This window comes from Streptomyces sp. NPDC019531, assembly GCF_044903305.1.
Classification (GTDB): Bacteria; Actinomycetota; Actinomycetes; order Streptomycetales; family Streptomycetaceae; genus Streptomyces.
In genome coordinates, this window is the sequence record NZ_JBJDQL010000013.1 from 41,869 (window position 1) to 98,650 (window position 56,782).

Consider the following 56,782-nt stretch of genomic DNA (forward strand, 5'->3'; position numbering starts at 1 on the left):
GTCGTCGTGGATATGGCAGCCATGTCGGTTCTCTCCCTTCCCGTCAGCCGAGGTCGCTCTGGCCGGCCCGGGTGATCCGGTACTGCAGGACGGTGATCGCGCTCAGCACGACGAGCAGGGCCACGGACATCGCCGAGGCGTAACCGAACTGGAAGCGGCCGAAGGCGGCGCCGTAGATGTAGTACTGGAGCACGTTGGTGGCGTTCGCCGGACCGCCCGCGGTCGTCACCGCGACCGTGTCGAACACCTGGAACGAACCGATCACCGTCATGATCAGCACCACCGCCAGGACCGGCCGCAGCAGCGGCATGGTGATCCGCCAGAACATCCGCCACTCGCTCGCGCCGTCCACCTTCGCGGCCTCGTACATGTCGTTCGGGATGGCCTGGAGGCCCGCGAACAGCAGCAGCGCGGTGTAGCCGACGTGCCGCCACACGTTGATCAGGGCGATCGTGGGGATCGCCCAGGTCTCGTCGGCGAGGAAGGGGATGCGGTCGAAGCCGAGCCCGGCGATGATCTCGTTGCCGATGCCGAGCTGGTTGTCGAGCATCCACAGCCAGACCAGACCCGCGACGACGTTAGATATCAGATACGGCGTGAGCACGATCCCGCGCAGCACCGCCGACTGCGTCAGTCGCTGGAGCAGTACGGCGATGGCGAGCGCCGACACGGTCTGGAGGCCGATGTTGATGACCACGTACTCGACGGTGACCTTGAGCGAGTCCCAGAAGATGGGGTCGTGGACCATCCGCACGTAGTTGTCCAGGCCCACCCACTCGGCCGGGGTCAGCAGGTTGTAGCGGGTGAAGCTCAGGTAGATGCCCCGCAGCGTCGGCCAGAGCAGGAAGACCGTGAAGCCCAGCAGCGCCGGGGCGATGAACACCGCGGCGAGTCGTCCGTCGCCCCCGCCCTCGCGGGCCCTGGCCCGCCCTGCCCTCGGTTTGGTCCCCGCCCTCTCGGCGCCGCCCACGGGCAGACGCGACGGAGGGCTGCTTGAGGCGATGGTCATCGGGAGACTCCCTCGTCTGCGGCGGCTCGTCCTCGGCCACTTACTTTTGTGGCGGAAGAATCCATGCGTCAAGAGGTGCGCAGGCATCTTTTCCGAACGGCCTTCATGGCCGTAACGTGGTCATGTTGCTTTTATGGTGAAAGAAATCATGTGGGAGTCTGACCTTCATGACCGCAGTTGCCGCCAGCTGGCTACCCCTGAGCACCGGCGAACGCTCGGTGGCGATCGAGGTGCTCGTCCACGGCCCGCTGTCGCGCACCGAACTCGCCCGCCGCCTGGATCTCTCCGCAGGCAGCCTCACCCGGCTGACCAAACCCCTCATCGAGTCGGGTCTGCTGATCGAGGTCCCCGAGGCGGGCGCCCCGGCCGAGGTGCGTCAGGGGCGCCCCTCGCAGCCGCTGGACGTCGTCGCCGAGTCCCGGTCCTTCATCGGGTTCAAGATCACCGAAGACATGGTCTACGGCGTCGTCACCACCCTCCGCAGTGAGATCGTCGCCCGCCACGACCGGCCCCTCACCACCCACGACCCCGCCGAAGTCGCCGACCTGCTCGCGGAGATGGCGAGCGAACTGGCCCGCGCCTACCCGCGTCTGGCCGGCATCGGCATCGGGGTCGGCGGACTGGTCCAGGAGCGGGCCGTGGTGGGCGAGTCCCCGTTCCTGCACTGGCGGGACGTCCCCCTGGGGGACCTCGTCGAGGAGCGGACGGGTCTGCCCGTGGTGGTCGAGAACGACGTCTCCGCCCTCGTCGAGGCCGAGACCTGGTTCGGGGCGGGCCGCGGGCTCGACCGTTTCGCCGTTCTCACCATCGGCGCCGGCATCGGCTACGGTCTCGTCCTCGGCGGCCGACGCGTCCCGTACGCCGAGGAGGACCGGGGCTTCGGCCGGCACTGGATCATCGACCCCAACGGACCGCTCACCCCCGAGGGCACCCGCGGCAGCGCCGTCTCGCTGCTCACCATCCCCAACATCCGTTACCAGGTGCAGGCCGCCACCGGCCGTGACCACAGCTACGAGGAGATCCTGGCCCTCGCCGCCGCGGGTGAGCCCATGCCCGCCCGCGTCATTGACGAGGCCGGGCGCGCACTCGGCGTCCTGGTCGCCCAGATCGCCAATTTCGCCATGCCGCAGAAGATCATGCTCGCCGGAGAGGGCGTCGGCCTCATGGACGTGGCGGGCAAGACCGTCGAGGACACGATTCGTGCCCACCGTCACCCGCTGGCCGCCCCGATCGACCTGGAGACCAGGGTGTCCGACTTCCACGACTGGGCCCGTGGAGCAGCCGTGCTGGCGATCCAGGTGCTGGTCCTGGGTGTGGCCGAGGTGTGAACGGGGCTGCGGGCCTTGACAGATGGACGTGATCAGTAACACGGTCCGATATATCCATTTCTGCCGTGATTACTCACGCCGCCTTCACTTCCGGAGTCCTATGCTTCACACCATGTCCACCACTGTTGAACCCGTTACCGATCGATCGGCCGACGAGGTCAACGAGGAGATCCGGGCCCTGTGGCGCCGGGCGGGCGGGACACTGAGCGGCGAGCAGCGCGAGGAGTACCAGCGCCTCGTCCTGGAGTGGGCCGCCGCCGCTCCGCAGCCGGTCCCGGCAGCCTGACAGCTCCCACCGGGCGGGATTCACCAGGTCTTTCCAGGGCACCCCTGACGGGATGGGCCCACTCCTCGCACTGGCCTCAGCGGTCTGCTACGGCATCGTCGACTTCACCGGCGGCCTGCTGTCCCGCCGCGCGCACTTCGCCGCCGTCACCTTCCTCGGCCAGCTGGGCGGTCTTGCGCTCGCCACCGCCGCCGCGCTGCTCTTTCCCACCGCCGCCGTACGGCATGTCGACCTCCTGTGGGGTGCGCTCTCCGGTGTCGGAAGCGGCGCCGCCATGCACTTCCTCAACCGCGGCCTCAGCCACGGCGCGATGAGCGTGGTCGTACCCGTCAGCGCCGTCACCGGGGTCGCCCTGTCCGTGGTGTGCGGGGTGGTCCTCGGCGACCGGCCGACTGCCGTGGCCTGGCTGGGAATCGTCCTCTCGGCGCCCGCGCTCTGGATGGTCTGCGGCGGCGGCACGGACGGCGGCGGGGGAGTGCCCGACGGGCTGCTGGCCAGTGCCGGGGTCGCGCTCCAGTACATCGCCCTCGCCCAGGCCGGTGCCTCCAGCGGACTGTGGCCGGTGGCCGCGGGCCGGGTGGCCGCCGTACTCGTCCTGCTGCCCGCGGCGGCACGGCACCCGCGGCGCCTGCTCCTGCCGCCCGTGCACGGCGTTCAGGCGCTCCTGGTCGGAGCGGGCGCCGCCCTCGGACTCATCCTGTATCTGCTCGCCGCCCAAAGGCAGTTACTGGCGGTCGCCGTCGTGCTCGCCTCGCTCTATCCGGCCCTTCCCGTGATCCTCGGAGTCGCTCTCCTGCACGAGAGACTCAGCCCGAAGCAGATGGTCGGCCTCATGGCTGCGGGAGTCGCCACGGTCCTGCTCAGCCTGGGCCGGTGACCCGGGATTCTCAGCCCCAAGTCGCCGAGTAGTGCCGCTGATACGCCCTGCGGTCCTGCTCCGAGCGGATGTACCGCGCCGCCACCAGCGCGATCAGGCTGCCCCCGACGACCAGCAGACCGGGTCCGACGTTCCGGGTGTCCGTGAGCCGGGTCAGCAGAGGCGTGCCCTGCGCCCCCTCGACCGCCGCCGAGGAACCGGGAGAGGCGGCACCGGGAGCGACCGAGCCCTGCGCGGAGGTCGCCGACGGCGCCGGAGAGGCCGCGCCGGCCCCGGTCGGGATCGACACGATCAACTGCATGCCGAGTTCCTTCAGGGCCTTCGTCACCGGCTCGAAGAACGTCGTCCCGCCCTGTGTGCAGTCACCGCTGCCGCCCGAGGTGATGCCGAGCGCGATCCCCTCGGAGAACATCGGGCCACCGCTGTCCCCGGGTTCGGCGCACACGTTCGTCTCGATGAGACCGGTGACCGTGCCCTCCGGGTAGTTCACCGTGGCGTTGACCGACGTCACCTGGCCGTCGCGCAGCCCGCTCGTGCTGCCGCTGCGGAACACCCGCTGCCCGATGGACGGATCGCCCACCCCGGTGATCTGCACGCCCTTGCCGTTGCCGATGAACACGACACCGGCGCCGTCGCCCGCCTTCCCGTTGGCGTACTGCACCAGGGAGAAGTCGTTGCCCGGGAAGCTCTGGGTGACCGTCCTGCCCAGCTGGTTGGTGCCGCCGGTGTCCGCGAACCAGATCGAACCGGTGGGGCCGCAGTGCCCGGCGGTGAGGATGAAGTCGCTCTGGCCGTTCGTCACGTTGAACCCCGCCGAACAGCGCCCGCCGGTCGACAGGATCGGCTGCGCCCCGTTCAGCCGGGGCGTGAAGGTGCCCTCGGCGCGCTGCATCTTCACGAACCCGCCGATGCCGTCCGCGACCTTCGTCATGCCGGCCCAGTCGGACGCCGATACGGTGCTGTCCCCCTGCACCACCACCTCGTTGGTCCGGTAGTCCATGGACCAGGCGGTCCCGGCGACCCGGGGCGCCGAACGCAGAGTCTTCGCCGCCGACTTGAGCTCGTCCATGCTGTGCTCGACGACCTTCGCCACGGCACCCGCGCCACGCACCTCGGCCGCCGCCTTCTCGTCGGTGACCGCGACGACCGGCTTGCCGTCGGCTCCGATCCAGGTGCCCGCCGTGCGGGAGGTGCCGAGCCGTGACACCAGATCCGCGCCGGTCTGCCCGGCCTCCATGGCGTAGGTGCGCGGCACGGCGGTCGTGGCGGGGTTCTCGCTCGCGACGGCCCGCGTGACCATCGCACCCCCAAGGAGGAGTCCGCCGACGGCCGCCAGCCGTGTCACTCGCCGGACGACCCGTCGTCGTGCGTGCCTCATGCATGGCTCCCGAACCAGAAAAAAGCGGTGTCTGCACCGCGGGGCCCTCCGGTCGTTGAGCACCCTCCTTGCATACGTGGCCCGGACCGGGCGCGTTCACGACAGCCGGTGATCCTGTGCCGGAGGAGTCGGCCGAGGTACGTTAACCAGCCGCGTCCGGGCCCGAGTTGACCGGTTCCGCGTGCATCCGGGCCTGGCTGGTCGCGTCGCCCCGGGCGTTGAGCTCGTCCGACGCCGGCTTGAGGGCGATCCCGGTGAGGTTTCAGCCGGCTGCACCAGCACGTCGAGCCTGGCTTCCACGAGCCGCAACTCGACGCGGCCGTCCCCGTCCGGCCACACCCACCGGAGCGAGCCGGTCGAGGGTCCCCGACACGGCCGTACGGCGGTCCGCGCGCCGCAACTCGTCGACCACCCGGAAGAACGCCTCCACCGGGGCGTTTGGCCCGTCGTCGGTCCCGACGTGCGGCAACCGGTGGGCCGCGGCGAGGAAGTCCCGGCACCGTTCGTCGCCGAAGACGCGGGGACCGCAGCGATTCGCCTTGTACTCAGCGGCGGGGGAGCGGATGTGGTGCCGCAGCTCCCGGAAGAGCCTCGTCGCCACGACTCCAGGCCACGCCGGTGCCCCCTGTCCGTCCCCCCAACCAGCGCACCGCACCGCACCGCCCCACCACCGGTCGACCGGGTTTGCCTAGACTTCCGTCATGGATGACACGCGGCTGGACCGGCTCGGCGCCGGCAAGTACCTGCTGCTCACGAGCTACCGCAAGAACGGCACCACGGTCGCCACCCCCGTGTGGGTGGTCCGCGACGGGGACACGCTCGGTGTGTGGTCGGCCGCCGACTCCTGGAAGGTCAAGCGCATCAGGGCCCGCGCGGACGTCCTCGTCGGACCCTGCGACGTACGCGGCAATCCGACCGGCGACCAGATCCCGGCCACCGCGGAGATCTGCGACCCGCCGACCACGGCTCGCTACCGGCAGCTCCTGGCCCGCAAGTACGGCATCCTCGGCCGGCTCACCCTCCTCGGCAGCAGACTGCGGCGGGGTCTTGACGGGACGGTCGGGATTCGCGTGACGCTGTGAAGTGCGGGGCCCGGGAAGTCCGGGCCCCGCACCTCAGGTCGTCGTACGACATCGTGCCGACGGCGTGTCGAGCACCGTCCCGGTCAGTACCGGCCTGTCGGGCAGCGGCTCGGCGTCGTAGTCGGTCAGTGCGAGGCGCATCGACTCGGTCGGCTCGGCCACCTGGTCCCGGATGGTGGGCACGACGAAGTCGGTGCTGGTGCTCCCGGCGGGGATGCCCATCCACACCCAGAGGTTCGCCTTGGACAGCGGCCGCTCGGGGTCGGGCACATCACCGGCCCAGTCCTGCAGCCACTGCGGGTCCACGTCCTTGGTGGACAGCTCGGTGCCCTCGGTGACCGGCAGTACCCGGACCGGCTGCCAGATGTCCACGGTCGTGGGCGCGTCCAGGGACATCCGCCAGGTCAGCGTCTCTCCCTCGGTCACCCGGTCCGCGACCGGTGTCAGGGTGATCACCGGCTCGGGGTCGTCGTTCTCGGCGGTGACCCCGCCCCGGTGCTTGCCGACGACGGCGCCCCGCACGGCCTTGACCGCGATGTCGTGCTGCACGTCGTAGCCGTAGGCCGTGTCGCCCTTCACCTCGGCCGGCACGTCGATCGCGTCGCTGCCGGGCCGTACCGTCACCAGCCTGGTCTCGGTCCTGCCGCTGTCCGGATCGAGGACGTACACCCGGACCTGGCCGCTGCCGTGCCCGGAGATCTCGACCGGGATCCGGTAGGTGCGGGTGCCCGAGTCGCCCTCCTTGACGATCGTGCGGCCCACGTCGACACGCGGAAGCGCGGCCGCCTTCACCGCCGGAGTACCCGGCGCCCAGCCCCACGCGTCCATCAGCCAGGCCTGCCCCGACTGCGAACGGGGCGTCAACTCAAGGGACTTGACGTGCCGGAGATCGAGCCCGGCCCGGGTGGCCGCCACCAGCGGGACGCGCAGCTCCTGGGCCCAGTAGGACGCGGTGTTCGAGGAGCCCGGCAGTCCGGCCACCTCGACCCCGCCCAGCGTGACCCGGCGGCCCGCGGAGTCGGTGACCGCCACGTCGAACTTCGTACCGGTGGAGTTCGGCGGTACGAAGACCCGCAGCGCGAGCTGCCGGGAACCGTGCAGGGAGAGCGGCTTGGCCGGAGTCACGCGTGCGGGAGTGCCGGGCGCGGACCACTTCAGGTCGATCGCGCTGCGACCGGTCTCCTTCTCCGTCTCCCACCACGCGAAGTGCGGTGACGATCCGGGAGTCTCCGGGTCCAGACAGGCCACGGCCGGGTCCGGGTCGATCGCCGAGCACAGCCGGGCACCGGACACCTGCACCCCGCCGTCCGGCAGGAATTGGCCGCTACGGCGACCGCCGACCGCGTGGGTCAGCACCCGGGCCGGGTCCGCGGACGGGGCACGCCTGCCGGACCCGTCGAGCAGCGGACGCACCCGGTCGTCCCCGGCGAGGAAGAGCCGAGCCGCCGCGGCGATGTAGGTGGCGCCCGCCTTGTGCTGCTGGGCGGCGGTCAGCCGGGTCGCGGCACCCGGCGAGCACACCGGGTCCGGCTGCTCCGGGTCGGTCCCGAAGTCGTCCCAGGCCGGCGCCTCGGCCTCGCCCGGGGTCCACTCGCTGTTGAAGTAGTTGTGGTTGGCGCCGACCATGTAGACCGCGCTGTGCAGCGCGGAGCCCCGGCTGATCCCCCGCGTCCCGTCGACGAAGTCCTCGCCCTGAAGGTCCGACACATCGCCGTCGCAGCCCGGCAGCAGCGTCACGGACGGCACGTCGGCGACCGGATTCTGGCCGAAGATCGTCGGTCCGATCAGCACGGTGCCGCGCACCTTCCAGCGCACCGGGCCCCGGTAGCCGTCCTCTGCGGCCGGCGGCGGGTAGAGGCTGTCCATGGCGGCCCGGTTGACGCCCTCGCCACCGCGCGAATGGCCGACGAGCAGGACATCGGAGAGGTCCGCCTTGGCGGCCTCGCGTACGACGGCCGGGGCGGTGGAGCGATGGGCGGTCCAGTCGGCCCAGCGGGCGAGGTGCTGTCGTACCAGCGAGGAACGCGCCTGCGCGCCCGCGTCCTCGGCCCCCGAGTCCTGGGCGTTGATGCCGTTCGCCGAGATCGACACGGTCACATAGCCCTGGGAGGCCAGCAGTTGCTGGTCGCGAAGATAGCCCAGGTAGCTGGGGATCGGCTTGTAGCCGTCCGCGCAGGGCCAGTCGCCGGTCACGTCGTCCTCGGAGCCCGGCTTGTAGCAGGTGGTGTGGCGGCCGTGCAGGAACAGTGCGAGCGGCCGACTGCCGGTGGCACCCTTGGGAGCCACCACCTCGGCGCGCATCTCGACCGGGGTGGCGAACCCGGGCAGGCGCACCGGGTCGAGCTCGTACTCCCCGGTGACCGTGCGGTACGAGCCGGGCTTGCCAGGATCGACACCGTTCGCCGGTGCCTGCTCGGGGACCCGGGCCCCGCGCGCGGGGGACTTCTGCGTGTCATCGGCCGCCGCGTCCAACCGGCGCCCCGAGGCTGTCACCTGGAGGCCCGTCAGCCGGGCAGGCCCGACCTCGTCGAGAGCGAGCCGGAAGGTCCGCCCGTCCCTCGCCGGCTTCGGAACCCCGAGCAGCCGGTCCCCGGTACGGAACTCGACGCGCGCGTCCCCCATGGGCACGGCCTTCGGCGCACGCCAGACCAGCTCACGCGCCCCGCCCTCGCCGTCGATCCGCCACCCCGGCGGAAGTGAGTTGTCGTCCGTCGCGCTCAACAGCCCCGGATGGAGCGGCTGTTGGGCCTGTGCCAGTCCGGGCGAGCCCGCCAGGGCCGCCAGTACCGCCACGGCGGTCACACATATTCGCCGGGCACCGGTCAATGGTCCTCTCCTCAAAACCCCATGCGCAGACGTCCCGTCGGTCCCGGGCATCTCTCGCGTCACCTAGGACGGGGGAGGGGCGTCTGTGGGTTGACTGTGCGAGTGGCCGATGGCGGGCGAACGGTGAGATCCAGCCAGAGAGATCGTGGGGACTGGCGGACCACCGGACAGGGGAAGCGCTTGCCATGAGTCGAACTCCCCACCTCCGCGCGGCCGTCGTCGGCACCGGCCACCGCGCCCAGCTGTTCACCCGGGCTCTCGCGGGCCGCCCCGGTCACCGCGTCGCCGCCCTGTGCGACCCGAACCCCACCCGCATGGCCTTCCACAACCTGCTGCTCGCCCGGGCCGGAGAACCCGCCGCCACCCAGTGGGAACCCGAGCACTTCGCCGACCTGCTCGCCAAGGAGGACATCGACGAGGTCGTCGTCACCACCGTCGACGCCGAACACGACCGCTACATCGTTCCGGCCCTGAGGGCGGGCTGCCGGGTGGTCACCGAGAAACCGATGACCGTCGACGCGGACCGCTGCGCCCGCATCCTGGACACGGTCCGGGACACCGGCAACTCCCTCACCGTCGCCTTCAACTACCGCTTCAACCCCGTCCACGAGAAGGTCCGTGCCCTGCTCGCCGACGGCGCGATCGGCGAGATCCTCTCCGTCCACTTCGAGTGGCTCCTCGACACCCGGCACGGCGCCGACTACTTCCGCCGCTGGCACCGCGAGAAGCGGAACAGCGGCGGCCTGATGGTCCACAAGTCGAGCCACCACTTCGACCTGGTCAACTGGTGGCTCGCCGACGAGCCGCAGGACGTCTTCGGCTACGGGCGGCTCGGCTTCTACGGCCATGAGGCGGGCGAACGCCATGGCCTGCGCCGCGACTACACCCGGGCCCACGGGGCGGGACCGGCCGCCGACGACCCCTTCGCCCTCGACCTCGCGGCCGACGACACCCTGCGCGCCCTCTACCTCGACGCCGAGGATGACGACGGGTACCTCCGCGACCGCAACGTCTTCGACGGGCCCGTGACCATCGAGGACGACATGGCGCTCCTGGTCCGCCACACCCGGGGCGCGACGATGACGTACCACCTCACCGCCTACTCGCCGTGGGAGGGCTACCGGGTCATGTTCAACGGCAGCGCGGGCCGCCTGGAACTGGAGGTGGAGGAGAGCCGCTGGCAGGCGCCCCGGACCCGGATCACCTCGGCGAGCGGCGCACTGCACGGGGACACCGCGGCCGACCACCCGGGCGGCGCGCGTCTGACCCTGCGGCCACTGTGGCAGCCCCCGGTCGACGTCCCCCTCGTCACCGCCCACGAGGCGCACGGCGGGGGAGACCCGCGCATGCTCGACGCCCTCTTCGGGCCCGTCGACCCCGATGCGGGCTCCGTGACCGAGGACGCCGGTGCGGCGACCCACCCGACGGCCACCGAACGCGACGGTGCCCTGGCGCTGGGGGTGGGGCTGGCCGCCAACCGGTGCTTCGAGACGGGGCGGCCGGTGCGGGTGCGGGACCTTCTGCCCGGGGCGTGGTGAGGCGCGAAGTCCTCGTCGTCCGCCCAGGGGTGAGTCGCCGTCAGCTCCAGGCGCGGTAGGGCTCGTCGAGCAACTGGAAGACCGGTTCGCCGCGTACCGGGTCCTTGGCCGTCGACATCCGCACCCGGTCACCGCTGTGGATCGCGGCGGGCGGACCCATGACCCGGCCCCGGACCACGAAGCCCTCGGCCAGCTCGATCAGCGACACATTGCGCGCGGCGGGGGTGTTGCGGTGGACCACCGTGGAGTGGCGGACCGTGCCGACACCCTCGCTGCGCTCCGTGCGCAGGTCGCCGCCCTGGCAGACCGGACACAGCAGCCGGTGGTACATCGCCGTGGCGCACCAGGTGCAGCGCTGGAAGAGGATCGCGTCCGAGGCCGGGGCGACGGGATCGAGGACCCCCGCCGAGGAGCCGGCCGCCTGACGGGCAATGGTGCCTGAGTGGTGGTACACGCTGGTCAACTCCCTGCGCTCGGCCGGAATCCCACGTGCGCGGATCACCGTGCACGGACGTGCGCGGCTCCCTGTGCCGCCGTGCACGCCGTCAGCGTATGGCACTCAGTGCCAGCAGTAAAGGTACTGGGTACCCAATTTTTCGGACGGGTGGCGAGACGGGGCGGTACGGCTCAGTCGCCGTCCAGTGAGGCCTCGATCTCCTGGACCACCCGCCACAGAGGGGCGCCGCGGCGGGAGACGATCACCACCACGTCCTCGGGCCGCTCGTCGGCGCAGGGCGCGGGGGATCCCCCGAACGCGGCCTGCACATAGCCGAGCGCGTGCTCCACCGCCTCCTCGGCGTCGCCCTGGCCGTCCGAGCGCAGCCAGGAACGCAGGGCGTTGTTGTGTGCCGCGGCCACGGCGGCGGCGATCACGTCGGCCCGGAGCGTCCCGTCGTGCAGACCCTTCAGCCGACCGCGCAGATACTCGGCGAAGGAGCGCTCGTAACGCCACACCACGGACAGCTCGTAGGCGCGCAGACCGGGCACCTTCTTGGTGAGGCGATAGCGCTGCACGGAGAAGGTCGGGTTCTCGGTGTACATCCGCAGGACCAGCCGCACCGCCTCGCAGACCCTTTCGAGCGGGTCGCACCCGGGGTCGCTCGCGGCCAGGAACGCCGTCATGTCGGTCAGACAGCGCTCGTGGTCGGGGAAGACCACGTCCTCCTTGGAGGGGAAGTACCGGAAGAACGAGCGGCGCCCGACTCCGGCGAGCGCGACGATGTCGTCGACGGTGGTCTGCTCGTAACCCCGTTCCAGGAACAGCTGGAAGGCGGCCGCGACCAGCGCGTCCCGCATGGGGGGCTTAGTGGAGCTCATGGTCGCGAACGTAGCACCTGACCCATCTGAATGGCACTGGGTGCAGCCTTGTGAGGGAACTGAGTGCTGTGCAGGGCGTGGCCGCGCCGCCGGACGGCTTCGACGCCGTCGTCGTTCGCAACAGCGGGTCGGGCCTGGGCCACAAGGAGTCGTACGACGTGTTCCGCGAGCGTGCGCTGCGCGACGGCACGCGCCCCGTCGACACCGCGACGACGACCTCCCTGCGGAGCGTCCTCGCCCGCGGGCCCTCCTCCCCGCCCCGGCAGAACTGAACTCCCCGGCCCGCGGCGCCGTATCACTCCCCGGGGGCCTGCGCGGACCCGAGCGCACGGGACGGAAGGAGACGAGGATGCCCACACCGTCCGACCGAGGGGTGCCGCCGGACGCGCCACCCATCGAACCCATCCGGGTACTGCGCCCGCGCCGTACCGACGCGCTCGCGGAGCTGCTCAAGGACCTGCCGCCCCGAGGCGCCGTCGGCTTCGAGTCCATCGCGCTGCCCGGCCCGCCGTCCGGAACCGAGGAGGCGACCCAGGAACTGCCGCCCGTCAGGGACCACGAACGCGCCCGCCCCCGGGACACTCCCTCCGGACGGGTGCCGGGACTGCGTCGCACCGCGATCGCGGCGGCCGTGATCGCGGCCGCGGTGATCGGCTTCGGCTGCGCGCTCCTGCTCCCGGGCCGCGGTGAGAGCAGCGCCACGGCGGCCCCACGGCCGACCGCGACGGCTTCCGCGGTCGCCCCCACCCCGACCGCCTCCGGCGCCACCGACCCCGACGGCGCCGGCACGCTCCGCGAGGGAGACAGCGGCCCCGAGGTGACCGAACTGCAGGAACGCCTCCTCCGCATCCCGGACGTCTACGCGGCTGGCTCGACCGCCGGTACCTACGACGCGACCCTGACCGCGGCCGTGGCCCGCTTCCAGCTCTGGTACGGCATCCGCGGCGACGAGGACGGCGTGTACGGCGACGACACACGGCGCGACCTGGAGTCCCGTACGGGTGGCGGCTGATCGCGGAGGATGGCGGGCATGGACGCCTTCATCGACCGCCTGGACCCCGACATGTGCGTCGTGACCGCCGCCGCGGACGGCGAGCGCGCGGGCTGCCTGGTCGGATTCGCCTCCCAGTGCTCGATCGAGCCCGTGCGGTACGTGGTGTGGCTGTCGAGGGCCAACCGCACCTACCGGGTGGCCGGCGCCGCGAGCCGTCTCGCCGTTCATCTGCTCACCCGCGAACAGCACGGTCTCGCCCGTCTGTTCGGCGGGGAGACGGGCGACCGGACGGACAAGTTCGCCCGGGTCCGCTGGCGGGAGGAGGCCGGCGGTGCCGTCGTACTGGAGGACGCGGTTGCCTGGTTCGTCGGCAGGGTCGTGCAGCGGGCCGACGGCGGTGACCATGTCGGGTTCGTTCTCCAACCGGAGGCCTGGGGCGAGCGTGAGAACGCCGGGGGCGGACAGCTGCTGCGGCTTTCCGACGCGGCCTCCATCTCGCCCGGTCACCCAGCGGACTGAACCCGACCGCAGGGACCGAGCGTCCGGCGGTTCACTCCGGCTCGGACGGCATCCGGATGTCCAGGACACAGACGTCGTCACGCCGTTCGACCTCAAGCACCGAGGTCAGCAGCGGGACCAGGGAGCCGGGCGCGTCCGTGTGGTGGGCCGCGACGGCCGCCGCGAGCCGGCCCAGACCGTGGTCGATGCCCTCCGAGGGCAGCTCGACCAGGCCGTCCGTGTAGAGGAGGAGCCGGTCACCCGGTTCCAGGACACAGCGTGCCTCCTCGAAGTCCGGGGCGGCGCAGGCCCCCAGCAGAATGCCGGCCGGACGGTCGAGAAAACGCACCTCACCGCCGCGCACCAGCAGCGGCGGCGGATGACCGGCCTGGGCCCACACCAGACAGCGCTCGCCGGGGTCGTAGCGGGCCAGCACCATCGTGGCGGTGCCGTGCGAGTCGCGGGAGTGCAGCAGCAGGGTGTTGAGGCGGGAGAGCGCCCCGGTCAGCGACGAGCCCGTGATGACCATGCCCTTCGCGGTGAAGCGCAGTTGGGCCATCGTGGCCACGGCGTCCATGCCGTGGCCCGCCACGTCGCCGACGACGAACAGGGCGTCGCCGTCGGGCAGTTCGATGGCGCTGAACCAGTCGCCGCCGACGTGGATTCCCGACTGGGCGGGCAGATAGGCCACTTCGACCCGCAGCCCGGCGAGGCCGACCGGTCGGGTGGGCAGGGGCAGCAGTGCGTGCTGGAGCCGGGCGGCCAGGGTGCGCTCCGCGCGCAGCACGCCGTGCTGGGTCACGATCGCCTGCTCGCTCTCGACGAGGGCGAGTTCGGCGCTGCGCTGCGCGGTGAGGTCCTGGACGAAACCGTGCACCTCGACGGGCCGGTTCTCGGTGTCCGTCACCACCTCGGCGACCATCCGCAGATGACGGACCTCGGCACCGGACCTGACCCGGAACGGGACGTCGAACTGCCGCCCGGTACGCGCGAGTTCGCGCACGGCCCGGGCCAGCAGCGGGGCGTCCTCGGGCAGCGCGAGCTCGGGCAGGTCGGCGAGCCGGACCGGCCCCAGCGTGGGATCGCGGTTCAGGACGAGGAAGGCCTGGGAGGACCAGCTGCCCTCGTCGGTGACCAGGTTCCAGTTCGCCCAGCCCAGGTTCCCCAGCCGCTGCACATCCGCCAGGCGCTGTTCCTGCCGGTCGGAGGAGTCGTGCCGGACCCAGGTGACGACCAGGGCGCCGCCCAGCCGGGCCGAGTGCACCGCGTACGTGGACAGTTCCGCGGCGCCGTCCACGACCTCCTGGTAGGCGAACGGCTCGCCCCCGAACGGTTCTCCCGTGCTCAGCGTGCGCAGACAGCCGTGCCACACCGCCTCGTCGGCCATGCTCGGGAAGCACTCCAGGATCCGTCGGCCGAGCAGCTGCCTGCCGGTGCGGCCCACGACATCGACCGCCTCCGCGGTGGCGGCGTCGATCCGGTAGTCCTCGACCTCGCCCGACGGGCCGCGCAGCGGCGTCAGCAGCATCGCCGAGCCCGGTAGCGAGTCGAAGACGGGCTGTGCGGCGGTGGCCGCGGCACCGGCGCTGAGTTCCGGGCGGGCGCCGAAGGACCGCAGCCAGCCGGCGCACAGCCGGGCGACGGCCCGCAGGAGCTGCCGGGCCCGCGGGGTGAACGGTCCGCCCCGCGTGCGCAGGACCCCGATGCACACCTCGGCGCCGTCGCCGGTCGACACCGGCAGCCAGGCGCGGGACAGCCAGCGCTCGGGCGGCTCCCCGATGAGCAGATATCGCTCCCGGTCCGTCGCGAAGTCCTCCAGCCAGAGCGGCTCCCGCGCCCGGAGCGCCTCCAGCGCGGTGATGCCGCTCAGCGGAGGAACCCGGGCCCACTGGACGGCCACGGTGTCGTCGAGGCCGGCGTGACCGATCAGTTCGAGTCCCCCCGCGGGCAGGGACCGGTAGAGCATGAGCGCGTCGGCGTCCACGTCCGCCGCGAGCTCCTCCAGGAGACAGCGGGCCAGGTCATGGGGCGTGACGACGTGCACAAGAGCTCTGCCGAGCCGGCCGAGGGCGCTGGAGCCGTCGTCCATGTCGGGAGCGTCCCAGCCGACGGGTTCGGCGGCGCCCGGCCGAGGGGACCGTGGACCGGCGGGTCCGGGGACCGCGGAAAGGAGAGCGCCGGGAAGGTCCACGCCGTGGTCGGGCTCGGGGGCGGCGCCGGGCAGCGGGGGCACCACGGAGCCGAGGGTGATCCAGCACTCTTCCAGCAGTGTGCGGTTGCCGGCCTTGGCCCGCTGGAGCAGATCCTCGCCCGCGGCGTCCGGCGTGCATCCGCTGAGCGCCATGAGGGCGCCCTTGGCCCGCTCCAGCACCGCCGAGGTGGCGGCCTGGTCCCGCAAGCGGTCCATCTCCGCGCGTTGTCTGGCCACGACCTTGGCCAGCGCGGCCATGTCGGGCGCGGTACCGGCGTGTGAAGGGCCGGCGGGCTCGCTCGTCACCCGTCGAGCATGGCACACGGGGCACAGATCGATCGCGCTCTTGTGCGCACACATCCCACGCATCGGTGACCCCACCGGTTGACGAACCGGCCCGCGCCCCGGTGCATGGCACGGTCAGCGGTCAGCGGTCAGCGGTCGGCCACCGGGTACAGCCACCTCCGCAGCAGTCGGCTCAGCAACGGCATGACCAGATACGTCAGCACCGGCAACAGCACCACCGGGAACACCGCGGCCCGCAGCGGCAGCGGCCAGGCGGCCGTGCGGGGCGCCACCAGCCACTGGATCAGCAGCGTGCACGGGAAGGCGCCGAGGAACGTGGTGAGCACCATCTTCCAGCGGACCGGGGGACGGACGGTGGTGCCGGGCAGGCTGAACCAGGTCTCAAGGCCGGTCGTCGACTGCCGTTCGCTGCCGACCTCGGTGGCGATGTCCTCGATCCGCGCGTGCCAGTCGGCCCGCTCCCGTGACTCCAGCCAGAGGGTGAGCCGGTGCGCGTCGGACCAGCGCAGCACCGCGTGGAAGCGGTGGCCGTCCTCGGGACGCAGCCAGGAGACGCCCTCGTTGCCGGGAAACTGTCTGGCACAGCGGCTGATCCCGTGCGTCCACTGCTCGAACTCCCGCTCCCGCCCGGGACGCACCTCCCAGGTGAGGACCGTGGTGACCGGATCGCCGCGCCGTACTTCCGTGGTGCTCATGCTCGCCACGGGTCCCACGTACGGCGGGGATCATGCCCACCGGGTGGGTTCAGCGGCCGTGGTGGTGGTCCACCAGGGCCTGGGTGACCTCCCGGATGCTGCGGGCGATGTGCTGGAGCTGCAGGACCTCGGCGGCGTACAGCTTGATCGTGTGCTCGATGACCGACTCCGGCAGCCCGAGTGCCGGCAGGTCGGCGCGGGCGGTCTGCAGCGCGGTGCGGGCGACCCGGATCTCGTGCTGGACCTGGATCTGCGCGTGCCGGGCGAGCAGCACGGTGTGCCGCATCAGCGCCGGGTAGCTCGCGTACCGCGCAGGCACCAGCTCGCGCAGCCACTTGGCCGCGGAGCGCTCCCAGTCGTAGCTGCCGGGGGTCTTGACCTGGCACGGCCAGTCCGGGCCGAGGCGGGTGGTGGTCCGCGTGGTCGTCAGGGTCATGGTGATCGCTTCCGGGTGTGCGGCGTCGTGAGCGTGGTCCGACGGTTTGGGCGGCCCCGGTCTAGGGGATGACCGGGGCCGCCGCGGGCTCGCGTGCAGGCGAGGCCCCACCGAACACCCCGGGCGCCGACGCGGGTAGGAGACGACGGCTCGGGATGTCCGTACAAGTGCCCTCTCGGGCGGGTGTGCGGAACGTTCCCGGAGCGGTCCGGGGTGATCCGTGAGCAGTATTTATATATGCCGTTCTCTTTGCAAGGAGTATGAAAACATTCATGCGTGATTTAGGCATGAATGTGGCGTTCTGGCCCGGTATGACGGGGGGTGGGTCAGTCCCTGAGGAAGAACTGGTGCTGGTCGGAGATCTGCTCGTAGTCCTCCAGCCGTGCCTGAGTGCGCTCGGGGTCGGCGTCGGTCATGGCCTGGAGCAGGGCGGCGGCGATCACACCGGGTGCCGCGTAGGAGTCGAAGACCAGGCGGGAGCCGGTGCCGGTGGTGAACAGGGCGTCCGCCTCGTCGGCCACATGTCCGAGCGCCAGGTCCGTGACGAGCGCGACCTTCAGTCCGGCGCTGCGGGCGACCCGCAGGGCGGTGAGGGTCTCCTGGGCGTGCCGCGGCATCGAGAAGGCGAGCATCCAGGTGCCGCCCGCCTCACGGGACTGCAGGAGAGCGTCGTAGGCGACGCTCCCGCCACGCGTGACCAGCCGTACGTCCGGATGGATACGGCGTGCCGCGTAGGCGAAGTACTCCGCCAGCGACGCCGAGATGCGCAGGCCCAGGATGGTCAGCGGGGTCGACTCGGACAGCTTGCGGCCGAGGTCGATCACCTGGTCGGGGTCGGCGAAGTCGCGGCGCAGGTTCTCCAGGTTCTCGATCTCCGCGTCGACGGCGGCCTGGAGTTCGTTGCCGCGCGACTCCTCGTCCGCGACCGGACCGCCGGCGAGGGTGCCGAGCGCGATCGACTGGAGCTTCTCGCGCAGCGCGGGGTAGCCGCTGAAGCCCACGGCCGCGGCGAACCGGGTCACCGAGGGCTGGCTCACGCCGACGCGCTCCGCGAGATCGGTGATGGAGAGGAACGCCGCTTCGGTGATGTGCTCGATCAGGTACTGGGCGATGCGTCGCTGCCCCGGGGAGAGCCGGGGCCTGTCGAAGAGCGTCCTGAGCTGGGAGGCCGGGGCGGCCTCCGTTTCCGGTGCGGTCTTGCCCGAGGTGATTGCGGATGCCTGTGCGCGTGCCTGCTGCGGCGATGGCACCGAGGCGCCTCCTTTGTCTCCCACGGGGAGTCAACATAGCCCACGCCCCCCGGTGACCAGCGCTTGTACAAGAGCGTCAGGCAACCGCCGGAACGGACGGATACGCGCCCGCCGCAAGGGAACCCACCCCTGACAGGACAGGCCCTCCGTACGAGAAACCAGAACTTTCGGCAGGTGAGAGGCAATGGGTGCGCTGAGCACACTGGAACAGGCCATGGAACACGGGTGGGAGACGCTCTGGGCGCGGGTCGTCGACCGGGAGCCCGTCGAACTCCTCGACGCGCTGCGACGTGAGTGTGACAGCAACGTCGTCGTGTGCAGTGAGAGCCGGGTGGTGGTCCCGAACGCGTACGACGTCGAGCTCTCGGACTTCGTCTACGACGAACTCGCCCGCCGGGGCAGCGGTGTGGGCCAGGAGCTCACCGACCGTCTGGCCCGGCACGGGGAGCGGCGGGGCTACGAGTGGGCGGGCCCGCTCGCCGTCCACATCACCAGGTCTCCCCAAGTGCCCAACGGCCGTTACCGCGTGGCGAGCAGGGCGATGCCGCACGTGAGCGCCGAGGGCTTCCAGCACACGATCCGCTGAGCCGGCACCGGCTGCTCCCGGCGGGGTGATCATCGGCGGTAGATCATGATCGAGTGCCCGACCTCGTCGATCGGACGGCTGCTGTCGATCAACTCGGCCAGCCGGCCCTTCGCTTTGGCAACCGACGAGTCCGAGACGACCAGGACTCCGCGCACGTCGTCGACCGGTGCTTCGCGCGGGTCGGACGCCTCGATGCCGTAGGCGGACGGCAGGCCGCTGCCCTTGTAGACGAGCCAGATCCGCTCGTCCGGGTAACGCTCGCGCAGCCGGTCGGCGAGTCGGCCGAGGTCCTGTCCCCAGTCGACGTTGGAGTCGTGCAGCCGCAGATGGGTGCGGGCCGGACCGCCGAACGCCTCGTTGGAGTACGGCAGATAGTACGGAAAGGTCCGCAGCGAACTGACCGCGACGAACAGCACCAGCGCCGCGGTGACGGCCGGCGCCCGGCGTCGGCGCACCGTGAGGACACAACCGGCGGCGACCGTGAGGAACATGGGCAGGAAGAGCGTGTACCGGGTCCCGAAGTCGCGTGCCCCCGTCATGGCCGAGGCGAGCAACACCCCGGCGGGGACGAGCAGATACGGGGCGGCCGGCCGCAGCCGTCGTACCGCCACCACCACGACGGCGCCCGCGGCCCACAGGGCGAGCAGGCCCAGCGGGGTCTTCACCAGGAGCGCCGCGGGCAGGTAGTACCAGAGGTGCCCGGTGTACACCCGCCCGAACAGGAAGCCCTCCCACGGGTAGTTCTCGAAACGGAACTGGATCCGCATCCCGTCCGCGTACGCCTGCGGGAACGGCAGCAGATCAGCCAGCGTCCCCTTCAGACCGTGCACCACCGGCACCTGATCCTGGGACGTCCACCGCAGCCGCGGATCGACCACCAGATACGACGCCCATACGACGGCGATCGCTGCCACCGTCACGACGGCGGCCGCGCCGAGCACCCGCAACAGCCTGCGGCGCGTATCGGCACCCCGACCCGCGCTCCACACCGAGAGGGCGGTCAGGCCCAGCATCACCGGCACCGCGGGCAGCGCGCTCATCTTCGTGGCCAGTGCCGCACCGAGGGCGAGACCGGCGAGCGGGACGTACAGCCTGGGCCGCGCGCGGGCCCGCCACAGCAGCCACGCCGAGGTGAGCAGGAAGCCGGCCGTCGGCACGTCGAGTGTGGCCAGCGAACCGTGGGCGACGAGGTCGGGGGAGAAGGCGTACAGGGCCAGTGCCGCGAGGCCTGCCATGGTTCCGGCGAGGTCCCGGGCGAAGGCGAACACCACCAGCCCGAACAGCAGCGTCAGCACGATCACCGGGAGCCGGGCCCAGAACATCAGCTGCCAGGGGTCGTTGCCCGACGCGTAGAGCAGATGCGGACCGAGCCCGATCTGAGGGCCGTCGTACGACGTGTCGACGTGCGGGTCGGCGAGCGCCACGCCGACGGCGATGACGAGCTTGCCGAGCGGCGGATGCTCGGGGTTGTAACGGATGCCCTGACCGTGCAGGTACTCGGCGGCCGTGGCCACGTAGACGGGCTCGTCGATCGTCGGGGTCTGTTGCACGGCGGTCGTCACCATGACGGCGGCCATCTGCGCGAGGAGCACGAAGACGAGGAGCGGCGCCGCCCACCGCCGGGCGGGTCGCGGCCGTCGTCGCTCGTCGTCGCGGGTCCCGGAGCCGGGGGCCGGGTCCAGGACCGTCTGCTGCTCGCTCGCCATCATCCGCCCCGCGGCGACGCCGGCCGGGCGGTGGCGGGAGCGATCCGGAGGGACCTCATGAGGGCCACTCTCGCATCGGCTCCCGCCCCGCGGGCGTCACCGCTTCAGGAGTCGTACCGACAGACCTTCCGCCGTGTAGACGGGTACGGCCCGCAGCGTGTCGGAGTTCAGTTCGACGCGGTCGAACCGGCCGCGCAGTCCCTGGGAGCCGAGGACCCGGATCGTGTGTCCGGCCGTCGGCGGCCTGTGCGCGTCGAGCTTCAGCGACAGCACGCTGCCCGCGCCGAGCACCGCGCGCCGCGTCACCTCCAGGACCGGCTGCTGGCCGGAGCGCAGGGTGAGCTCCAGCGTGCCCGCCTCCTGGCTGTAGGTGCCGTGGATCTGGAGCGACTTGTGGCCGAGCGTCAGCTTGCCGCCCTGAACCCGCACGTCGCCGTGCCCGAGCGCGTGAGCAGAACCGGCGACGAGAACGCCTTCCTTGAGCACGGTCCCGCCGGTGTAGCGGTTGTGGCCCGTCAACGTGAGCGTGCCGCTGCCCCGCTTGGTCAGACCGCCGCAGCCGTCGATGTCGTTGCGCCAGCTGTCGGCCGCCTGGAAGCCGCCGGCAGCCGCGTCGAGCGTGACGGTGACATCGGAGTCGAAGGAGCCGTACCCGTCCGCCGCGGTGAACAGGTCGAGGCGGCCCCACTGCTCGAAGCCGTCCAGCAGGACGTAACCCGAGGGGAGTCCGGTGGTCCGCAGCACCTCACGGCGCTGCGCCGCGTCCAGGTAGGGCAGCCTGGTCTCCAGCAGCACCTCCGCGCCCTTGGGCACCGTGAAGGGCTTGTTGCCGCCGTCCCGGCTCAGCACATAGGTCAACCGGGGCTTGATGGAACGGGCGTTGGCGTCCCGGTCCGCGTACGCGTCGGCGGTGTCGGAGTGGGCGTAGGCGAACAGCGTGTCGGCCGTGGTGCCCGTCTGCTCCGTGAAGTACGTCAGCGCCTGTGCCCGGGCCGCTGCCTTGAGGTCGGCGTTCGCCGAGTCGGCCAGCGTGGCGGCGGCCAGCGCGGTCGCCATGATGCGGCCGCCCATGACGTCGACCGTCGAGTGCATGCCCGACATGATCCGGGTGTGGCTGAGCTCGAAGGCTCGGGTCACCAGCTCCTGGAAGCGCTCCGGCACCGCGTACGCGAAGGCCAGGCCCGCCAGGTGGAAGGCGTTGGTGTGGCCGCTGGGGAAACCGCCGTCGTCCACCGGGGAGGTGTTGCGCTGGCGCAGCAGCTGCGGGGCGACGACCACCTCGGAGTCGTAGACCGGGAAGCCGAGAGCGTCCTTCGCGCCCGTGTCGACGACCTCGCTGTCCTCGTTCATGCGCCACGGACGCGGGTACTGGAAGGAGTACTTGCCCGGGTTGCCGGAGGCGTAGGGGCCGCGCACGGTGTCGACCAGCTTGGCCACCTGGCCGAGCGAGGAGTCGTAAGAGCCCGCGCCGAGCGCGGAGCCCGCGGGGGCGTCGGCCGGCACGGCGTCGCTGATCGTGGTCGCCGGGGTGCCGTCGGGCGCGCTGGTGATCGAGGTGACCGCCTTGGCCCCGGAGCGGTAGAGGCCGGCCAGCGGGCCCAGGGCGCCGATCATCGCGTAGCTCTGGTGCTGACGGTCGTAGAGGAAGGCATCCTTGGCCTGGGCCTCGGTGCGCGCCTTTGTGACGCGGACGCAGTAGCGCATGTTGGCGCGCAGTATCTCGGGTCGCAGCGGTGTGCCGGTGTTCCAGGCGTCGCCCGTCTTCCAGATCTTGGCGAAGCCGCCGAGGATCCGCACCACCGCGTTGGTCTCGGGCGTCAGGTTCGTCAGGACGTTGGTCTTGTAGTCGTCCACGAACGCGGCGGCGGCCGTGGCGGCCTTCGCGTCCGCGGCCCCCAACCAGGAGACCAGGGTGGGCGCGGCCACGACACCGGCAGTGGCACCCAGGGAGGTCCTGAGGAACCCCCGGCGGTTCACGGTACGTTCGGCGGCGCGCGCGGGGGAGTGGTGCCCGGCGGAAGACGGCATGGATGGGCCTCTCTTGAGTTCTGCGGCCGTGCGGCCAGGAGCTGGTGCGGATGCGACTCATGATGCGCCGGAACACGTAAGCGTCGAATGCGCTTTCTGAAGTCGTACGAGCGAAGATCTACTGGTGAGTCATGTCGGAGCAGAGGAGACTCGACGACCAGGACATGTCACACAAGTGAACGGGCCATCGCCACGGCCCCGTCGACCGGCGGCGCGCGCAAGGGCGTCGGCCGGGCCGCGGGCACACCCTCGGCCAGCGCCGTCACAAAGGCGTTGTACAGCGAGGGCTGGGCGAGGACGGTACTGCCCGCGACCACGACGTCGTCGACCACGACCCCGCGCGCGGCGAGCCGTTCGACGAGCGCGGCCAGGGCGCGGCCCGCCTCGGCGATCACGGCGCGGGCCAGGTGGGACCCGGCATCGGCGGCGGCGAAGACGGCCGGGGCATGCCGGCCCCACTCGGCGGAGGCGGACGCGGCGTGCTCCAACGCGGCGCCGAGCGCGGGGACTTCGGGGACGTCGAACCCGGACAGCAGGCCCAGCGCCAGCGCGTCGGGCTCCTCACCGCGGTCGTGGGGCGCCCCAGCGGCACGGACGGCCTCGCGGACGAGTCCGGCGGCGCCTCCCTCGTCGCCGAGGAGCGCGCCCCAGCCGCCGACCTGGATCGCGGTGCCGTCGGTGAAACGGCCCACGGCCACCGAGCCGGTGCCGGCGACCAGGCCGACCCCCTTGTCCAAGCCCGCGGCCGGGACCAGCAGTTCGGCGTCTCCCACGACCAGCGCGGGCGCGTCGAAGTGCAGTTGGAGAGCGGTGCGGATCTGCGCGCACTGGCGCGGGGTCTCACAGGCGTGCCCGCCGACGGCGAGGGCGGACGGACGGGCGCCCGCAGGAAGCGCGGCGGCGGCCAGCGCGGCCAGCCAGCCGGCGGCGGCCACCGGGTCGTGCGGCCGCCAGCCGCTGCTGGAACGGACGTGATCGGCCACAAGGGTGTCGCCCGCGAACGCGCGGAGCTGGGTCTTGGTGCCGCCCACGTCGATGCCGACCACCAGTGGGCCGACCACGGGGGTGTCCTGCACGGAACCTCTTTCGTCGATGCGCTGTGTGCTGCGACGGTGGGCGAACCGTGCCTGGAGGCAAGGCAGTTGATGAACTCGGGAGACCCCGGGACGGGCCTCTGACGGACCACGGCAGGCGAGTACCGTGACGTTCGTTAGGAAGTTAACTAACGAAGTACAGTGCGTGTCAATAGGCGTCGCGCACTCGGCTTCCCCGGCCTCTTGACCGGGTCGGGAACGCGCGAGGCCAAAGCAACCCATCACCGCCTCCCCGCCGAATCGATCGGCGCGGGAGAGCGGCCTGTGACCTGGGGGAAGTGTGGAGCATGACGTGGTAAAGGCCCCCCGTCTGACCGAGAGCGCGAGCGCTGTGTTCGCCGTGCTGGCCCAGGCGGGCACCGCGACCCGGCCGCAGCTCGCGAGCCTCGCGCGGCTGTCCAAGCCGACGGTCTCCTCCGCCGTCGCCGAACTGGAGGGCGTCCACCTCGCGGCCCACTCCGGCACCTCCTCCGGTGGTACGGGCCGCAGCGCGGCCGTATACCGTCTCGGTCCGGCCGCGGGCGCCGTGCTCGCCGTCGACCTCGGCCCGGCCGTCACCCGGGTGCGCGGCTGCGCGCTGGACGGCAGCCTGCTCGCCGAGGCCACCGGCCCCCGGGCGGACGCCGCCGACGTCGTGCGGGACGCGCTCTCGGCGCTCCCCGCCGACGCCCCGCTGCGCACGATCGTCGTGGCCGTCGGTGATGTCACCGCACCACAGCGGATGCGCCCCGCCACGGCCAAGGCCGGTCCCGTCTTCGACGCGGTGACCGTCGCGCTGCCGCCCGGAGTGCCCGTCCACCTGGAGAACAACGTCAACTGCGCCGCCCTCGCCGAACTGCACGAGGGCGCGGCTCGCGGCCGTCACACCTTCGGCTATCTGCGGATCGGCGTCGGTATCGGTCTCGGCATCGTCGTGGGCGGACATGTGCTGGCCGGTGCGAACGGCGCCGCGGGAGAGCTCGCGCGGCTGCCCTACCCCTGGGACGACGACCTGGAGCCCCGCCACGAGGCCCTGGAGGAGTACATCGGGGCCCGCTCCCTGCTGCGCCGGACCGCGCAGGCCTGGCCGGAATCCGACGGCGCCTGTCCGCGCACCGCCGAGCGGCTCTTCGCCCTCGCCGGACAGGGCAGCGCCGCAGCCCGCGCGGTCGTCGACAGACACGCCGTGGACGTGGGCCGGCTGGCCGCCGCGGTGACGGCCGTACTGGATCCGGGGCTGCTGGTCCTGGGTGGCAGCACAGGTGCGTTTCCGCAGCTCCTGCCCGGGGTACGGGCGGAGCTGGAGCGGCTCAGCTGGCCCACCGAGGTGGTCAGCAGCCAGGTCGGTGATCTCGGTACCGTCGTGGGTGCGGCCCGTCTCGCGGTCGCCAGAGGAGTCCAAACCGTGACCCAGGTGGCGCGGACGAAGGATTGACGGGTTCGGACTCGGTCTGCCAATGTCCGGACAAGCGCTTTCTAAGTCGGCCGGGACGTCGGCTTGGGGCGAGCGTCCCGCCCGTACTCGACGTACGGCAACCGCATGAGGGCGAGCCCGTGCGGTGGCGGCCACGAAGGCCGGGGATCCTCGCCCGTCAGGATGACGCGGCCGGGCGAGGCCGTGCCCCGGAAAGTGAACCTTCCTGCAAAATGCACCCGTGCCGCCTCGTCGGCGCCGTGCTCCGTCCCCTACGACGAAAAAGGGATCGAAGATGACCACTGTAGGTGTGCGGCGCTCCAGCCGACTCAGCCGCGGCGGCATGCGCCGCATGGTCCCCCTCGCTGCCGTGGCCACGGCAGGTGCCCTGCTGCTCTCCGCCTGCGGGTCGGGATCCGGCTCGGGCGGAACCTCCAAGGCCCTGACGTTCTGGATCTCCACCGTTCCGGGGCAGGACGCGGGCTGGAAGAAGATGGTGGCGCAGTACAAGAAGGAAACCGGCGTCAACGTCAAGCTCGTCAACATCCCCTACGACGGCTACCCGACGAAGCTGCACAACGCCGCGCAGGCGAACTCCCTGCCCGACGTGGCCGCCGTGCCGGCGCTGGACCCGATCTGGTCGAGCAAGCTGATCGACCTCAGCTCCATCGCCAACAACAAGACCAACAAGATCAACACGAACTTCGTCGCCAAGGACTCGTCCGGGAAGGTGCTGTCCATCCCCTCGGACGTCACCGCGTCCGGCCTGTTCATCAACAAGTCGCTGTTCGAGAAGGCGGGCGTCTCCTTCCCGACGGAGCCGTCGAAGACCTGGACCTGGACCGACTTCATCGCCGCGGCAGACAAGGTCCGTGAGAAGACCGGCGCCAAGTACTCCCTGACCTTCGACCAGTCGCCGTCCCGGCTGCGCGCCATGGTGTACGAGATGGGCGGCCAGTACGTCCACGCGGACGACTCCGGCAAGTTCTCGGTGGACGCGGCGACCAAGAAGGCCGTGAACACCTTCGTCGGATGGAACGACGACAAGACCATGCCGAAGGCGGTATGGACGAGCGGCGCCGACCCGTCGGCGATGTTCCAGAGCGGTGACGTGGTCGCCTACTGGTCCGGCGTGTGGCAGGTTCCCGCCTTCGCGGACAGCATCAAGAAGTTCGAGTGGGCGAGCGTCCCGACCCCCGCGCAGCCGGTGCAGGCCAGTGACGTCAACAGCGGCGGCATGACGGTCGGCTTCAACAACAACGCCGACGCGTCCAAGGCCGCGACGAAGTTCCTGTCCTGGCTGTACGAGCCGGCCCACTACAAGGCGCTGTGCGAGGCGTCCGGGTTCCTGCCGGTCGAGAGCGGTCTGAACCCGACCTACCCCTTCAAGTCCGAGGCGGCGCAGGCGGCGTTCAAGCTGTACAACGAGGAGATCCCGCTCTACGCCCCGATCTCCGGCTACTTCAACGGTGCGCAGACGAAGTGGGTGCTGAAGGGCAAGAGCCTCACCGAGGACCCGACCAAGACGGAGCTCGGCAAGGCGATCAACGGCCAGCAGTCGGCCGACAAGGCCCTGCAGAACATCGTGGACGGCTACAACCAGCAGGTCGGCGGCTGATCGTGGGCCACAGGCCGGGCGGCGGTGTCTCGACCCCGCCGCCCGGCCCCGGCCGCCCGCGTGATGCCGGGCTCATGGTGTGAGCCCACCGCAATCCAATCCACCAGCACGGAGTCAGGAAGATGACAAAACGCGCCTCGGACGTGACCGTGAGCCCGCCCAGGAGACGCAGTAAGTACACCCTTGCGCCGCTCGTCCTCATCGCGGCCAATGTCGTGCTCTTCTCACTGTTCTTCGTCTGGCCGGCGGTGATCGGGCTCGTCTACTCCTTCACGAACTACACCGGTGTGGGGGCGTTCCAGTTCATCGGTCTGGACAACTACCACAACCTGTTCGGGGACTCCACGTTCTACGACGCGCTGACCCGGACGCTGCTGTACGCCGTGCTCTTCGTACCGCTGAACTTCGCGGTCTCGCTGCTCGCCGCCAACCTGGTGGTGAGCAAGCACGCCAAAGGCGCGTCGGTCGCCCGCGTCATCTTCTTCATCCCGTGGCTTCTGTCGCCCATCGTCGTGGGTGTTCTGTGGCGGTGGCTGTTCGGTGAGAACTTCGGACTGGCCAACTACGTCATCGAGAAGCTCGGCGGAAGTGCCGTTCCGTGGCAGTCGAACGCGGACCTGTCCTTGATAGTCGTGGTGATGGCGGCATCCTGGGCCTGGACGGGTTTCTCGATGCTGCTGTTCATCGCGGCGATCAAGAACGTACCGGTGTCGTACTACGAGGCGGCCTCGCTCGACGGCGCCGGCCCTTGGCGCCAGTTCTTCAGCATCACACTGCCGAGCATCGCGCCGACCTCGTTCATCGTCATCCTGCTCAACACGATCAACGCGATGAAGGAATACCCGGTGTTCGTCGCCCTCAACAACGGCGGACCCGGAACGTCGAACAACCTGCTCGTCCAGTACATCTATGAGACCGGCTTCAAACGGGGCCAGATCGGCTACGCGAGCGCCGCGTCATTCGTGCTCATGCTCATCCTGATGGCCGTCGCGATCATTCAGCTGATCGTCAACCGGCGGGTGGAGAACCGATGACTACCACAGACATGCCGCGCCCTGTCGACGCCGGTTCCGGACGGCCCGTCTCCAAGAAGCGGCCCCGCAGGGCGGCCACCGGTGGGATCCGGCAGGCGGTGTCCGCGACGACGTTGCTGTGGATCCTGGCGTGCCTGTACGGGTTGCCGGTGCTGTGGTTCATCCTCAGCTCCTTCAAGCCGGCCAGCGACCTGTTCTCCTATCCGCTGACGCTGGTTCCGCACAACCCCACCCTGTCGGGTTTCAAGGCAGCGTGGGACAGCGCCAACTTCTCCCAGTACTTCATCAACACGGCCATCGTGTGCGTGATCACGACGATCCTCACGGTGGGCGTCAGCTGCTGCACCGGGTACGCGCTGGCCAAGTACGACAACCGATGGCTCAAGGCGTTCTTCATCTGCATCCTGGCCACCACGATGCTGCCGTCCGAGGTCATGCTCGCCCCCGAGTTCCTGGTGGTCCGCAACCTCGGTCTCTACAACTCGTTCGCCGGCATCATCCTCCCGGCCGTGCTCACCGCGACCGGATGCTTCATGTTCCGCCAGTTCTTCCTGACGGTTCCCGACGAACTCGTGGAAGCCGCACGCATCGACGGCGCCCGCGAACTGTCGATATTCCTGCGGATCATGGTGCCGCTGTCCCGGCCGATCATGCTGACCCTCGCCATCCTGTCCTTCCAGTGGCGGTGGAACGACTACATCTGGCCGCTGCTGATGCTCAACGACCCCAACAAGTTCACCGTGCAGATCGGCATCCAGAGCATCGTCGGCGCGCAGAACATCAACTGGTCGGTCCTGCTCGGCGCATCGGTCATCTCCATGATCCCGCTGATTCTGATCTTCCTGGTCTTCCAGCGCTACGTCATGAGCGCCGACATCAATGCCGGACTGAAGGACTGACCTTGCCCAACTCGCTCGACCACGAGTTCGTCCACGCGGTGGCCGCCGCCGCCGACCGGTCGACCGTCCCGTCGGCGGCCGCCCCCGACGAGGCACCGGTCGGCGTGCCGCACCGTGGTCTGGCCCGCCGGGTGAAGACCCTGGTCGCGGCGTACCGGTCCCCGGACTCGGCACTGCACGGCAGCGGGCGGGCCGTCGCCGCCGCGACGACCCACCTGCGCGCCCTGCGGGCGGTGCAGACCGGCACAGGCCTCTTCGCCGGCGGCGACAACGTGCAGTCGCCGCCGGACTCCGCGTTCACCGTCAACGACGTGTGCGACGCGTACGTCCTCGCCGCAGGCGGAGGGCCGGAGCTGCACGACGTCACGGCGGCGCTGGCCGAGATCGCCGGCGCCGCCGCGGACAGTCTGCTGACCGGTGGGGTGCACACCCCGAACCACCGCTGGGAGCTGAGCGCGGCCCTGGCCCGGCTGCACCGCTCGTTCCCGGACGACCGGCTGCTCCACCGCGTCGAGGAGTGGCTCGCCGAGGGCGTCGACATCGACGCGGAGGGCCTGTATTCGGAACGCAGTGCCGTCTACGCGTCCCTCGTGACCAACCCGTCGCTGCTGTTGCTGGCCGAGGTCCTCGGGCGTACCGACCTGCTGGACGCTGTCGAACGCAACCTCGCCACGACCCTGGACCTGATCAGGCCGGACGGCACGGTGGAGACCGTCCACTCGCGCCGCCAGGACCAGAAGCTTTCGTTCCCGCTGTGGCCCTACCTGCCGCACTACCGGCTGCTCGCGATCCGCACCGGCCGGGGCGACTTCGCCCGGGCGGCGCTGCTGGCGGCCGCCGACGGCATCGACGACTCCGACCTGCTCGCCCAGACCCTCCTCACCCCGGACCTGTGCCGCGCGCTGCCCGCACCGGCCGCGGAGACACTTCCGCGCGACCGGTACATCACCACCGCACGCCTCGCCTCCCGCGCCTCGGCCACCGCGCACACGGTGGTGTACGGCGGCTCCGACGTGCCCGAGCACCGGCGCATCCGCTCGGGTCTCGCCTGCAACCCCACCTTCCTGCGTCTGTTCGCCGGTGCCGCCGTCCTCGACGCGGTCCGCCTCTCGCGAGGGTTCTTCGACCTGGGCCCGTTCCGCGCCGCCGACATGGAACTGCTCGCCGACAACCGGTACCGGCTCACCGGAACCCTCACGACCGCCTACTACCAGCCGCTCCCGAAGGACCGGAGGCGCGACGACGGCGCCTACCGTCTGGTGGACGAGGGTCGCTTCTCCGCGGCGATGGCCTTCCCCGACCGCCCTCAGGACGAGGTCTCCCACACGACCCGAGTCGAGGTCGACCTGCGGGAGGACGGGGCCGACCTGCGGATCGACATCAGCGGCCCATCGGTGCCCTGGTCCCTCGAACTGACCTTCCGGCCGGGCGGCGAGCCGCAGGGCGCCGTACCGCTGGGCGACGGACGCTGGTGTCTGACGACCGAGCCGTTGACCTACCGCGTCGGCGACGACGAGATCCGGGTCGAGGCCGCCGTCGAGACGGGCGAACCGCTCGCCGGACCGGACCGGAGCGACGTACTGCGCTACGACCCCGGGCAGGACTACACCGTGGTCGGCGGCACCGACGCGACGACCGGAAACCGCGTCTACCTCGGTGGGCACGGACCGCAGACACTGACCCTCACACTGCGCGCCACCTCTCAGGCATGAAGGGCCGATCCCCTTGCACCTCCCTCGCCAGCTCGGCCCGCTGCACGACCTGCCGGACTCCCCGGAGGCGTACGACGCCGTCCTCGCCGACGTCACCGAGCAGGCCCTCGCGCGCCTCACGCCCGAGGGCAACCTCGAACACCCCGACTGCGTCGACGACATCGGCGACACCTCCCTCGGCATCACCTCCCTGCTCGCCCTCGCCTGGCAGCGCAGCAAGGACCCGCGGCTGCCGGAGGCGGTCGGCCGCAGTCTCGCCTTCCATCTGCGCGAGCGCGTGTACACCGACGACAACCCCGGCTACCCGAACCTGAGGGTGCGGAACTGCGGTCTGCCGTACGCCCGTTACACCCTGGCGCCGGGCGCGCACCCCATCGGCGACTGGCCGAGCACGGTGTGGGCGCTGCTCCAGGCGGTGAACCTCCTCGACATGGCGGACGGTCTCGTCGAGAACGCGCAGCGCGCCGAACTCCTCGCCGTGGCGCGCGGATACTGGGGCTGGCTGACCGAGGCGACCTTCTTCAACCCGCAGGAGGCCGGCAACCAGGCGATCGGCTGCGTGGTCGGAGGCCTGATGCTCGCGGCTCATCTGCCGGGCACGGAAGGGCAGTCGGTCCGCGAGCGGGCCCTCGGGCTCTACACCGACAGGATCCGCGCCCACCGGGTGGAGGACCGCGGCGCGGCCCTGCCCCCCGAGCACGGCGGCGCCTACGACAACAACTACGGTCCGATCTCCCTCTCCTTCCTCGCCCAGGCCCACCGGATCAGCGGCGAGGAGATCTTCGCCGAGGACGGCGACGCCCTCGCCCGCTACATCGACGCCCGCCTGACGAACGGCGGCTTCGACAACGGCGGTCCGCGCTACAGCGAGCAGCACTCCGCCTTCGAGTCGGTCCTGGGCCTGCGCTACTTCGGTGCCCGTATCAGCGCCGACCTGGGCCGCTACCGGGGCGACAGCCGCTGGGCCCGGCACGCCGTCAAGGCGGACGGCGGGGTGGACGGCCACTTCGCCTGGATGCTGGTCTGGCAGATCCAGGACACCACGCGCTGGCACCGGGAGCCGTCCGAGGCCACCGCACGGCACCAACTGCGGGCCGGTACCGTCTCCGTGGCCTTCGACGGCAGGATGACGCCCGCGGTGTTCGAGGCGGGCGGCACCTACTACCTGCCCGCCGCCGTCAACCGGCAGCACGGCTTCGGCCCGGTCGTCGACGGCTTCCTGCTGTGCCGCCCCATGGGCGAGGTCCGCGTCCGCGACGTCCGCACCGACGGTCTGACCGCCAAGCTGGTCACCAAGCCGGTCGTCGGCCGCGACCACGTCCTGCGACACATCCAGTCCCTGTACGTCACCGACGGCACGAGCCTGTGGACCACGGTGACCGTGGAACGGCTCCCCGGCACGCCCTACCTGCTGGCCGGGCTGCCGTACGCCGAGGACGACGGTGACCGGGTGCGCCGGACCGCCGAGGGCGAGGTGACCTCTGTGGGCGCCCTGCGGCTGACGCACCCCGAGGCGGAGGGCATCGACCACTTCGACGCCCGCGCGGAGACGACCCAGGAGCAGGCCGCCTTCGCTCTCGCCGCCGACCCCCGCGGCTACGGCAATCCCGACGAGGGCTGGCGCCACCTGGTCTGCTCCACGGCCCTGGAAGCGGACCCGGCGCCGCAAGCCCCGGACGATCTGCACGCCTTCGCGGTGCGCTACGGCCCCGGCGACGCGTTCACGGCGTCCTTCGAACGCGACGGCAGCGGACTGACGGTGCACACCGAGGCGTTCACGGCACGGATCGGTGACCCGGCGGGCGACGCCCTGGGCGAGCCGGAACTGAGCCTGTCCGCCTGCTGAGTCGGAAGGCAGGGGCGAGCCCAGGACCGCTGTTCAGCGCTGTGGTACGGGGAAGACCACCCGCAGCGTCCGAACCCTTCGGTCCTGGCGGGACATGATCCAGGCGAGGGTCGGTACGGACGGGGCCCCGGTGCCCGGCAGTCGGGTGACGTCCATCTCCCAGATGGTGATGTCACGGCTGGCCACCACATGGCGCAGGTGCTGGCGCACGCCCTGGTCCAGGGCCTCCCGCATGGCAGGGAAGGGATGGGTGCGTTCCCCCGGCGTGCTGAGCTCGCCGAGCAGTTCGGCCTCCGGCGGCCACAGCTCGACGATGTCTCCGGGCAGCCGCCCGCGCGCCGCGCTCTCCAGCGTGATCAGGGCCTCCTGCCTGCTGTCCTCGGTGACGGCGGCGGCATCGTCGTGCGCCTGTGTGGCGGTCGACAGCAGCACCTCGGCGAGCTTCGCCCTGGCCTGACTGAGCCGGCTGCGTACCGTGCCGACGGGCACCTCGCAGGCCGTGGCGATCTCCTGGTAGGCGGTGATGCCGCTGAAGTGCCGCAGCATCAGCACCAGCCGCAGCCGCGGCGGCAGTTCCTCCATCGCCTCCCAGATCCAGTCGCGCATCGCGTGCTGCTCGACGGCCCGCTCCGGGTGCGACGGTCCGTGGTCGCGAAGGTGCAGGTGGTCGAGGCCGTCGAGGCCGAGCGACTCCCGTTTGTCGCGCAGGCGCATACGGGCGGCGTTGCGCACGATCGCCTTCAGCCACGCGCCCACCGCCGCGGGATCCCGTACGTCGCCGATGCGGCGGAGCGCGGTCAGCGCGGCGTCCTGGACCGCGTCGTCCGCGTCGGGGCCGTAGCCGAGCAGGCTCAGGGCCACCGCGCGCATCGGTGCCTGATGGCGGGCCAGCAGCAGCCCGAGGGCGCCGGTCTCGCCGGCCTGGGCCCTGCGGGTGAGTTCCTCGTCCGTGGGCGGGCCGATGGATGCCATGTCTGTACGCCTCCGGGGCGGGATGTCGCAAAGCGTCTTGCTGAAGGGCGCCGGGCTGCGGCCCACTGCCGGGCCGAGCACCCAGGACGTGCCGATACCGCATCATGCCCCGGTCACGGCGGCTCCGGCAGCCAACTGCCGTGGAAACCGGCCGGGACCGGATGGCGCAGTTCCACCACCGCCTGGACGGAGAGGTCCACGGCGTCGAGGACGAGCAGCTCCCCGGCCGCACCGTCGTCGTCCGAGACGAGGGAGAGGAGCCAGCCCTCGTCCTCGCCGGTGCCGTCCACCGCCGGTACGAAGACCGCCTCGCCGGCATGACGTCCACCGGGCGTCTCGTAGGTGCGCGTGCTGTCGCGCGTGAGGTCGTGTTTGACGATGCCGTCGTCGCGGACGGTGTACAGGTAGCGGTGCGGGCGGCCGGTGCGGGCCCTGTTGTGGGTGGGGAACTCGGCCGCGCGGTCGTCCAGTCGGCTCTCGGTGACCTGGCGCGGGACCGCCGGGTCCAGCGTCCAGCGATGCAGCACGGCGGGGGCCCGGCGGGGGCGCGGGGCGCGCGCCGCCGGGCCGACGGGTGACGTGTGGCCGGCGAGGCTCGACCAGCAGTGCCGGAAGCCGTCGCGGTCGTAGCGCACCGCGTCCAGGACGATCCGACCGCTCGCGTCCTCATGGGCGTTGCCGACATGGAAGACATAGCAGGGATCGACGTCAAACCAATCGACCTGGGTGCTGCCGGGCGTTCGGGGCATGACCCCGAGCCGTGCGCCGTACCCGTCGTCCCACCGGTAGGGCATGCCGCGGCGCCCGGCCAGGGCCGGGTCGAACACGACGGGCAGGTCCAGCCAGACGATGTGATGCTCGGTGATGGCGAAGTCGTGCATCATCGTCGGGCCCGGCACGTCGACCGTACGGCTGTCGAGCAGCAGTCCCTCCGCGGTGACCCGGTGGTAGGTGAGGTACGGCGGGGTGAACCCGGTGCCGAACAGATGCAGTTCGCCGGTGACCGGGTCCTCCTTGGGATGCGCGGTCATCGCGGTGGTCAGCCGTCCCGCGAAGTCGTACGGCCCCACCGTCTCCAGCGAAGGAGTGACCCAGTGGGGGAGGCCCGCTTCGTGCAGGGCCAGCACCGTGCCGGCGTGCCGGATGACATGCGTGTTGGCGGGGGTCGCGGTCAGATCGAGGGTGAGATCGTCGCGGACGAACGGATGTCCCTCCAACTCCCGTGTGCGAACCCACCGGTTGCGGTACCACTCGGCGCGACCGCCGCGCAGCCGGACACCGTGGAGCATGCCGGGGCCGGAGAACCAGTGCCCCGTGTCCTCACCGGGCAGCGGGTTGGGCCCGTTGCGCAGATAGTGGCCGTCCAGCTCGGGCGGCAGCAGGCCCCGCACGGTGAGGTCGGTCGCGGTGCTCTCCTCGGGGACCGGGGCGAAGCGGCCGCGGAGATACGAGGGGAGGGAGATCTCGTCGGTCATGGCGCCTTCCTTCGTGCCGCCTTCCTCTGTGAGCCTGTGGAGCCCGTGCAGGGGAGGCACGGGCTCCACAGGGCGACTTGGCCTACGCGGAGCTTCCCGCGGCGGCCCGCTTGATCAGCTCGGCGACCTCGCCGGGCTTGGACACGTAGACGGCGTGGCTGCCGCCGGTCTCGGTGACCGTCGCGCCGGCCCGCTCGGCCATGGCGCGCTGGGCCGGGGGCGGGATCATGCGGTCGTCGGTCGCGACGAGGTAGTAGCTGGGCCTGCTGCGCCAGGCGGGCTCGGTGACCGTCCCGCCCAGGGCGTCGAGGCCCCAGGGCACCTGTGCGTCGGCCAGGAACCGGGCCTCGTCGGCGGGCAGGTCCGCGGCGAAGGACGCGGCGAACTTCTCCCGGTCGAGGAACAGGAACCCCTCGACGGGCGGCAGGATGGGCGGTACCGGTGCCCCGGGCGGCGGGTCGGCGATGAGCGTGTTCACGGACTCGTCCTTGTCGGGTGCGAACGCCGCGATGTACACGAGCGCGCTCACGTTGTCGTGACTGCCCGCCTCGGAGATCACCGCACCGCCGTAGGAGTGTCCGACCAGCACGGTCGGGCCGTCCTGCGCGTCGAGGACCAGCTTGGTCGCGGCGGCGTCGCCTTCGAGGGAGAGGGTGGGGTTCTGGACGACGCTCACGCGATAGCCGTCGGCGGTCAGGAGGTCGTAGACCCCCCGCCAGCCCGAACCGTCGACGAATCCGCCGTGGACGAGGACGACGTTCCTTGCTTCCGTGATGGTGTTCATGACGCATTCGCTCCTTGGTGAGTCGACGTCAGGGGTGCCTGAGCCGCTTCCAGTCGTGCCTGGGCCCGGGCAGGGTGGATCTTCGTGAAGACGGCGGGACCGACGAGGCCCACGACATGGGCGGTGATGCCCGCCCACACCGGGGCGTCCACGGCACCGCAGACCGCCAGGCTCACGCCGATGAAGGTGAACCCGGCGCCCCAGGCGATGGTGATGTTGTTGTTGACCCGGATGAACTCCGGCATGTCCCAGTACTCGCGCGGTGTCTGGCGCTTGGCGATGCCCAGCGTGAAGGGCCGGCGGATCGCCAGGGTCCCCCAGGCGGTGGCGGCCAGCCAGGCGAAGGAGACGACGTCGGTGTGGTCCGCCAGGACCGACTCCGGGTCGGCGACGGCCACGGCGCCGACCACCGCGAAGTAGACGATGGTGCTGATCTCCAGGATCAGGGCGTCGAGGCCGACCCCGCGGCGGTGGTCCTGCACCAGGAGCAGCACCCCCGTGACAAGCCCGCTGATCGCTCCCCATCGCCAGTCGAAGGACGAGACGACTCCCGCGACGATCCAGGGGATGAAACCGCGCATGTAACCCATTGAGCATCCTTGATGACATGAAATGGACGGCCTCGGAAGGGGGTTGCTCCGAAGCCGCTCGGTGTCCGACGCCGACTAGATGCAGGCCGGGCGCGGAAGTTCGAACCGTGCGGTATGACGCTCGTCACATGCGTGTGCGTGGTGGGGCGGCCGACCCGGTGACCGCCGTCGGTCCGTCATCCCGTGAGGCCCGACAGCACCAGGTCCGCCCGCTCCCGGGTCGCCGCCACCAGCTCAGCGTTGGGCTGGTCCGAACGCCTGACCCAGGCCACCGCCTCCTCGTGGGTCTTGCCGAACTCCTCGTGCCGGGCGACCAGTCGTCGGACCCGCTCGTCCTCGTCGAGTTCGCAGAACCACACCTCGTCCAGGGCGGGCCGGACCCGGGGCCACGCTCCGGTGCCGAGGAGCAGGTAGTTCCCCTCGGTCACGATCAGACGGGCGGTCGGGTGAACCGGGATCGCCCCGGCGATCGGCTGCTCCAACAGCCGCTCGAAGCCAGGCGCGTACACGATGTCGCCGTCCGTCTCCTCACGCAGCCGCCGCAGCAGGGCCGCGTACCCGGCCGCGTCGAAGGTCTCGGGCGCCCCCTTGCGGTCCCGCAGACCGAGCCGGACCAGTTCCACGTCGGCGAGATGGAAGCCGTCCATCGGGACGTGCGCGACCCACGGCTCACCCGAACCGTTGAGCGCGCCCACCAGATCTTCGGCGAGGGTCGTCTTGCCCGAGCCGGGGGAGCCGGCGATTCCGAGGATCGCCCGGCTCCCGGGACGGCTGAGGGCGCGGGCGCGGACGAGGAGGTCGTCGAAGGTCAGCGGCACACCGCAGAGTGTGTCATCCGGTGCCGAGTCGATGACTTCAGGTCGGCCAGGCACCCTGGAGGGCGGAAGGGGGAGAAAGGAGCCCCAGCCGTGCCCCACGACTCCCACGACTCCCGTGACTCCCGCGAGCCCGACGACGAGGCGCAGATCCGCACCCTCATCACCGGGTGGGCCGAAGCCGTCCACCGCGGGGACCTCGCCGGTGTGCTCGCCGGCCACGCCCAGGACATCGTGATGTTCGACGTGCCGCCGCCCCATCACGGCATCCGGGGCCCAGGGGGTGTCTGACAATTCCCGCCTGCCCCGCGGCGTCTGGCACGCACTCCCCCACTGCCTTAAGGACGTGGGGGGACCCCCAGCCGCGTTGCCGAAAGGCCCGAGTAGCTCCGCTACTAGGACCTTCCGGCGCCTTGCGATCGCACGCACCAGACGCCGCGGGGCCCGCCCTCCGGGCGGACGACGGGAATTGTCAGACACCCCCTCGCCGCCTACCGCGCAGCCTGGCCGCCCTTCTTCGAGTGGCAGGCCCAGGGAGCCTGCTTCGACATCGAGACCCTCGACATCACAGCGGGCACCGACGTCGCCTACGCCCACGCCCTGCTGCGCTGCGCCACCCCGGAGGAACTCGCCGCCCACCCCGGCCTCCGGCTCAGACTCACCCTCGGCCCTGCGCAAGGAGCGCGGCCGCTGGCTGGTGGCCCACGAGCACCACTCGTTCCCGCACGACTGAATCCACGTGCCTGCGACCCGCGTTGCAGGGAACGGTGTTCTGTATGACGGAGCTCGGTCTGCCCGAAGAGATCAAGGCCTGCCTGTTCGACCTCGACGGGGTCGTCACCAGGACGGCCGTCGTGCACGCGGCGGCCTGGAAGGAGATGTTCGACGCGTTCCTGTGCGAACGGGAGGGTCAACGCTTCCGGCCCTTCGACGACCACGACTACGACGAGTACGTCGACGGCCGCCCCCGCGCCGACGGCGTACGCACCTTCCTCACCTCCCGCGGCATCGAACTGCCGGAAGGAAGTCCCGGGGACCCGCCGGGCGCCGAGACGATCAACGGCCTCGGCAACCGCAAGAACGACCTGGTCCTGGAGAAGATCCGCACCGACGGCGTCGAGGCCTATGACGACACCCTGACCTACATCCGGGCGGCCCGCGCGCACGGCCTGCGCACCGCGATCGTCTCCTCCAGCGCCAACTGCCGTGACGTACTGCGCGCGATCGACGCCGAGGACCTCTTCGACGTACGCGTCGACGGCGTCGTGGCGGCCGAGCGCCGGCTGCCCGGCAAGCCGCGCCCCGACACCTTCCTCGCCGCCGCCCACGAACTGGGCCTGGACGCACCGCGGTCCGCCGTCTTCGAGGACGCCCTCGCCGGTATGGACGCGGGCCGCGCGGGGGGCTTCGGATACGTCGTCGGCCTGGACCGCGTCGGACAGACCGACGCCCTCTACGCGCACGGCGCCGACGTCGTCGTGAAGGGCCTCGCCGAACTGGGAGGACCCGCGTGATCACCCACCGCTCCTACACCGTCGAGCCCTGGGCCGTCCGTGAGACCGACCTGAACCTCGACGTCCTGGCCCAGAGCGAGTCCGTCTTCGCCCTGTCCAACGGCCATGTCGGCTGGCGCGGCAACCTCGACGAGGGCGAGCCGCACGGCCTGCCCGGCTCCTACCTCAACGGCGTCCACGAACTGCACCCGCTGCCGTACGCCGAGGCCGGATACGGCTATCCGGAGTCCGGCCAGACGGTCATCGACGTCACCAACGGCAAGATCGTGCGGCTGCTGGTCGACGACGAGCCCTTCGACCTGCGCTACGGCCGTCTCGTCGCCCACGAACGCACCCTCGACCTGCGCCGAGGCGTCCTGGAGCGGTCCTGCGAGTGGATCTCACCGGCGGGCTCGCGGATCCGGGTGCGTTCGACCCGGCTCGTCTCGCTCACCCAGCGGGCGATAGCCGCCGTGGCCTACGAGGTGGAGCCCGTCGACAGCCGCACCCGCGTGGTGATCCAGTCGGAGCTCGTCAGCAACGAGAGCCTGCCCGCTCCGAAGAACGGCGACCCGCGTGCCGCGAAGGCCCTCAAGTCGCCGCTGGAGCACGAGGAGGGCTTCGCCGACGGCACCCGGTTGCGCCTGGTGCACCGCACACGGCTCAGCGGTCTGCGGGTCGCGGTGGCCGCCGACCACGTCGTCGAGGGACCCGAGCGCACCGCCACGAGCAGTGAGGAGACCGTGGACCTGGCCCGGCTCACCGTCACCTCCGTCCTGGAGCCCGGCCAGCGGTTGCGGATGGAGAAACTGGTCGCCCACGGCTGGTCCGGAGCCCGCTCCCGGCCCGCGATGAGCGACCAGGTCGATGCTGCCCTGGCGGCCGCGGCCGACGGCGGCTGGGACGGACTCCTGGACGAACAGCGGTCCTACCTCGACGACTTCTGGGGCCGCGCCGACGTCGAGGTCGACGGCGACGAGGAGATCCAGCAGGCGGTCCGCTTCGCTCTCTTCCACGTCCTGCAGGCAGGTGCCCGCGCGGAGCAACGGGCCATCCCCGCCAAGGGACTGACAGGTTCCGGTTACGACGGGCACGCCTTCTGGGACACCGAGACCTTCGTCCTGCCGCTGCTCACCTACACCGAGCCCGGCGCCGTCTCCGAGGCCCTGCGCTGGCGGCAGCACACCCTGCCCGCGGCCCGCGAACGCGCCGCCCAACTCGGCCTGGAAGGCGCGGCGTTCCCCTGGCGGACCATCGAGGGCTCGGAAGGATCGGCGTACTGGCCCGCCGGTACCGCCGCCTTCCACGTCAACGCCGCCGTCGCGGACGCGGTGGTGCGCTACACGGAGGCCACCGGCGACCTCGACTTCGAACGCGACACCGGCGTCGAACTCCTCGTGGAGACGGCCCGGCTGTGGCGTTCGCTCGGCCACCACGACCACCACGGCGTGTTCCACATCGACGGCGTCACAGGCCCCGACGAGTACAGCGCGGTCGCCGACGACAACACGTACACCAACCTCATGGCCCGTGCGAACCTCCTCGCGGCCGCCGAGGCCTGTGGACGCCACCCGGAACAGGCCGCCGCGCTCGGCGTCGACGACGGGGAGCGCGCCGCCTGGCGGGACGCGGCCGAGGCCGTGCACATCCCCTACAACGACGAACTCGGCGTGCACGAACAGCACGCGGGCTTCACCCGCTACCAGCACTGGGACTTCGACGGCACCCGCGCCGACCAGTACCCGCTGATGCTGCACTTCCCCTACTTCGACCTCTACCGCAAACAGGTGGTCAAACAGGCCGACCTGGTGCTGGCGATGTACCTGTGCAGCGGCTGGTTCGAGGACTTCCACGACGAGGAGCAGGTCGCCCGCAACTTCGCCTACTACGAGCCCCTGACCGTACGGGACTCCTCCCTGTCGGCCTGCGTCCAGGCGGTCGTCGCCGCCCGCGCAGGACACCTGTCCCTCGCCTACGCCTACACGGCCGAGGCGGCGCTGATGGACCTCGCCGACCTGGAGAACAACACCCGCGACGGACTCCACATCGCCTCTCTCGCCGGCACCTGGACGGCCCTGGTCGCCGGGTTCGGCGGTCTGCGCCGCGACGGCGACTCGCTGCGCTTCGCGCCCCGCCTGCCCGAGCGGTTCAGCCGCCTCGCCTTCAACCTGCGGCTCCTGGACCGTTGTCTGCGGGTGGAGATCGGCCCGGACAAGGCGACGTACACCCTGATGTCCGGCGCTCCTGTGACGATCCGCCACCACGGCATCGCGCTGACCCTGAACGGCGACGGACCCGTCGTGCGCGCCGTCCCGCCCCCCGAGGACCGCCCCGCCCCGCGGCAACCCCCGCACCGCGACCCGCACGCCCGCTGACCCGGGCGAGCGATCCGCACGGGCGTCGCTCGGCCGAGCTCCACCCCGCATCCCTTCCCGCAATGGGTTACTTTGTCCCTGTTTTCACAGGTTTCCCATGAGGGGTGGACGATGGCCCACGGCTACGGCGCTCTGCTCGCCGGCGCGCGACGACGTACGCCCGAAGCCCTGTCCGGTGCCGCCCGGCCGACCGGGGGAAACCCACTGATCGCCCTGGTGGCCGCCGTCTTCACCCTGGCCCAACTCGTCCTCGTCCGCCCCGGCATGGGCCTCGGCTGGGACGAGACCGTCTACGTCAGCCAGGTCGGAGCCCAGGCCCCGGCCTCCTTCTTCAGCGCCCCGCGCGCCCGCGGGGTCTCGCTGCTGGTGGCGCCGATCGCGAGCTGGTCGACCTCGACGGAACTCCTGCGCGTCTATCTCGCCGTCCTCTCCGGCCTCGGCCTGTACCTCGCCCTGCGCGCCTGGCGTGGCCTCTTCCCGGCCCGCGTCCTCGCGGTCGGCGGCGCCCTGTTCACCTCCCTGTGGATCACTCTCTTCTACGGCCCCCAGGCCATGCCCAACTACTGGGTCGCCGTCGGCGCGCTGGGCACGGTCGGCTGCTTCCTGAGGGTCCGACGCAATCCGAGGGCCCTGTGGGGAGTCGTGGCGGGCGCCGCGCTCATGGCGTGGATGCGGCCCACCGACGCCATCTGGGTCACCCTCCCGCTGCTCGCCGTCGCCGCCGTCAACCGCCACTGGCGGTCCGCCGTGGCCCTCCTCGCCGGACTGGTCGCAGGCGGCGCGCAGTGGGTGATCGAGGCCTACGTCGGTTACGGCGGCCTCGCCGAGCGGCTGCGCGAGGCCTCCCGCATCCAGGGCGGCCTCGGCCGGCACTTCGCCGTCGACGACCAACTGCGCAGCCTGAGCGGCCGGACCCTGTGCCGTCCCTGCACCGGGCCCCTGCCGGACCCCGCCGTCATGGCCTGGTGGTGCGTCCTCCCGCTGCTGGCCACCGTCGCCCTGGCGGTCGCCGTCCGCGCACGGCGCACCGGGCCGACCCTCGTCCCGCTCGTCTGCGCGACGACCGCCGCCGTGCCCTACCTCTTCCTGATCGGATACGCGGCCCCCCGCTTTCTGCTGCCCGCCTACGCCCTGCTCGCGATCCCGGTCGCCGACGCGCTGTTCCACCTCGCGACCGGCCCGGCCGCCCGATGGCGCCCGCTGGCGACGACGGTGCTCGCGATCGGCCTCGCGGGACATCTGGCGGTGCAGTACGCCGTCCTGGAGCGCACGGTGCGCCGCACCACGGACGATCATCGCGACTGGGCCCGCACCGCGGCCGAGCTGCACCGCCTCGGTGTGCGTCCGCCCTGTCTGCTCACCGGCCATCCGGCGATCCCCGTCGCCTACTACGCCGGGTGCGCGTCGGCGGCGGCCGGCGGCCACAACGCCAACAGCACCACGGCCGAGATCGTCGGCACGTCCCGCCGTATCCCCGCCGCCGCGCTCACTCGTCCCGGCGGCCCGCCGCCCGCCTACGCCCGCGACTGGCAGACCGTCCCCGCCGCCGGAATGGACATCCACCTGGCGCCGAACGCGGGCGGACCCGGGTGACGGCCGAAGAGACCGCCGTCGCCCCGACCCGCAGACGCGCCTACGGGCAGCTCGCGCTCACGTTCGCCGTCCTGGCCGCCGCCGGCTGGCTCGCCCGGCGCCACTGGCCCGTGCTGGAGACCGGCGCCCTGCGGCTCGCCGTGGCCGACCAGGGCTGGCTGCTCGTCGCCGCCACGGCCGCCGCCGCGACCTGGGTGTGCTCGGCGCTCGCCCTGCAGGGCGCGGTGCTACGGCCCCTGCCGCCGAGGCGCCTGGTGGCCGCTCAGTTCGCCGCCTCCGCCGCGAACCAGCTGCTGCCCGCCGGTCTCGGCACCGGCGCCGTCAACCTGCGTTTCCTGATGCGCTGCGGGATGTCGGCCGGGCGCTCGGCGACCGCGCTCGCGGTCAAGGCCACGGCCGGCGGGCTGACCCGGGCCGCCCTCATCGCCGTACTCGCGGCGGCCTGTCCAGGCGTCCTCAAGCTCCCGCGTCTCGCCGCGGGATGGCCGGCTCTGGCCGGAGCGGGCGCTGCCGTGAGCGTGCTCCTGACGGCTGTGCTGTGGCCGCGGTGCCGCAGGGCCATGGCTCTCGTCCTGACCGACATCAGGACGATCCACGCACGTCCGCACCGGGCGGCCGCCCTGTGGGGCGGCTCGCTGGGCTTCGCGGTACTGCACGCGCTCGTGCTGATCGCCGTCACGCGGGCCGTCGCGCTGCCGCTGGCCCCGCCCCTGGTGGCCCTGCTCTACTTCGCCGCGAGCAGCGCGGCCGCCCTGCTGCCCACCCCGGGCGGACTCGGCTCCCTGGACGCGGCGCTCGCCCTCGCCCTCACCGCCGGGGGAGCGCCGGGCGTGGGGGCCGCCTCCGCGGTGCTCGGCTACCGGCTGCTGACCGTGTGGCTGCCCCTGCTGCCCGGCCTGCTGGTGCTCGCCGTACTCGTCCGCCGCAAGGCGCTGTGAGCGCGACCGGCGTTTCCGGCCCCCGTGCTTCTGGTAGGACTTCGAGTGTCGGTCCGTGGGCGAGGGGGAGTGCCATGACGTGGAACGAGAACGGCGGACGCCTGGGTGAGGAGTTCTTCACGCCGGGGTCCTCGTCCTTCACCGAGTTCCTGGCGGCACACCGCCCCGAACTGCTCAGCACCCGCCGCGTCCTGCCCGACGGCGTACGGGCCGCGCCCGATCAGGTGCCGCACGGCACCACCGTGCTGGCCCTGTCCTACCGAGACGGGGTCCTGATCGCCGGCGACCGCAGGGCCACCATGGGCAACCTCATCGCCCAGCGCGACCTGGAGAAGGTGCACCCCGCCGACGACTACACGGCGGTCGCGTTCGCCGGCACCGTCGGACTCGCCCTCGACATGGTCAAGCTCTACCAGGTCGAGCTGACGCACTTCGAGAAGATCGAGGGCGTCGCCATGACCCTCGACGGCAAGGCCCGCCGGCTCGCCGGCATGATCCGGCAGAACCTCGGCCAGGCCATGCAGGGCCTCGCCGTCGTCCCCCTCCTCACCGGCTACGACCCCGCCGCGCCCGAGGGGGAACGCGGCCGCATCTTCAGCTTCGACGTCGCCGGCGGACTCTACGAGAAGACCGACTTCCACGCCGAGGGCTCCGGATCGCCCTATGCCCGTGGCGCGCTGAAGAAGCTGTTCCGCAAGGGCCTCGACCGCCGCGAGGCCGCCCTCGCCGCGCTCCAGGCGCTCTACGACGCGGCCGACGACGACTCCGCGACCGGCGGGCCCGACATCAACCGGCGGATCTTCCCCATCGTCTCCGTCATCACCGAGGACGGCTTCGAGCGGTTGCCGGAACCGGAGACCGAGGAACTCAGCCGCGAGATGGTCGAGCACCGCCGCAACAGGCCGGACGGGCCCCACGTGACGCCGTGACAGGGCACTTTCCCCGGCCGTGGGAAAGACCTGCCACGGGCTTTTACCGCACGTTCCTTGCAGGTACCGGTGGATGGGAACAAAGCTGCTGATCGCGGCCGTACCTCCCGAAGAAGGATCCTCCGCCCGAACACGGCCGTCCCTGCCCCGCTCCGCCCCTCCTCCCCGCCGCCCCCGACAGAGGGCCGGCCGGTACCGCGTCCGTGGCTCCGTGACGCGGCAGGAGCGGGTCAGGGCGGGCGGCACGGCCGGCGGAGGTCTCCGACCGGTTCCACGGCTTCGCCCACAGGCCGGCGTGCACCCTTGCCGGCGCTCAGGCCCGCACCTTGAACTCCTTGCGCCACTTGGTGAATTGCTGCTCCGGGTCGCCGCTGTACGACCACGGGACACGGGTACCGCGGCGGCCGAGCATCTGGAGCAGCGGGACGGCGATCTCCGCGAGACCCGCGTGGCAGGCCGCGTGGGTGAGGTAGTTGAGGTCGCGGAGCTCACCGGGGAGGATCGCGCTTTCGGCGCGGCCCGTGATCCAGCGCTGCCAGGTGCGCCGGACGTCGCTGACGGCCCCGTCGTGCCGCCAGTGCTGCCCGAGCGCCGCGGACGCCGACCGGTCACCTTCGGCCGCGTCCACCGCGGACCGGTACTCCTCCACGCGCGCGTACTGCACCAGCACCGGCAGCGCGCACCCCGGCGGCGCCACCCCGGCCGCGTCGCGGGCGAAGTCGTACATCAGACCGTGCGAGCCGTGCCAGCGGGACGAGTAGTAGTGCAGTACCTGGAGGTGGCCCTCGACGCTGTACGGATCCCGCGCGTGCAACTCGTCCCACCAGCGCCCCAGTTCCTGCCGCCGTACCCCGGACGGGTACAGCCGCGCCACCGAGATGAGGGAGGTCCACGGCGTCGGGTCGTCCACGAACGCCTCGGCGGCCTGGAGACAGGCCATCACGGCTGCGTCGACGCGCCGCCGCTCGATCGGCACTCCCCGCCCAGCGGCGATGGCCAGGTTGAACGCCCGGGCCGTCTCCGTGGCGGCCCGCAGCACCAGGGCGTCGGCGCTGTGCGGCTCGGCGGCCAGCCATGACTCCACCGTCGAGCTGCTCGCGCACGCCTGGCCCAGCACTCGCACCCGGTGGCCGCGCGCGAGCCAGTCGGGCCCGGTGGCCCGCAGCAGCTCACGCAGTCCCTGCCAGCGTCCGATGACGATGTCCTGGCGGGCGGTGGTGAGGGGGATGTCCCCGAAGTCGGGGTCGAACTCGGGGGCGAAACGGTCTCTCGCCATCGCACAACCCCTCAGAAGTCGGTGGGGAGACCCTCGTGGACGAGGGAGGGCCCTGCCGCCGGGCCGTCGGGGATGTAGTCGGTCTCGACAGTACGGCTCGCGTCGAGCCGCGCGGGCCGGTAGTAGTCGCTGCCCCGCCTCCAGTACCAGAGCATCGGGACCAGCCCCACGGCCAGTCCGCCCACTCCGATCGAGATCGCGGCGGTGCTCAGCTCGCCCAGCGACTCGAAGAAGATCCAGAACATGAACAGGGCGCCCAGCAGCGGCCACAGACCGCCGAGGATGAAGTCGGCAGGGGACTTCAGCAGCATCTTGCGATAGGCGACGACCACCGCGAGCCCGGCCAGCCCGTAGTAGACGGCGATCTGCAGACCGATCGCCGAGATCGCGTCGGAGAGGATGTCGCCCACCGAGCCCAGCGAGTTGGAGGCGATGAACATCATCAGCGCCACCGTGCCGACCACCACGATAGCCACCCACGGCGTGTTCCACCGGCGGTGCACCCGGCCCAGGGCGCTCGGCATCGTACGGTCCCGGCCCATCGCGAACAGTGACCGCGTGACCTGGATCAGCGTGGTCTCCAGGGTGGCGATGGTCGACAGCATCACCGCCACGATCAGCAGCTTGCCGCCCCAGCCCGGCCAGATCTCCTCACCGAGCACGGCCAGCACGTTCGCGTCGTTCTCCTCGATCTGCTTCGAGGTGAGGATGACGTTCACCGCGATGGTGAACACCTCGAACAGCAGGAAGACGATGCCGACCCCGATGAGCCCCGCGAGCCCTGTCGTACGGCGGCTGTTGCGGGTCTCCTCGCTCAGGTTGCTGGTGACGTCCCAGCCCCAGTAGTAGAAGGCGGCGATCAGCGCGCCCGAGGCGAACCCGGCCATGCCGTCGAAGTGGCCGAAGCCCAGCCAGGACCACTCGAAGGAGCGCGCGTTGCCCGTGTGGAAGAGGGCGAGCACCGCGAACAGGGCCAGGATCGCCAGCTCCACACCGGACATCACGAGCTGGGCGCGCACGGTGAGCCGGGCGCCGCCGAGCACCACCAGCAGCATCAGCACGAACCAGGCCGCCCCCACGACGGTCGACAGCGCGGTGTTGTCCGCGAGGTCCTGGTCGAACAGGGCCAGCGTCATCGAACCTGCGGGCAGCGAACCGGCCACCATGAAGATGGTCGCCGAGATCACCAGCGCCCAGCCGCTGATGAAACCGAGAAAGGGGTGGAGCGTTCGCCCCACCCAGGAGTAACTGGCGCCCGCGTTCACGTCGATCCGGCCGAGATAGCTGAACGCGAGGGCGATGCCCAGCATGGGTATCGCGCAGTACAGCAGAGCCGCCGGACTGGCCAGGCCCACCGCACCGACCAGCACCGCGGTGGTGGCGGCGATCGAGTACGCAGGCGCGCTGCCCGCGACGGCCATCACCACGGTGTCGAACGTACCGAGGGCATTGGCCTGCAGCCCTCTGCCCCTGCTGTTGCTCATGGTTGCGCTGCTTTCGGTAGGGCACGACGAACGGACGGGGACGCCCGTACGGCGCAAGGAAAGTGTGGGGAGTGGCTCCGCCCAGGGCCTCAGAGGGATGGCCTCGGCCAGGGTGGTGGAGAGAAAGAGGGGTGTGGAGGACCGTACGGTCGCTGCGTCGGCGGACGGTCACTCCGTGTGTGCGAGTGATGATAGCCCCATATCTTGAGCCTTCAAGATTAACTGGGGGGTAACGTTCCGAGCCGTCGATCGCTTTGCTCCTGCGGCCTTTTGAGGTTGGGGAGCGCGTACGGGGAAACGCGGATCAGGACCGCGGATCAACCCTGCGCGAAGGAGTCAGCCCATGACCGGCGAACCGATGGCCGACGACGCCTACCAGCCCACCGGCACCAACGAGGAGCAGGAGGACGCGGCTCCGCTCGACCTCCAGGACGCCCTCGACGAACGGACCTACGACGACACCCTCGACGAGGGCTATTCGCCACCGGAGAAGCCGCTCGGCGTCACCCGGCACGGCACCACCGCCGCCGAACAGCACGACGGAGAGACCCTCGACGAACGCCTGGCCCAGGAGGTCCCCGAGGAGGCCGCACCCGTAGGGGACGAGGTGGGCGACCTGCCCGGCGGCGAAGGCGAGCCCGTGGACCCCCAGGCCGGCACCGATCGCGCCGGACGCCTCGTCGCCCCTGACGAAGGCGCCCACTCCACCACCACGAAGGAGGAGATCGCCACCGACGTGGGCATCGACGCGGGCGCGGCCGGCGCGGAGGAGGCCGCCGTGCACGTGGTCGAGGACCCCGAGGAGCCCTGAACTCAGTCCCCGATCCGGTCGATCTGGCGGAGCTTGTTCGTGGCGTCCAGGGCCGCGACCTTGTAGGACTCGGCGAGCGTCGGGTAGTTGAACACCGCGTTGACCAGATAGTCGACCGTGCCGCCGCAGCCCATCACCGACTGCCCGATGTGGATCAGTTCGGTGGCACCGGAGCCGAAACAGTGCACGCCCAGCAGGGTGCGGTCCTCGGAGGAGACCAACAGCTTCAGCATGCCGTGCGAGTCGCCGATGATCTGGCCGCGGGCCAGTTCCCGGTAGCGGGAGATACCGACCTCGAACGGCACGCAGTCCTCGGTGAGTTGGTCCTCCGTCCGCCCCACGAAGCTGATCTCCGGGATGGTGTAGATGCCGATCGGCTGGAGGTTGTGCATCTGTCCGACCGGCTCCCCGCAGGCGTGGTACGCCGCCGACCGGCCCTGCTCCATCGAGGTCGCAGCCAGCGCCGGGAAGCCGATCACGTCGCCGACGGCGTAGATGTGCGGCACCTCGGTGCGGTAGTGCTCGTCCACCGTGATCCGCCCGCGCGGATCCGCCGACAGGCCCGCCTTGTCGAGGTCGAGGTCGTCGGTGAGCCCCTGCCGGCCCGCCGAGTACATCACCGCGTCGGCCGGGATCTTCTTCCCGCTCTCCAGAAGGGTCAGCGTGCCCCGCGGATGGCGCTCCACCGCGGCCACGGTCTCCCCGAACCGGAAGGTCACCGCGAGATCCCGCAGGTGGTACTTGAGCGACTCGATCACCTCGACATCGCACATGTCGAGCATCCCGGCCCGCTTCTCGACCACGGTGATCTTGCTGCCGAGCGCGGCGAACATCGACGCGTACTCCATGCCGATGACACCCGCGCCCACGATGACCATGGAGCGCGGAACCTGTTGCAGATCAAGGACGTTGTCCGAGTCCATGATCGTCTGACCGTCGAACTCGACACTGTCGGGGCGGGCGGGCCGGGTCCCGGTGGCGATCACGATGTGCTCGGCGCTGAGCAGCCGTTCCTGGCCTGTGACCTCGCGCAGGGCGATCGTGTGGGGGTCGACGAAGCGGCCGGTGCCGCCGTAGAGGGAGATGTGGTTGCGGGAGAGCTGACTGCGGATCACGTCGACCTCTCGGCCGACCACGTGCTGGGTGCGCGCGGTCAGATCGGCGACGGTGATGTCCTCCTTCAGCCGGTAGCTCTGTCCGTACAGATCCCGCTGGGTGAGGCCGGTCAGGTACAGCACCGCCTCGCGCAGGGTCTTGGAGGGAATGGTCCCGGTGTGGATGGAGACCCCGCCGACCATGTCGGGGCGGTCGACGACGGCGACCCGGCGGCCCAGCTTGGCCGCTGCGATGGCGGCCTTCTGGCCACCCGGACCGGATCCGATGACAAGCATGTCGAAGTCGGGCACCCTCGGAAGTCTGTCAGCCGCGGGGCCTCTTGCGAAAGGGTGAGCAGTAAACCGGTCCAACTCCGAATCGGCGCAGGTTACGAGGGAGTTGCCGGGAGACTGCCGGGGATGTGCCGCAGACCGCGACAGCCGCGGCGGACCGCGGGACAATACGGCCATGGGCCACCGACTCGCCGACGCGAGCACCCCGGCCCGGCTCGCCGCCCCCGACGAGGGCATCGGCCGGGACGAACTGGCGCTCGCCACCCGCAACCACGGCCTGCCGCTCGAAGCGATGCGCCACGACCTCACCCCGCCGGGCCTGCACTACGTCCTCACGCACTACGACATCCCGTACGTCCCCGAGGACACCCCCTGGCAACTCACCGTCGGAGGCCGGGTCCAGCGCCTCCTCACCCTGACCCCGGACGACCTGCGGGCCCTGCCGCGGGTCACCACCCGGGTCACGCTGGAGTGCGCGGGCAACGGCCGGGCCCTCCTCACGCCCCGCCCGGTCAGCCAGCCCTGGCTGGTCGAGGCCGTCGGCACCGCCGAGTGGACGGGCGTACCGCTCAGGCTGCTGCTCTCGGAGGCCGGTGTCGAGGCCGACGCCGTCGACGTGGTGTGCACCGGCGCCGACCACGGAGTGGAACGCGGTGTCGAACAGGACTACCAGCGGTCCCTGCCCCTCGACGTGGCCACCGGGACCGAGCCCGAAGTGCTGGTGGCCTACGAGATGAACGGCGCCCCACTGCCCCCGCAGCACGGTCGGCCGGTCCGGCTCGTCGTGCCCGGCTGGTACGGCATGGCCCAGGTGAAGTGGCTGCGCGACATCACCGTCACCGACACGCCGTTCACCGGGTTCCAGCAGACCGTCGCCTACCGGCTCAGGCAGCACGCCGAGGACGTGGGGGAGCCGGTCACCCGTATCGCACCGCGCGCCCTGCTGGTCCCGCCCGGATTCCCGGACTTCATGTCCCGCACCCGCGTGGTGCGGCCCGGCACGGTGACGCTGGAGGGGCGCGCCTGGTCGGGACGGGCGCCAGTGACCCGGGCCGAGGTGAGCACCGACGCGGGGCACTCCTGGCACACGGCGGAACTCGAACCGGACAGCGGTCACCGGTGGGCATGGCGGCGTTGGAGTCTCCCCTGGACCGCGGAACCGGGGAAGTACGTGCTCAGCGCGCGGGCCACCGACGCCGAGGGCCGGACCCAGCCTCTGGAACAGCCCTGGAACCGGGGCGGCTTCGCCGTCAACCTCGTGCAGCGGGTCGAGGTGCTGTGCCTGGAGGAGGGGCCCGCCGAGCCAGGAGCCTGAGGCGCGGCCGTGTCCGGCTCCACGACGCCATGGCCGCCCTGGAGCCGACGCGGCCGGTCGTGGCTACGGCAGCAGCTTGTCGAGCGCTGCCGGGCCCTCCGCCTCCAGCTTGCGCCGGGCCCATTCGAGACTGCGTGGGGTGATGTCCTTGCCCGAGGCAAGGACGACGTCCTCCGGCGACACCTCGGTGCCGGTACGGGCGTGGAGCAGGTCGTCCGGGGTGGCGCGGTCCTCGGACGGCCCGGACGCGTCGGGCTGTGACGTCGGCATGATCTCTGCTCCTCGGATCCGGATCGCTGTGCGGTCCCGGTGCTGTCAACGGGTCCGATATCACCATTCAACGCCCGGGCCGACCCTGCATCCGGAAGCGCTTGAGCGGTCCCTGCGTCACCGGTGCTTCCGGATGCCCCGGTGACCGGTCAGGCGTGTAATGGGGACAACGATCTTTCGGGGGCCGACAGAGAGACGAGGCCATGACCACCACCCGGATCAGCCCGAAGGGCGTCCTGCGCAGGCTGGGCGAGTGGTGTGCCCGGCACTTCGTGATCGTCCTGGTGGCCTGGCTCGTGGCCCTGGTCGCCCTGCAGACCCTGAACCGGTCCTTCGGCGGAGACTACTCCGACAACTTCTCGCTGCCCGGAGTGCAGTCGCAGAAGGGCCTGGACGTCCTGAAACAGCACGACCCCGCGGCCGGTGGCTACAGCAGTCAGATCGTGCTGCACGACGGCGACAAGTCGCTCTCGTCGCTGGACTCGCAGATGTCCACGACCGTCGGCGACCTGCAGAAGCTTCCGCACGTCCTGGCGGCGCAGAACCCGCTCTCCGTGCCCGCCTCGAAGGTCGGGCCGCTTTCCTCGGACGGCAAGACGGCGTACATCACGGTCCGCTTCGACGTCCAGCCGTCGACCCTGGGCGACGGCTACCTCCCCGGGGTCGACAAGGCCGTACAGCCGCTGCGGGCGGCCGGCGCCGACGTCGAGTACGGAGGACCGCTCGGCGAACTGGCCCGGCCCGCCGCCGACGACCGGGTGAGCGAGTTGATCGGATTCGCCGTCGCGATCGTTGTCCTGCTCATCGGCTTCGGCAGTGTGATCGCCGCCGGAATCCCTCTGGTGACCGCCTTGATCAGTGTGATCGGAGGGCTCGCCTGCCTCGGTCTGCTCGCCGCCGCGTTCACCTTCGCGACCGTCTCGCCGACCCTGGCCACGATGATCGGGCTCGGCGTCGGAATCGACTACGCGCTCTTCCAGATCACCCGGCACCGGCAGAGCCTCATGGACGGAAAGGACCCGGTGCACGCGGCGGGCGGGGCCACCGCCACCAGCGGACGCGCCGTACTGGTCTCCGGCTGCACGGTGATCATCGCCTTGGCCGGACTGTCCGCCTCCGGGGTGTCCTTCATCGGGAAACTCGGTCTCGCCGCCGCCGTCACGGTCGTCTCCGCCGTCCTCGGCGCCCTGACCCTGGTCCCCGCCCTGCTGGGCCTGATCGGCACCCGCATCGACCGTTACCGGGTGCGCCGCCCGGTCGCCGAGACCGACGCCGCCGAGGGCGAATCGCCGCAGGGGACGTGGCACCGCTACGCCCAGCGGGTCGAGCGGCGACCGTGGCGCTACCTGGCCGCGGGCGTCACGACCGTCGTGATCCTCGCGATCCCGGTCTTCTCCATCCAGCTCGGCCACATCGGCGACGGCGCGGACCCGACCTCCTTCACCGACCGGCGGGCCTACGACCTGATGACCGACGCCTTCGGCCCCGGCTCCAACGGCCCCCTCACCGTCGTCATCGACCAGACCTCCGTACCGTCCTCCCAGCGCTCCGACCTCAACACCCAGGCGCAGAAGACCCTCGACGGCGTGCCCGACGCGGCCGCGGTCACCCAATTGACCCCCACCAGCGACGGGGACGTCCTGCTCGCCACCGTCTACTCGAAGCAGTCCCCGCAGAGCGCCACCACCACGGACCTCACCAACCGCCTGGTCGACACCACCCTGCCCACCGCGGTCTCCGGCACCGACGCCAAGGGATACGTCACCGGCACGACAGCCGCCCAGGTCGACTTCCGGGACATCGTCTCCAGCCGGCTGGCCCTGATCATCGGGGTCGTGGTCGCGCTCGCCTTCCTCATCATCCTCGCCGTCTTCCGCGGACTGCTCGTCGCCGTCAAGGCGGCCGTGCTCAACGTCCTGTCCATCGCCGCCTCGTACGGCGTCGTCGTCGCCGTCTTCCAGTGGGGCTGGGGCGGTCCCGCGCTCGGTGTCTCCGGCAAGGTGCCCATCGAGAGCTATGTGCCGATGATGATGTTCGCGATCATCTTCGGACTGAGCATGGACTACGAGATCTTCCTGCTCTCCCGGGTGCACGAGGCCTGGCTGCGCACCGGGGACGCCAAGGCCTCCGTCGCCCACGCGCTGGAGATCACCGCGCGGGTGATCACCTGCGCGGCACTGATCATGGTGAGCGTCTTCGCCGCGTTCATCGTGAGCGACAACATCGTGGTCAAGATGCTCGGACTGGGCCTCGCCGTGAGCGTGCTGATCGACGCGACCGTCGTACGGCTGCTGATGGTCCCGGCCGTCATGACCCTGCTGGGGCGGCACGCCTGGTGGACACCCCGGTGGCTCGACCGGATCCTCCCGCACATCGACGCCGAGGGGGAGCACGAGACGGACGGCGACGCGGCGGTCAGCGGGGCTCCGGGGCCCACGGCGCGAGAACGAGCATCGTGACGTCGTCCTGGAGCGCCGGGGCGTACCGCACGAGGTCGGCCCACACCCGCTCGGCGAGGTCCGGGAGACCGTCCGCGAACTCCGTGATGCGTTCGAGCAGCGGGTAGAAGGCACCGGCGGCGTCCCGCGCCTCCCAGACCCCGTCCGAGGCCAGGAAGAGCAGGTCGCCGGGGTGCAGCGGGACCGTGACCCCGGCCGGCGGCGACGCGTCCGCGAGCCCCAGACCGAGCGGCGTGCCGACCGGGACGTCCAGCTCCACGGCCCGCCCGTCGCGCAACAGGACTGGTCCTGCCTGGCCGCACGCCACGATCCGCACCGACCCCGCGTCGGGTCCGAACTCCAGCACCAGCCCCGTCGCGAACAGCTCCGAGAGCCGTACGGCCGCGGAGTCCACCACCAACCTGCGGTCGAGCCGCGCGGCCACCGACTCGGGATCCGGCTGGTCAAGCACCGCCTCCCGGAAGGCCCCCAGCAGCGAGGCGACGGTCGAGACGGCCGACAGCCCGTGCCCCTGCACATCGCCCATCACCGCCCGCACCCCGCACGGTCCCTCCCGTACGTCGAAGAAGTCCCCGCCGACCAGCGTCCCCCGCTGCGCCGCCCGGTACAGGCCCGCGCACCGCACCGGTCCCACCCGCTCCGGCAGCAGCGGCACCACGGCACGCTGCGCGGCCTCGGCGACCGCGCGCTCGGTCACCAGCTGGGCGTCACGCCGGCTCCGTACGAACGACACGATCACGCTGAGCGCCGCGACGAAGCCGACGGTCAGCACATCCGTGCTGCCGGGGTTGTTCAGCCGGAACGCCGGAACGTTCAGCACGACCAGCACGGACACGCCGAGCCCCGCTGTCGCCACCGGTCCGTACGACAGCACGGCCAGCGGCGGGATGGCGCCGAGCACGAACCCGATGTCGAGCGGGTCGGGGCTCACGAGGGTCGCCACGCACACCCCCGCCAGCAGGGCGGCGGGCAGCACCCGCACCCAGCCCGGCGGCGGGGCGCCGCGCAGCCAGGTCCGCCGGTCCCGGTCGCGCGCTCCGCTCACACCACTACGCTGCTACGACCCGCCCGGCCCCGCACGCCGAACGGTTCCGGCTTCCGCTAGAACGGTGTGAGCGTCAGCCGGATGCCCGTCGGCGCCGTGTCCTGGACGTAGGAGGCGTAGTCGGCCACGTCGTCGAAGGCGAAGCCGTACGCCTTGCCGTCCTCGGTGGCCGCGTGCATGGCCTTGGCGTAGTGGTTGGTGAGCGCGGTCCGGTAGAAGGACGCGGGGTCGGTGGTCGGCTGGGCGGAGGTGCTCACCAGCGTCGACCGGTTGAACCCGGCACCGAGCACCGCGGCGACCGGTCCCGTCGTACCGTCGTTGGGAGCGGCGAGGGCGCCGTCGCAGAAGAGCACGTCCCGGGTCGACGGCCGGGCGAAGGAGACCTGTGCGGGCCCGTCGAACACGAGCTGCCCGCCGCGCACCCGGCCGGTGAAAGTGCCCGCGTTCGTGGTGACTGTCAGGTCCTTGCCGGTGTAGGTGCTCCACACCTCGTCGATGTACGGCGCGAAGTAGTCCGCCGGGAACAGGCCGGCGTCCAGACCGTGACCAGGTGCGATCACTCGCCTGTCGTCCACGACCAGCGGCGCGAACTCCTGGACCTGGCGCAGGGCGGCGAAGGCATCGGCCCGCCCGGAGGCACGCACGGTGCCCGTCGTCTGGTCCTTCGCCCCGGTCAGCCGGATGCTCAGCGGCACGCTGAACATGTCGACCATGGTCGTGTTGCAGAACATGCCGGCCGTGTTGTGGGTGAACTCGGCGCAGTCGTGCAGCACCGGGTAGTTGGGGTCCGAGGTGACCCAGCCTGCCGGGTACTGCAGGGCGGGACTGCCGTTGCCGTCCGTGACGACCTTGAACTTCAGCTTCGCGCCCAGCGACACGTAGATCCGGCCGGACAGATAGGGGAGGCTGAGGCTGGTCTCGCCGCTGCCGGACAGGCCGATCGCGTAGTCGGTGTAGCCGTCGGCGCCGTTGTCCGACAGGGCGACCGGAGCGAGCGTGCCGTCCGGCGTGACCCGTACCTGCCTGCCGTCCAGGTTGCCCACGATGTAGACGTGGACGTTCGCGTTGTCGAAGGCACCGGTGTTGTTGACGACGGTCAGCGGCAGCGCTCCGGCCGCCGCCGTGCGGTTGGTGTCCGCGAAGGCGTGGGGGGAGAGTGCGGCCACGGCGGGCGCGGCCACCAGGGCACCACCGAGGCCGAAGAGGACTTTGCGGCGGCCGAGATCGCGCTGGTGACGAGGTGTCATGTGGGGGGTCTCCTCGGGTCTGTTGAGAGCGCTCTCACGTTGTGGACGAGGCCCGATGCTACGGACGGGCGAGGCTGCGGCGTGCAGAGCGGACAGCGTTTAATGCGGCCTTAAGGGCCCTTTAACCGGTGGGCACACGCGCGTGGGGCGAAAACCGATGGACGCGGCCCCGGAAGATCCCGTACCGTCGGCCGCCACGCCCCGGAACCGACGGAAGGAGGCGAGTGCCGTGCAGTGCACCACCATCCAGCGCTCCCCTGCCGTTGCCCCGGCGTGCTCTGTCTGACCGACCGGGAGCGCTCCGCGCAGTACGCACCCCGGAGGAATCCACCCATGACCGCCCTGGTCATCCGCGCGCTCGACGAACGTGACGCCCACCTTTTCGACGGCCTTCCCGACCCTCTCGGCGCCCGCGAGTCCCACCGGCTCACCCGCCACCGCCCCGACTGGAAGCGCGTCGCCCTCCGCGACGGCGAGGTCGTGGCCCGTGGCGCCTGGTGGGGCGGCCCCGACGACACCGAGCCCCTGAACATCAACTGGTTCGACGTGGCCGAAGGGGAGGAGGAGGCCGGAGCCGAGCTCCTGCGCACCGCGCCCTGGCAGGTCGAACTGGAGATGAACCTCCCCGCCGGCTGGCGAGAGAACAGGGAGCTGCGCGCCGCCGCAGAGGCCCGCTTCACCGCCGTACGAAAGGCCGGATACGAGCTCCTCGTCGAGCGGTTCCTGTACCGCTGGACACCGGAACGCGGGCTGCCCGAGCGGCCCGGCCGCCTGGAGTTCCGGCCCGAACCGGACGACGCGGTCTTCTTCGACCTGCTGCGCCGCATCCACGCCGCCACCCTCGACGCGCACGCTCTCAAAGCCGTCGGGGAGGGCGGACTCGACCAGGCAGCCCAGGAGGAACTCGACTTCTTCCACTGGTGCCCCTCGCCCCGCGAGTGGTGGCAGATCGCCCGGACGCCGGAAGGAGACGTGGCCGGGATCCACATTCCGGCGCACAATCCGTCGGGTCCGTGTGTCGGGTTCATCGGCGTCGTACCGGAGCATCGGGGGCACGGTTACGCCTACGACCTTCTGGCCGAGTGCACCCACTACCTGGTCGAGCGGGGCGCCGAGTTCGTCTCCGGGGCGACGGACCAGGGGAACTTCCCGATGGCCGCGAACTTCGCCAAGGCGGGCTATCCCGTCGTACGGGAACGTCTGAACTACGGGCCGCAGCGCACCGGCTGACCCAGGGCGCCGTCCGGTTGTCAGTGCCGGGTGCCATGCTGGACGGCAGGTCGATGTTTCGGCGAGTGGGGGAGGCGGGATGGGGTTCGAGGGGCAAGTCTGGCAGGTACGCGGCGGTGGCGAACCGGTCGGGGACATCGTGATCGACGACGCCGACTTCCCTTGGCTGTCGGGCCGCTTCACGCCCGGAACCGCGTTCGGCGGCGTGCGAGACCTGTTCGCGCGTGAACTCGCCCTGATGGAACTGGACGACGAGGCGAGACAGGAGGAATGGGAGGCGGCCCACGACGAGATCCGGCGACGCGTGTCGCTGATCGCGCCGCACGGCCCGGTGCCCGAGTTCCTGCTGCACATCGACGGCGACTG

49 protein-coding genes and 2 pseudogenes (1 of these 51 cut by a window edge) are annotated in these 56,782 nt (G+C 71.2%); 27 read left to right on the top strand and 24 right to left on the bottom strand.

Translation table 11 applies throughout. The annotated features are described in order from the left end of the window. Window positions 1-43: 43 nt before the first annotated feature. Window positions 44-1,009, bottom strand: a complete 966-nt coding sequence (locus ACI2L1_RS17850) for a carbohydrate ABC transporter permease (protein WP_404740259.1) — start codon at window positions 1,007-1,009, stop codon at window positions 44-46. A gap of 167 nt (window positions 1,010-1,176) precedes the next feature. On the opposite strand from ACI2L1_RS17850, the gene ACI2L1_RS17855 reads away from it, so the two are divergent. The 3 genes from ACI2L1_RS17855 to ACI2L1_RS17865 all read left to right on the top strand — a co-directional run bounded on the left by ACI2L1_RS17855 (window position 1,177) and on the right by ACI2L1_RS17865 (window position 3,500). Beyond that, the gene (locus ACI2L1_RS17855; protein ID WP_404740260.1) at window positions 1,177-2,337 is read left to right on the top strand and encodes an ROK family protein; all 1,161 of its coding nucleotides are present in this window, start codon (window positions 1,177-1,179) and stop codon (window positions 2,335-2,337) included. Window positions 2,338-2,437: 100 nt separating this feature from the next. Next, entirely contained in the window at window positions 2,438-2,623 is a 186-nt protein-coding gene (locus tag ACI2L1_RS17860) for a hypothetical protein (protein ID WP_020134742.1), read from the top strand. A gap of 52 nt (window positions 2,624-2,675) precedes the next feature. Next, on the top strand, window positions 2,676-3,500 hold the full coding sequence (locus tag ACI2L1_RS17865) for an EamA family transporter (RefSeq protein WP_404740261.1): 825 nt from the start codon (window positions 2,676-2,678) through the stop codon (window positions 3,498-3,500). Window positions 3,501-3,510: 10 nt separating this feature from the next. Here ACI2L1_RS17865 and ACI2L1_RS17870 read toward each other — a convergent pair whose 3' ends face one another. Beyond that, window positions 3,511-4,878: a S1 family peptidase gene (locus tag ACI2L1_RS17870; protein WP_404740262.1), complete on the bottom strand. Its 1,368-nt coding sequence runs from the start codon at window positions 4,876-4,878 to the stop codon at window positions 3,511-3,513. A 262-nt stretch (window positions 4,879-5,140) separates the two neighbouring features. Continuing rightward, window positions 5,141-5,479: a hypothetical protein gene (locus tag ACI2L1_RS17875; protein ID WP_404740263.1), complete on the bottom strand. Its 339-nt coding sequence runs from the start codon at window positions 5,477-5,479 to the stop codon at window positions 5,141-5,143. A 100-nt stretch (window positions 5,480-5,579) separates the two neighbouring features. On the opposite strand from ACI2L1_RS17875, the gene ACI2L1_RS17880 reads away from it, so the two are divergent. Continuing rightward, window positions 5,580-5,960 (top strand): PPOX class F420-dependent oxidoreductase, encoded by a 381-nt coding sequence (locus ACI2L1_RS17880; RefSeq protein ID WP_404740264.1) that lies wholly within the window; start codon window positions 5,580-5,582, stop codon window positions 5,958-5,960. A gap of 33 nt (window positions 5,961-5,993) precedes the next feature. Here the strand turns inward: ACI2L1_RS17880 and ACI2L1_RS17885 are convergent, their stop codons facing one another. After that, window positions 5,994-8,762 carry a hypothetical protein gene (locus ACI2L1_RS17885; RefSeq protein WP_404740380.1) on the bottom strand — a complete coding sequence of 923 codons (2,769 nt, stop codon included), beginning with the start codon at window positions 8,760-8,762 and terminating at the stop codon, window positions 5,994-5,996. Window positions 8,763-8,971: 209 nt separating this feature from the next. Between ACI2L1_RS17885 and ACI2L1_RS17890 the strand changes: the two genes are divergently transcribed. Continuing rightward, window positions 8,972-10,324 carry a Gfo/Idh/MocA family protein gene (locus tag ACI2L1_RS17890; protein WP_404740265.1) on the top strand — a complete coding sequence of 451 codons (1,353 nt, stop codon included), beginning with the start codon at window positions 8,972-8,974 and terminating at the stop codon, window positions 10,322-10,324. A 40-nt stretch (window positions 10,325-10,364) separates the two neighbouring features. Here ACI2L1_RS17890 and ACI2L1_RS17895 read toward each other — a convergent pair whose 3' ends face one another. Together ACI2L1_RS17895 and ACI2L1_RS17900 are read right to left on the bottom strand one after the other, a co-directional pair. Continuing rightward, window positions 10,365-10,778 carry a Zn-ribbon domain-containing OB-fold protein gene (locus ACI2L1_RS17895; RefSeq protein ID WP_404740266.1) on the bottom strand — a complete coding sequence of 138 codons (414 nt, stop codon included), beginning with the start codon at window positions 10,776-10,778 and terminating at the stop codon, window positions 10,365-10,367. A 173-nt stretch (window positions 10,779-10,951) separates the two neighbouring features. Further along, window positions 10,952-11,641 (bottom strand): TetR family transcriptional regulator, encoded by a 690-nt coding sequence (locus ACI2L1_RS17900; RefSeq protein WP_404740267.1) that lies wholly within the window; start codon window positions 11,639-11,641, stop codon window positions 10,952-10,954. Between the two features lie 50 nt (window positions 11,642-11,691). Here ACI2L1_RS17900 and ACI2L1_RS17905 point away from each other — a divergent pair, with 50 nt between their 5' ends. The 3 genes from ACI2L1_RS17905 (at window position 11,692) to ACI2L1_RS17915 (ending at window position 13,154) form a co-directional block, all read left to right on the top strand. Next, the gene (locus ACI2L1_RS17905; RefSeq protein ID WP_404740268.1) at window positions 11,692-11,913 is read left to right on the top strand and encodes a hypothetical protein; all 222 of its coding nucleotides are present in this window, start codon (window positions 11,692-11,694) and stop codon (window positions 11,911-11,913) included. Between the two features lie 77 nt (window positions 11,914-11,990). Beyond that, window positions 11,991-12,653, top strand: a complete 663-nt coding sequence (locus tag ACI2L1_RS17910; protein WP_404740269.1) for a peptidoglycan-binding protein — start codon at window positions 11,991-11,993, stop codon at window positions 12,651-12,653. Window positions 12,654-12,662: 9 nt separating this feature from the next. Then, on the top strand, window positions 12,663-13,154 hold the full coding sequence (locus ACI2L1_RS17915) for a flavin reductase family protein (RefSeq protein ID WP_404740270.1): 492 nt from the start codon (window positions 12,663-12,665) through the stop codon (window positions 13,152-13,154). Between the two features lie 31 nt (window positions 13,155-13,185). Here ACI2L1_RS17915 and ACI2L1_RS17920 read toward each other — a convergent pair whose 3' ends face one another. The 4 genes from ACI2L1_RS17920 to ACI2L1_RS17935 form a co-directional block, all read right to left on the bottom strand. After that, entirely contained in the window at window positions 13,186-15,582 is a 2,397-nt protein-coding gene (locus ACI2L1_RS17920; RefSeq protein ID WP_404740381.1) for a SpoIIE family protein phosphatase, read from the bottom strand. A 176-nt stretch (window positions 15,583-15,758) separates the two neighbouring features. Then, the gene (locus ACI2L1_RS17925; RefSeq protein WP_404740271.1) at window positions 15,759-16,325 is read right to left on the bottom strand and encodes an antibiotic biosynthesis monooxygenase; all 567 of its coding nucleotides are present in this window, start codon (window positions 16,323-16,325) and stop codon (window positions 15,759-15,761) included. A gap of 49 nt (window positions 16,326-16,374) precedes the next feature. Beyond that, on the bottom strand, window positions 16,375-16,761 hold the full coding sequence (locus tag ACI2L1_RS17930; protein WP_404740272.1) for a hypothetical protein: 387 nt from the start codon (window positions 16,759-16,761) through the stop codon (window positions 16,375-16,377). A gap of 326 nt (window positions 16,762-17,087) precedes the next feature. After that, the gene (locus ACI2L1_RS17935; protein ID WP_404740273.1) at window positions 17,088-18,011 is read right to left on the bottom strand and encodes a MurR/RpiR family transcriptional regulator; all 924 of its coding nucleotides are present in this window, start codon (window positions 18,009-18,011) and stop codon (window positions 17,088-17,090) included. A gap of 184 nt (window positions 18,012-18,195) precedes the next feature. On the opposite strand from ACI2L1_RS17935, the gene ACI2L1_RS17940 reads away from it, so the two are divergent. After that, the gene (locus ACI2L1_RS17940) at window positions 18,196-18,597 is read left to right on the top strand and encodes a DUF3662 domain-containing protein (RefSeq protein ID WP_404740274.1); all 402 of its coding nucleotides are present in this window, start codon (window positions 18,196-18,198) and stop codon (window positions 18,595-18,597) included. A 29-nt stretch (window positions 18,598-18,626) separates the two neighbouring features. Here the strand turns inward: ACI2L1_RS17940 and ACI2L1_RS17945 are convergent, their stop codons facing one another. From ACI2L1_RS17945 to ACI2L1_RS17955, 3 genes are all read right to left on the bottom strand, one after another. Beyond that, on the bottom strand, window positions 18,627-20,306 hold the full coding sequence (locus ACI2L1_RS17945; protein ID WP_404740275.1) for an ArnT family glycosyltransferase: 1,680 nt from the start codon (window positions 20,304-20,306) through the stop codon (window positions 18,627-18,629). A gap of 93 nt (window positions 20,307-20,399) precedes the next feature. Then, window positions 20,400-22,331 (bottom strand): phosphatase PAP2 family protein, encoded by a 1,932-nt coding sequence (locus ACI2L1_RS17950; RefSeq protein WP_404740276.1) that lies wholly within the window; start codon window positions 22,329-22,331, stop codon window positions 20,400-20,402. A 167-nt stretch (window positions 22,332-22,498) separates the two neighbouring features. Then, window positions 22,499-23,407 (bottom strand): BadF/BadG/BcrA/BcrD ATPase family protein, encoded by a 909-nt coding sequence (locus tag ACI2L1_RS17955; protein ID WP_404740277.1) that lies wholly within the window; start codon window positions 23,405-23,407, stop codon window positions 22,499-22,501. Window positions 23,408-23,717: 310 nt separating this feature from the next. Here ACI2L1_RS17955 and ACI2L1_RS17960 point away from each other — a divergent pair, with 310 nt between their 5' ends. The 6 genes from ACI2L1_RS17960 to ACI2L1_RS17985 all read left to right on the top strand — a co-directional run bounded on the left by ACI2L1_RS17960 (window position 23,718) and on the right by ACI2L1_RS17985 (window position 31,927). After that, window positions 23,718-24,839 carry an ROK family protein gene (locus ACI2L1_RS17960; protein WP_404740278.1) on the top strand — a complete coding sequence of 374 codons (1,122 nt, stop codon included), beginning with the start codon at window positions 23,718-23,720 and terminating at the stop codon, window positions 24,837-24,839. A gap of 274 nt (window positions 24,840-25,113) precedes the next feature. Then, a complete protein-coding gene (locus ACI2L1_RS17965; protein WP_404740279.1) occupies window positions 25,114-26,436 on the top strand; it encodes an extracellular solute-binding protein in 1,323 nt (440 codons plus the stop codon). Between the two features lie 122 nt (window positions 26,437-26,558). Further along, on the top strand, window positions 26,559-27,470 hold the full coding sequence (locus ACI2L1_RS17970) for a carbohydrate ABC transporter permease (protein WP_404740280.1): 912 nt from the start codon (window positions 26,559-26,561) through the stop codon (window positions 27,468-27,470). Continuing rightward, window positions 27,467-28,369 (top strand): carbohydrate ABC transporter permease, encoded by a 903-nt coding sequence (locus ACI2L1_RS17975; protein WP_404740281.1) that lies wholly within the window; start codon window positions 27,467-27,469, stop codon window positions 28,367-28,369. The genes ACI2L1_RS17970 and ACI2L1_RS17975 overlap by 4 nt, the downstream gene beginning before the upstream one ends. Before the next feature lie 2 nt (window positions 28,370-28,371). Next, window positions 28,372-30,081: a hypothetical protein gene (locus ACI2L1_RS17980; protein ID WP_404740282.1), complete on the top strand. Its 1,710-nt coding sequence runs from the start codon at window positions 28,372-28,374 to the stop codon at window positions 30,079-30,081. Window positions 30,082-30,094: 13 nt separating this feature from the next. Continuing rightward, a complete protein-coding gene (locus ACI2L1_RS17985; RefSeq protein WP_404740283.1) occupies window positions 30,095-31,927 on the top strand; it encodes a hypothetical protein in 1,833 nt (610 codons plus the stop codon). Between the two features lie 33 nt (window positions 31,928-31,960). On the opposite strand, the gene ACI2L1_RS17990 is transcribed toward ACI2L1_RS17985, so the two are convergent. From ACI2L1_RS17990 to ACI2L1_RS18010, 5 genes are all read right to left on the bottom strand, one after another. Further along, complete coding sequence (locus ACI2L1_RS17990; RefSeq protein ID WP_404740284.1) at window positions 31,961-32,899, bottom strand: RNA polymerase sigma factor; 939 nt, start codon at window positions 32,897-32,899, stop codon at window positions 31,961-31,963. 113 nt (window positions 32,900-33,012) lie between these two features. Continuing rightward, window positions 33,013-34,374 carry a carotenoid oxygenase family protein gene (locus tag ACI2L1_RS17995; protein WP_404740285.1) on the bottom strand — a complete coding sequence of 454 codons (1,362 nt, stop codon included), beginning with the start codon at window positions 34,372-34,374 and terminating at the stop codon, window positions 33,013-33,015. 82 nt (window positions 34,375-34,456) lie between these two features. After that, on the bottom strand, window positions 34,457-35,158 hold the full coding sequence (locus ACI2L1_RS18000) for an alpha/beta fold hydrolase (RefSeq protein ID WP_404740286.1): 702 nt from the start codon (window positions 35,156-35,158) through the stop codon (window positions 34,457-34,459). Next, a complete protein-coding gene (locus ACI2L1_RS18005) occupies window positions 35,155-35,748 on the bottom strand; it encodes a hypothetical protein (protein ID WP_404740287.1) in 594 nt (197 codons plus the stop codon). Before ACI2L1_RS18005 ends, ACI2L1_RS18000 begins: the two co-directional genes overlap by 4 nt. Window positions 35,749-35,924: 176 nt before the next feature. Further along, window positions 35,925-36,566 (bottom strand): nucleoside/nucleotide kinase family protein, encoded by a 642-nt coding sequence (locus tag ACI2L1_RS18010; protein ID WP_404740288.1) that lies wholly within the window; start codon window positions 36,564-36,566, stop codon window positions 35,925-35,927. Between the two features lie 90 nt (window positions 36,567-36,656). Here ACI2L1_RS18010 and ACI2L1_RS18015 point away from each other — a divergent pair. From ACI2L1_RS18015 to prcB, 7 genes and pseudogenes are all read left to right on the top strand, one after another. Next, window positions 36,657-36,839 (top strand): annotated as a pseudogene (locus tag ACI2L1_RS18015) (DUF4440 domain-containing protein); the annotation flags it as partial. A 207-nt stretch (window positions 36,840-37,046) separates the two neighbouring features. Continuing rightward, window positions 37,047-37,296: pseudogene (locus ACI2L1_RS18020) on the top strand (nuclear transport factor 2 family protein); the annotation flags it as partial. Window positions 37,297-37,339: 43 nt separating this feature from the next. After that, on the top strand, window positions 37,340-38,077 hold the full coding sequence (locus ACI2L1_RS18025) for a beta-phosphoglucomutase family hydrolase (protein WP_404740289.1): 738 nt from the start codon (window positions 37,340-37,342) through the stop codon (window positions 38,075-38,077). Beyond that, complete coding sequence (locus ACI2L1_RS18030; protein ID WP_404740290.1) at window positions 38,074-40,431, top strand: glycoside hydrolase family 65 protein; 2,358 nt, start codon at window positions 38,074-38,076, stop codon at window positions 40,429-40,431. The genes ACI2L1_RS18025 and ACI2L1_RS18030 overlap by 4 nt, the downstream gene beginning before the upstream one ends. 111 nt (window positions 40,432-40,542) lie before the next feature. Beyond that, the gene (locus ACI2L1_RS18035) at window positions 40,543-42,024 is read left to right on the top strand and encodes a hypothetical protein (RefSeq protein ID WP_404740291.1); all 1,482 of its coding nucleotides are present in this window, start codon (window positions 40,543-40,545) and stop codon (window positions 42,022-42,024) included. Continuing rightward, a complete protein-coding gene (locus tag ACI2L1_RS18040) occupies window positions 42,021-42,962 on the top strand; it encodes a lysylphosphatidylglycerol synthase domain-containing protein (RefSeq protein WP_404740292.1) in 942 nt (313 codons plus the stop codon). Before ACI2L1_RS18035 ends, ACI2L1_RS18040 begins: the two co-directional genes overlap by 4 nt. A gap of 74 nt (window positions 42,963-43,036) precedes the next feature. After that, window positions 43,037-43,891, top strand: a complete 855-nt coding sequence (gene prcB, locus ACI2L1_RS18045; protein WP_404740293.1) for a proteasome subunit beta — start codon at window positions 43,037-43,039, stop codon at window positions 43,889-43,891. A gap of 313 nt (window positions 43,892-44,204) precedes the next feature. Here the strand turns inward: prcB and ACI2L1_RS18050 are convergent, their stop codons facing one another. After that, window positions 44,205-45,167, bottom strand: a complete 963-nt coding sequence (locus ACI2L1_RS18050; RefSeq protein WP_404740294.1) for a hypothetical protein — start codon at window positions 45,165-45,167, stop codon at window positions 44,205-44,207. Between the two features lie 11 nt (window positions 45,168-45,178). Further along, entirely contained in the window at window positions 45,179-46,651 is a 1,473-nt protein-coding gene (locus ACI2L1_RS18055; protein WP_404740295.1) for an APC family permease, read from the bottom strand. A 343-nt stretch (window positions 46,652-46,994) separates the two neighbouring features. On the opposite strand from ACI2L1_RS18055, the gene ACI2L1_RS18060 reads away from it, so the two are divergent. After that, entirely contained in the window at window positions 46,995-47,462 is a 468-nt protein-coding gene (locus ACI2L1_RS18060; RefSeq protein ID WP_404740296.1) for a DUF5709 domain-containing protein, read from the top strand. 2 nt (window positions 47,463-47,464) lie between these two features. On the opposite strand, the gene sthA is transcribed toward ACI2L1_RS18060, so the two are convergent. Continuing rightward, window positions 47,465-48,868 (bottom strand): Si-specific NAD(P)(+) transhydrogenase, encoded by a 1,404-nt coding sequence (gene sthA, locus ACI2L1_RS18065; protein ID WP_404740297.1) that lies wholly within the window; start codon window positions 48,866-48,868, stop codon window positions 47,465-47,467. 157 nt (window positions 48,869-49,025) lie between these two features. Between sthA and ACI2L1_RS18070 the strand changes: the two genes are divergently transcribed. After that, window positions 49,026-50,165, top strand: a complete 1,140-nt coding sequence (locus ACI2L1_RS18070; protein ID WP_404740298.1) for a sulfite oxidase — start codon at window positions 49,026-49,028, stop codon at window positions 50,163-50,165. A 63-nt stretch (window positions 50,166-50,228) separates the two neighbouring features. Here the strand turns inward: ACI2L1_RS18070 and ACI2L1_RS18075 are convergent, their stop codons facing one another. Next, window positions 50,229-50,435, bottom strand: coding sequence for a hypothetical protein (locus ACI2L1_RS18075; protein WP_404740299.1), 207 nt, complete (start codon window positions 50,433-50,435; stop codon window positions 50,229-50,231). Window positions 50,436-50,638: 203 nt separating this feature from the next. On the opposite strand from ACI2L1_RS18075, the gene ACI2L1_RS18080 reads away from it, so the two are divergent. After that, a complete protein-coding gene (locus ACI2L1_RS18080; RefSeq protein WP_404740300.1) occupies window positions 50,639-52,894 on the top strand; it encodes an MMPL family transporter in 2,256 nt (751 codons plus the stop codon). On the opposite strand, the gene ACI2L1_RS18085 is transcribed toward ACI2L1_RS18080, so the two are convergent. After that, a complete protein-coding gene (locus tag ACI2L1_RS18085) occupies window positions 52,851-53,939 on the bottom strand; it encodes a PP2C family protein-serine/threonine phosphatase (RefSeq protein ID WP_404740301.1) in 1,089 nt (362 codons plus the stop codon). The two genes, ACI2L1_RS18080 and ACI2L1_RS18085, sit on opposite strands and share 44 nt — an antisense overlap. A gap of 56 nt (window positions 53,940-53,995) precedes the next feature. Further along, window positions 53,996-55,186, bottom strand: a complete 1,191-nt coding sequence (locus tag ACI2L1_RS18090) for a glycoside hydrolase family 64 protein (RefSeq protein ID WP_404740302.1) — start codon at window positions 55,184-55,186, stop codon at window positions 53,996-53,998. 333 nt (window positions 55,187-55,519) lie between these two features. Here ACI2L1_RS18090 and ACI2L1_RS18095 point away from each other — a divergent pair, with 333 nt between their 5' ends. Further along, window positions 55,520-56,416 carry a GNAT family N-acetyltransferase gene (locus ACI2L1_RS18095; RefSeq protein ID WP_404740303.1) on the top strand — a complete coding sequence of 299 codons (897 nt, stop codon included), beginning with the start codon at window positions 55,520-55,522 and terminating at the stop codon, window positions 56,414-56,416. A 79-nt stretch (window positions 56,417-56,495) separates the two neighbouring features. Next, on the top strand, window positions 56,496-56,782 hold the 5' portion of the coding sequence (locus ACI2L1_RS18100; protein WP_404740304.1) for a hypothetical protein. It continues 55 nt past the right edge of the window; the window shows 287 of its 342 coding nt (coding positions 1-287); its start codon is at window positions 56,496-56,498; the stop codon falls past the right edge of the window.

What these genes read in the sequence shown, in the direction of transcription:
- ACI2L1_RS17880 (WP_404740264.1), top strand. Translation starts at nt 5,580, where the DNA reads ATGGATGACACGCGGCTGGACCGGCTCGGCGCCGGCAAGTACCTGCTG.
- ACI2L1_RS17925 (WP_404740271.1), bottom strand. Translation starts at nt 16,325, where the DNA reads ATGAGCACCACGGAAGTACGGCGCGGCGATCCGGTCACCACGGTCCTC.
- ACI2L1_RS17945 (WP_404740275.1), bottom strand. Translation starts at nt 20,306, where the DNA reads ATGATGGCGAGCGAGCAGCAGACGGTCCTGGACCCGGCCCCCGGCTCC.
- prcB (WP_404740293.1), top strand. Translation starts at nt 43,037, where the DNA reads ATGACGTGGAACGAGAACGGCGGACGCCTGGGTGAGGAGTTCTTCACG.
- ACI2L1_RS17950 (WP_404740276.1), bottom strand. Translation starts at nt 22,331, where the DNA reads ATGCCGTCTTCCGCCGGGCACCACTCCCCCGCGCGCGCCGCCGAACGT.
- ACI2L1_RS17965 (WP_404740279.1), top strand. Translation starts at nt 25,114, where the DNA reads ATGACCACTGTAGGTGTGCGGCGCTCCAGCCGACTCAGCCGCGGCGGC.
- ACI2L1_RS17975 (WP_404740281.1), top strand. Translation starts at nt 27,467, where the DNA reads ATGACTACCACAGACATGCCGCGCCCTGTCGACGCCGGTTCCGGACGG.
- ACI2L1_RS17990 (WP_404740284.1), bottom strand. Translation starts at nt 32,899, where the DNA reads ATGGCATCCATCGGCCCGCCCACGGACGAGGAACTCACCCGCAGGGCC.
- ACI2L1_RS17850 (WP_404740259.1), bottom strand. Translation starts at nt 1,009, where the DNA reads ATGACCATCGCCTCAAGCAGCCCTCCGTCGCGTCTGCCCGTGGGCGGC.
- ACI2L1_RS17900 (WP_404740267.1), bottom strand. Translation starts at nt 11,641, where the DNA reads ATGAGCTCCACTAAGCCCCCCATGCGGGACGCGCTGGTCGCGGCCGCC.
- ACI2L1_RS17930 (WP_404740272.1), bottom strand. Translation starts at nt 16,761, where the DNA reads ATGACCCTGACGACCACGCGGACCACCACCCGCCTCGGCCCGGACTGG.
- ACI2L1_RS18000 (WP_404740286.1), bottom strand. Translation starts at nt 35,158, where the DNA reads ATGAACACCATCACGGAAGCAAGGAACGTCGTCCTCGTCCACGGCGGA.
- ACI2L1_RS17910 (WP_404740269.1), top strand. Translation starts at nt 11,991, where the DNA reads ATGCCCACACCGTCCGACCGAGGGGTGCCGCCGGACGCGCCACCCATC.
- ACI2L1_RS18035 (WP_404740291.1), top strand. Translation starts at nt 40,543, where the DNA reads ATGGCCCACGGCTACGGCGCTCTGCTCGCCGGCGCGCGACGACGTACG.
- ACI2L1_RS17865 (WP_404740261.1), top strand. Translation starts at nt 2,676, where the DNA reads ATGGGCCCACTCCTCGCACTGGCCTCAGCGGTCTGCTACGGCATCGTC.
- ACI2L1_RS18005 (WP_404740287.1), bottom strand. Translation starts at nt 35,748, where the DNA reads ATGGGTTACATGCGCGGTTTCATCCCCTGGATCGTCGCGGGAGTCGTC.
- ACI2L1_RS18050 (WP_404740294.1), bottom strand. Translation starts at nt 45,167, where the DNA reads ATGGCGAGAGACCGTTTCGCCCCCGAGTTCGACCCCGACTTCGGGGAC.
- ACI2L1_RS18095 (WP_404740303.1), top strand. Translation starts at nt 55,520, where the DNA reads ATGACCGCCCTGGTCATCCGCGCGCTCGACGAACGTGACGCCCACCTT.
- ACI2L1_RS17855 (WP_404740260.1), top strand. Translation starts at nt 1,177, where the DNA reads ATGACCGCAGTTGCCGCCAGCTGGCTACCCCTGAGCACCGGCGAACGC.
- ACI2L1_RS17995 (WP_404740285.1), bottom strand. Translation starts at nt 34,374, where the DNA reads ATGACCGACGAGATCTCCCTCCCCTCGTATCTCCGCGGCCGCTTCGCC.
- ACI2L1_RS18090 (WP_404740302.1), bottom strand. Translation starts at nt 55,186, where the DNA reads ATGACACCTCGTCACCAGCGCGATCTCGGCCGCCGCAAAGTCCTCTTC.
- ACI2L1_RS18080 (WP_404740300.1), top strand. Translation starts at nt 50,639, where the DNA reads ATGACCACCACCCGGATCAGCCCGAAGGGCGTCCTGCGCAGGCTGGGC.
- ACI2L1_RS17970 (WP_404740280.1), top strand. Translation starts at nt 26,559, where the DNA reads ATGACAAAACGCGCCTCGGACGTGACCGTGAGCCCGCCCAGGAGACGC.
- ACI2L1_RS17940 (WP_404740274.1), top strand. Translation starts at nt 18,196, where the DNA reads ATGGGTGCGCTGAGCACACTGGAACAGGCCATGGAACACGGGTGGGAG.
- ACI2L1_RS17890 (WP_404740265.1), top strand. Translation starts at nt 8,972, where the DNA reads ATGAGTCGAACTCCCCACCTCCGCGCGGCCGTCGTCGGCACCGGCCAC.
- ACI2L1_RS17915 (WP_404740270.1), top strand. Translation starts at nt 12,663, where the DNA reads ATGGCGGGCATGGACGCCTTCATCGACCGCCTGGACCCCGACATGTGC.
- ACI2L1_RS17920 (WP_404740381.1), bottom strand. Translation starts at nt 15,582, where the DNA reads ATGGCCGCGCTGGCCAAGGTCGTGGCCAGACAACGCGCGGAGATGGAC.
- ACI2L1_RS17870 (WP_404740262.1), bottom strand. Translation starts at nt 4,878, where the DNA reads ATGAGGCACGCACGACGACGGGTCGTCCGGCGAGTGACACGGCTGGCG.
- ACI2L1_RS18060 (WP_404740296.1), top strand. Translation starts at nt 46,995, where the DNA reads ATGACCGGCGAACCGATGGCCGACGACGCCTACCAGCCCACCGGCACC.
- ACI2L1_RS18025 (WP_404740289.1), top strand. Translation starts at nt 37,340, where the DNA reads ATGACGGAGCTCGGTCTGCCCGAAGAGATCAAGGCCTGCCTGTTCGAC.
- ACI2L1_RS18070 (WP_404740298.1), top strand. Translation starts at nt 49,026, where the DNA reads ATGGGCCACCGACTCGCCGACGCGAGCACCCCGGCCCGGCTCGCCGCC.
- ACI2L1_RS18055 (WP_404740295.1), bottom strand. Translation starts at nt 46,651, where the DNA reads ATGAGCAACAGCAGGGGCAGAGGGCTGCAGGCCAATGCCCTCGGTACG.
- ACI2L1_RS17860 (WP_020134742.1), top strand. Translation starts at nt 2,438, where the DNA reads ATGCTTCACACCATGTCCACCACTGTTGAACCCGTTACCGATCGATCG.
- ACI2L1_RS18075 (WP_404740299.1), bottom strand. Translation starts at nt 50,435, where the DNA reads ATGCCGACGTCACAGCCCGACGCGTCCGGGCCGTCCGAGGACCGCGCC.